Genomic DNA, 55,445 nt, shown 5'->3' with positions numbered 1-55,445 from the left:
GGTCACCGCAGCTTCGATGCTGCCACGTTGCGCTTCCGATCCATGCATTTTGTGGATGCGACGGCGGCGGTTATGATGCAAGTCCTCCGCTATATTGGACAGGTGCGAGAAATAGCTGAACGCACGCACCAGCGCCATGGCGTTGTCCAGGTCAAGCGTAGAAAGCGTGCGCGCCAGGGTAACGCTGGCTTCCGGGTCATGGCCTTCCACGTAACGGATTGCCAGGTCCCGAATCGCGCCAATCTGGTCGGCAGCAGCGTTGCTGGTTTGTTCACGGATCGTGTTTTCGAGCACGTCCGCAAGGATTTCAAGGTCGCGCGCCAGGGGCTGGTCTTTTTCGGCAATCAGTTCCAGAGCAGAAGACATGGGTTTCGCTATCAGAAAGGCGTTGATCGGACAGTTGGGACAAACCCCAGCATTGTAACAAATAACACTCGTTCCTCGTCGCAAATACGGGGCGAATCGTGATTAAAAAATGGTAAAAATTCCATTCCACCTGCTAAACATTTTTGGCGAGCGCCGCATGGGCGGTTGTCCAGTGGTCATTTGCGAGACCACCAAGCGCCCTGATCCGGCCGTGGCACAGCGTCTGGCCTATCAGTTCTGTGCGCCGGAAACCGGTTTTCTGGAAACGCGCAGCCAGTCCTGGACCGCCTACACGCCGCAGCTGGCCTTGCCCTATTCCACGGCGGTCGCGCTGGGTGCATCCAGCATTGCGGCGCAGATTGCCATCGGCGCGCCCACCATCGGCTACAAGAAAAACGACCTGTGGTGGGTGCAGACCCCCGCAGGCCACGCCCGTGCGGCGCAGGTAGACAACCTGGCGCTGGCGGCGGCGCTGGGCTTGAACCCGGCCGATCTGTCCGGCCCCTTGTTATGGGTTGATAGCGACTTTACGCAGCTGGTGGTGCCGCTGCGCGCCCGCCAGCATGTGCTGCAAGTGGCGCCACGGCTTGATTTGCTGATGTCCGCGCTGGGCAATCCGCATCAACTGCTGCAGATTGCGCTGTGGAGTAACGATGGCGAAGTGCTGACGCTGCGCGCCTTCACCGCAGACCCGTTCCATTTGCAGGAAGACTTTGGCGCCGGCAGCGCGGCGGCGGCGATCGGCCACTGGTTTATCGCCAACGGCAATACACCTCCCTTTTCGTTCCGCATCGAACAAGGCCACACCATCCACCGCCGGATTTCGCCGTTGTCGGTGCTGTATCTGGACGTGGATGCCCAGCGGCGCGTGGCCATTGGCGGGCGCGTCTGGGAACTCGGCAGCGGCGAACTGGAAGTCGACGGGATTTGACGCTGCGGTGTCACCCCACAAAAAAAGCCCGGTCATGACCGGGCTTTTTTCATGCTGGCGATCGTGTCACAGCCCCAGCCGCTCCATGCGGTAACGGAACGAGCGGAAAGTGACGCCCAGCACCTTGGCCGCTTGCGTGCGGTTGCCACCGGTTTTTTCCAGCGCGTCCAGAATGGCGGCGCGCTCTACCCGATCCAGATAATCCTGCAGGTTGTCGGTGACTTCACTGGCGCCTTCTTCACGGATCGACTCGGTTGCCGGGGTAATCTGCAGGTCGTCGGCGGTAATGGTCTGGCCATCACACAAGGCCAATGCGCGTTCCAGCATGTTTTCCAGTTCGCGCACGTTACCCGGAAACGCATAGTGACGCAGCGCCGCCAATGATTCTGACGCCAGCGCCGGCACGTCCTGGCCGCTTTGCTGGGCCAGCCGCGCCAGTACATGGCGGGCGATCAGTTCGACATCCGCGCCCATTTCACGCAGCGGCGGCATGTGCAGTTCAATCACGTTGAGGCGATAGTACAAATCCTGGCGGAAACGCCCGCTTTCGACACAGCGCGACAGGTTCTGGTGCGTGGCGCTGATGATGCGCACATCGACCGCTTCTTCCTGGGTGGCACCCACCTTGCGGACCTTGCGTTCCTGAATGGCGCGCAAGAGTTTGACCTGCATGGGCAGTGGTAAATCAGCCACTTCGTCCAGAAACAGCGTGCCGCCGTGTGCGGCCTGAAAGAAGCCGTCGCGATCGGCGTCCGCGCCGGTAAACGCGCCTTTGCGGTAGCCAAAGAACTCGCTTTCCATCAGGTTTTCAGGAATCGCACCGCAGTTGACCGCCACAAAGGGCTTTTCTGCCCGGACCGACTGGGCGTGGATCATGCGCGCGGCGCGCTCCTTGCCCGAGCCCGACTCCCCGCTCACATACACCGGCGCCGCGCTGCGGGCCAGTTTGTCGATCAGTTCATGCACCTGCTTCATGGCGGAAGATTCGCCCAGCAGCATCCGCCCTGGCGCATTGCCGGCCGGCGTCGGGGTGGGTTCGTCGTCCAGGCTCAGCGCGGATTTGATCAGCGTGCGCAGTTGTTCCAGCGATACCGGCTTGGCCAGGTAATCAAACGCGCCGGCCTTGAGCGCATCGACCGCGTTCTGGGTACTGCCATAGGCGGTGATGACCGCGACCGGTAAATCCAGCCGCTTTTGCTGCACGTAGCGGATGACATCCATGCCGTCGCCATCCGTCATGCGCATGTCGGTCAGGCAAAAGTCATAGCGCTGGCTATCCAGCCGGCGGCGCGCTTCGGTCACGCTGTGGGCGGTGTCGACCGACAAACCCATTTTCAGCAGCGTCAATTCCAGCAGTTCTGCCAGATCGACCTCGTCATCCACCACCAGAACGCGCTTATCCGTTCGTGTTTTTCTGGCCATCATTCATTCCGAAGGTAATGCGGAAACGCGCGCCTTTGTCAGGCGGCGCATACACCAGATGTGCAGCGTTGGCGGCGCAGATCTCCCGCGCAATATACAACCCCAGGCCCGTTCCCTTCGATTCCGTGGTGAAGAAAGGCTCAAACAGTTGCACTTGCGCATCCGCCGGCACCGGCGGGCCATCGTTGAACACATCAAGCATCCAGTGGCCGTCGGCCTGGTGCACCGTAAAGGTCAGGCTGCCCTCGCCCTGGCTGCAATATCGCCAGCCATTGCGCGCCAGGTTCCACAACACCTGATGCAAATGGCCAGGGTCGAACCGTATCACCACATCCGGCGGACAAACCAGCGGCAGCAGCGGAGCGATCTTTTCTACCTGACGAAACTCCTCCAGAAAGCCGCTCAGCCACTGCGCCAGGTCAATCTCTGTAATCTGCAGACGGTCGCGCCGGTTCAGTTCCAGCACGTCATGCACCATGCGTTCCAGCCGCCTGGCGTTGTCGTCAATGATGCGCGTCAATCTTGTATATAGCGGATCGTCGCCGGTTTCTTCGCCCAGCAACTGGGCCGCGTGGCTGATGGCAGAGAGCGGATTGCGGATTTCATGCGCCAGGTTGGCGGTCAGCCGGCCCAGTGCCGCCAGCTTGAGTTGTTGCGACTCGTGCCGCAGGCGGTCCATGTCTTCCAGATAGACCATCACGTCGCCGGGCTCTTCATCCGACAAACCCACCATGCGCAGGCGCAGGGTTTTCTGCGGCCGCCCGCCGGCGACCAGTTCCGCTACCCGGGTGCGGTCTTGCTGCCAGGCCGCCACGGCTTCAGCCAGGCGCGGCAGCGGTTCTGCCACCAGATCCCCGATCAGCAGGCTGCGGCCGGTCAGTTGCTCGGCGCGTTCGTTGAACTGGCGGATATGCCCCAGGCTATCGACCACCACGACGCCATCGGATACATCCTGCAAGATGCGCTGGTTCACCTGCGCCAGGTTCTGCAAGTCCACGCCGCGCTGCTCGGCCAGTTTTTCGCTGGCTTCTGCCGTGCGTGACAAGCGATGTCCCAGCCAGGCCACCGCAAAACAGGCCACGCACAACAAGGCGGGGGTGAAGTTTTCGTCGAACGAGGCTTGATACACCAGCACGCGCCAGGCTTGCTCGATCAACAGCGCAATACTGGCCACGGCGGCATGGAACAGCGTCATGCGCCCGCGGGAAATCAGCCCGGCGGCGGCCAGATACGGCAGCAGCAAGATACCCAGCCCGCTGCGCACCCCGCCAAACAGATCCATCAGGCAGACCAGGAAGATCACATCGGTGACCACCTGCACACTGATCTGGATTTCAAAACTGGGCTTGCGCCGCAAAATGGTGACCGCAAACAGGCCGATCAGGACAAGATCGCCGCCGATCAGCCACAAAAACGGGCCACGCAGACTGGGGTCGTTAACAAAACGATGGGAAAAAACGGCGATGCTGAGGATCAGCCCCAGCACGCACAGCAGGCGAAAGAGGTTGAGCACGGCGAGCGAGCGCCAGTGCATCTCTGAGGTATTGCGGTGTGGTGTATCCGGCATGGCGCGGGCCTTCTGATTGTGCCTTGTTGCCTGACCCGCGCAGCGGGCCTTTGTCGAAATCCGGGAATAAAACCGGCCCGGGCAGTGTGGCAACCAGCGCCACCCTGCCTTGGGGCCGGGTTAATACGTTACAAGCACCGTGCTCAGGTCGAAGAAGGCGTCGGGGACGGCGGGCGGCGATCCGGCTCGCGATCCAGAAAACGCGATAACTCCGACAACGCAGCTTCATACACGCCACGTTTGAATTCGATCACGGCCTCTAACGGCGACCACCACTCATTCCAGCGCCAGGCGTCGAATTCGGGGTGGTTGGTACGGCGCAGGCAGACATCAGAGTCATGCCCTTTGAGCCGCAGCAAAAACCAGATCTGCTTTTGTCCTTTATAAGTACCGCGCCATTCGCGGCGGACCCAGTTGGTCGGCACATCATATTTCAACCATTCACGCGTGCGACCGATGATTTCGACCTGTTGCGACGACAGGCCGACCTCTTCCATCAGCTCGCGGAACATGGCTTGTTCCGGTGTTTCACCCTGTTTGATCCCACCCTGCGGGAATTGCCAGGAATGCTCGCGTACGCGTTTTCCCCAGAAAACCTGATTCCTTTGGTTGACGATGATGATGCCGACGTTCGGACGATAACCGTCTCGGTCGAGCATGGGTAATACCTTGTTAAACTTTGGTTAACCCCGATTTTTCCACATCCGCAAAGGCTTGGAAACCAGCAAATGCGATCGGGTGCTGCAAAGCGGGTTTTTACCGGTGCCGCTCAGCACATCATTACCATGTCATGACGTGCTGCAATGCGGCCCCGGGCAAAGTCGCCATCAAATGAAGAGCTTGCGATCATTGTGCGGATTAAGCCGCGCCAGATCGCTCACAAATTCATCAAATTCCAGTCCGTAGGCTGCTTTCAGTTGCGCGGCGCGCTCTGCCAGCGTGGCCCAGCCCGGGTTGTTCTGGCTGCGTACAAAGCAAAATGCCAGCACATTGCCCTTTTGCCGCGCAGGCAACAGCAAGATGCGCTCGCTGAATGCCGCGCTGAGCCGGTCGCGATAGGTTTCAAAGCGACGATCCGATCCCCACAGGTTGACGACCAGCACGCCTTCTTCCGTCAGCCGCTCGCGGCAGGCACTGAAAAAATCGGCCGTGGCCAACGGTTCAGCAATGCCAGAGGCCGAGTAGGCATCCATGATGATCAGGTCGGCTGAGGCGTCGGGCATGGCGTAAACGTGCGCCGCGCCATCACCCACGACCACATCCAGGTGCTCGTCATCGGCCGGCAACTGGAACATGGAACGCGCCACCGCCACCACTTGCGGGTGCAACTCCACCGCAGTCAGGTGGGTGGAGGGCATTTTCTCGTGCATCCATTTGGCGATCGAACCACCACCCAGGCCAATCAACAGCGCTTTGCGCGGGTGCGGATTGAACAGCAAAAAGCCGAACAGACAGCGGGTATAGGCCAGCACGAGTTCGATCGGGTCGCTGACGCGCATGGCGCTCTGGGTATCGTCGCCACCAAAATGCAGCTTGCGGATACCCAATGAGTCAGAAATGTCGATCTGGATTTCGGTCTGCGCGGCCGGGCTGATGCGTTTGGAACGAAACAGCATCAGAAATCACCGCAAGCGCTGTCAGACGGTTCGCCATCGGGTTTGCTTGCCAGGATATTGATGCGGCCCGGCTCGCTGAACTGGTCGCGATCAAACGCCTTGTCACCGTCTTCACGCGCAATGCCGTCGGCTTTGGCGTTCTTGAAGTCGTACAGCCCGGTGTCGGCCAGGTGCGAGGGCACCACGTTCTGCATGGCGCGGAACATGCTCTCGATCCGGCCGGGGAAACGCTTGTCCCAGTCTTTGATCATCTGGCCGACCACTTCACGCTGCAGATTGGGCTGACTGCCGCACAGGTTGCACGGAATGATCGGGAACTGTCTGGCTTCGGCGTAGCGGATGATGTCTTTCTCGCGACAATAGGCCAGCGGGCGGATCACCACATGTTTGCCATCGTCGCTGACCAGTTTGGGCGGCATGGACTTCATCTTGCCGCCGTAGAACATGTTCAGGAACAGCGTTTCCAGAATGTCTTCACGGTGATGGCCCAGCGCAATCTTGGTGGCGCCCAGCTCGTCGGCCACGCGGTACAGAATGCCGCGGCGCAGGCGCGAGCACAGGCCACAGGTGGTTTTGCCTTCCGGCACCACGCGCTTGACGATGGAATACGTGTCTTCCTCGATGATGTGGTACTCGACCCCCAGCGCCTTGAGGTATTCCGGCAGTACATGCTCCGGAAAACCCGGCTGCTTCTGGTCCAGGTTCACCGCCACAATGCTGAAATTGATGGGGGCTGAGCGCTGCAGACCCATCAGGATATCGAGCATGGTGTAGCTGTCTTTACCGCCGGACAGGCACACCATCACCTTGTCGCCTTCTTCGATCATGTTGAAATCGTTGATGGCGTCGCCCACGGCGTGGCGCAGCCACTTGGTGAGCTTGTTGAAGTTGTATTGCTGCTTTTTTTCCGCTTCGGTGAGCGCGGTCGTTTCAGTTGCTGCGTTCATGGCATAAAGCTCACGGGGCGCACACGGCATTGACTCCGTATGCGCCCCGTTGGGTAGATGGTTGAATTGACGACGATTTTAACCGAAATCGGCCCGGTTCGGCCATGGTCATTCGCCGCGGGCTTACAGCACCACGCTGCGCCCGCCGTCTACCGGCAGGATCACGCCCGTGACATAGGGTGCTTCCAGCAAAAAGTGGATGGCCTGCGCCAGATCTTGCGGCGTGCCGGTGCGGGCCAGCGGAATGGTCGCTTCAATGCGTGCGCGCTCGGTGGCATCAAACACGCTGTCATGATCAGGCCACAGATTGGACCCCGGCGCGACGGCGTTCACCCGCACCTGCGGCGCCAGTTCCCGCGCCAGCGACCGCGTCATGGCCACCAGCCCTGCCTTGGCCACGGTGTAAAGCGTGTGCTCCGGGTACGGCCGGTCGGCGTGGATATCTGCAATGCTGACGATCGCGCCGCGGCTTTCGCGCAGCGCCGCGACTGCCGCCTGCGCCAGAAAGATCGGCGCCTTGAGGTTGGAGCCCAGCAAGTCATGCCAAGCGCTCTCGGTAAACTGACCCACTGGCGTCGGGAAGAACGATGACGCGTTGTTGATCAGCGCATCCAGCCGGCCAAAACGGGTCAGCACCTGGGTAACAAGCACCGGCAAGCTGGCGGTATCCAGTAAATCAGCCTGAAACAGCGCCACCGACTCGGGCCGGCGTGCGTTCAGTTCATCGGCCAGCGTCTGGGCATCAGCCACAGAACTGCGGTAATGCAGCGCCACGCGCCAGCCGCGCTCGTGCAGATATCTGACAATGCCCGCTCCGACACGGCGCGCACCACCGGTGACCAGCGCCACCTTCTCCATGCGGTTTCTCCAGTTTGCCCGGCTGCGATGATGCCAGGCCAGATCACATCATTTACTTTAGAATTGGCAATTGGATAACCACACTGCCTTTGTGCAATTTTGCTGCCCTCATGACCGTCCCGCAACTTCCGCCCGCCACACCCGAAGCTCTGGCCGCCAGCCAGCAGCTTGTTGAACGCATCAAACAGGCCATCGATCACGCGGGCGGCTGGCTGTCGTTCAGTGATTACATGCGCATGGCGCTGTATGAACCGGGGCTGGGTTATTACTCGGGCGGGGCCACCAAATTTGGTGAAGCCGGCGATTTTGTCACCGCGCCAGAACTCTCCCCCCTGTTTGGCGCCTGCGTCGCCACCACCGCCGCCCAGGTCTTGCAGGCGCTGGGGACAGGCGACGTGCTGGAATTTGGCGCCGGCACCGGCAAACTGGCCGCGCAGGTCCTCACTGAACTGGAACGGCTCGATACCCTGCCGCGCCACTATTACATTGTTGATCTCTCGGCGGAACTGAAAGAGCGCCAGCGCAATACCCTGTACACGCTGGTGCCGCACCTGGCCGACCGCGTGATCTGGCTTGATACCCTGCCTGTCATGTTCAACGGCATGGTGCTGGCCAATGAGGTCCTGGACGCCATTGCCTGCGCGCTGGTTTACCGCAACGACAACGGCGCCTTGTTCGAGCGCGGCGTGATCTGGCGTGACGGCGCACTGGCCTTCGAAGACCAGCCCATGAGCCACGGCACCTTGCACGATGCCGCCGCCGCACTGGACTTGCCGGACGACTACCTGAGCGAAATCCAGCCAGAACTGCCAGGTTTCATGGCCAGCGTCGGCAACATGATCGAACGCGGCGCCGCGCTGTTTCTTGATTACGGCTTCCCGGCCATCGAGTACTACCACCCGGAACGCCGCCAGGGCACGCTGATGGCGCACTACCGCCACCACAGCATGGCCGACCCGTTCTACCTGCCCGGCCTTGCCGACCTGACCTGCCACGTGGACTTCTCTGCCGTGTACCACCACGCCGACGCCCACGGCCTGCAGCTGGAAGGCTATGTCTCGCAAGCGCAGTACCTGATCAACACCGGCCTGACCGCCCGCCTTGCTGCCGTCGGCGCGGAAAACGTCAAACAATACGCGCCGCTGGCCTCTGCCGTGCAAAAGCTGACCAGCCCGTCTGAAATGGGCGAACTCTTCAAAGCCATGGCGTTCTCTCGCAACCTGGCCCTGCCCACCCTGCTGGCCGGCTTTGAGCGCGGAGACGACTCCTACAAGTTGTAAATCAGGGAGTTGCGGAATATTTTTGCAAAGCACGCTTGACAGTCAGCGCTTCGCCCTTCAGAATCGCCGACTCTCATGGCTATGTAGCTCAGTCGGTTAGAGCACAGCACTCATAATGCTGGGGTCACAGGTTCGAGTCCCGTCATAGCCACCAGAATTTCTTTACCGGTTTACCGGTAAAGTACGACAAACCCCGCTCAGCTTCGGCTGGCGGGGTTTTTTGTTTTCTGACCCCGTCCATACGCATCCGCGTAGCCAGTTATTTTGGTGGTGCACCTGGGAGTATCGTTTTGTACTCCGCAGATAGCGCAATGTCCCGCCAGACCAAGCCCCCCCCCACACCCCTGTTTAGCCTCCGCAATTAATTCATAGCCCCGCCAAAACAAAGACTTGATCGGCGGCAAACCACCAATATTGCTTCTGTTAAACGATGGGCAGCTGATTGATGCCGACCTGGCATCGGTAACCCGAACGGTCAAACAGGTGCGTGCTCCATGGTTCCCAAGCAAGCCAACCTCGCTTTTCAGCCATTTGGTCTGGAACTGATCCCGATGAACGAACTGGAGTACGAGCAAGCCCCATGGGTTGAACAGCCCTTTTTTGCCTGGTGTAAATGCGAGCGGGCACTGCTTGATGAGGCCTACCAGGAACACTTTCATCATTGGCGTATCCGCGGAGCAGGAGACGCTGTTAAAGCCATCATGCGGTACAAAAACTACACGCGTGAGGCGACACGTGACACATTGAAGCAAGCCATTGAAAACGGCGATTGGGTACTACTCAACCGCGACGTATTCAGTTCCGCCGTACACTGGGTTGAAGACAAAACTGATTCTGAAGGCGGTCATTGGGCGTTGGCTCCGTACCAGTTCGGCTTTTTCGCGTCAAACCTTGAACGGCAACTACACCGGCGTTATCGCAGGTCCGCTTATGGCCCAGGCGGGATGCTGCCACGCTCCGCACCGGCGCCTGTGACCACGCTTGCGGAGGAACCTGTTGGCACCCAACGTATCCCGCCAGTCCACCCACCAGTTACACCCAAAGAATTTGAAAGCGGACTGGGGAGCGATGTTGACAAGCTGATTGCCAAATCCCCGGTACTTCAAAAGCAAGTCGGGATACTCAAGGGCCAGAAGTGGGACATTGTCTATGGTCCGGCAGGTTCTGGTTCAATGGCAAACCAGACTAGCCCACGATCCATCACGATTGACGGCTCCCAAAAAGGCGATCCCCTCGCCACTGTACAGACACTTTCCCACGAGGTCGGCCATGCCAATTACAGCATTGTTCCCGACTATTCATCGAAGGACGCTTATGTCAACGGTGCACTAGCCGATGAAGGCGCTGCCACGATGAACAACATCCTGGTACAGCGCGACGTACTCAACCATGGCGGCCCCGATATCGGCATCGCAGGGAATGCAGCAAACGCCCCTGCCTACAACGCTGCATATGACCAATATCTGAAGACAGGGGACATCAGTAGTACTCGGTCAGCCATCGGTCAAATCTACGGCAACGGGGAAATCTCGTCGGTTTCCAGTAATGGGGCCAGAGTGAACTACAGGACCTATTACGGGAATTGGTATGAGGCAAACTTTGGTACCAAATAGCCAGACCCAAAAGCTATGGAGTGCAGCCACAATACTGTTACTGCTGACAGGCGGCTGCTCATCCCCAACAACCATGAGTAAAAAAATGGACTCGACACCGACCACAATCTGGCAGTTAAGTCAGACGCTGAAAGACGCAATGCCCATAAGCAAAACGCAACTCGAACGCGTTCTAGGCACCAAGCTGGTAGACGGCAACACCAACGAATATGTCCAGTTCTGGAAAAACAGTGCGGGCTCCGCAGTGCAACTAGAAGACGGCATAGAAGTGTCCCGCATCGATCTGCGTATACATCGGACCTACCGTGACAGAGTTTCCCTTGGCTTGTACATACAAGGGAAGTGCATTTCCCTGCAAGAAGTACGGGCACGCTACCCGGACATGCAGTTACGCTACCCGCCCAGGCCTGGCATTACCTTTACCGGATATGCAGTAGACACCCCTTGGGGAGAAATGAATTTCAGCATCTCTAACGAGGAGCCACGTTGCCTGGTTTCTGTCGGGTTTGGTACCAACCCGTAACAGGCAACCACCGGATTGCTTCCCTCCATCCGCCCGCCTCAACTCGTGAGTCACCACGGAGCGATCGTTTCATATGCGAAACGCCAGTTTGCGGATTCCGCAACGGGACGCATCAGCATGCAGACACGGCTATTTCACTTCAAAACAAATCAGTAGCCGGGAAACAGCCAAGCGCAACCATCCGCTACATAGAAGCCCTACCCCGTTTTACGCGGCGGGGCTTTTTATTGCTTGCCTCGCGCGCATGGCCGGGCTATCCAGATGACGATAATCCGCAGTCGAGTAGAAACCGCACATGTCCGACGAACAAAAAGTCAAAGGCCCTGCTTCGTATTTTCCGTCCATCGAGAAAACCTATGGCCAGCCCGTCAGCCACTGGCTGGGTTTGCTTGATGGCATGACCGGCAAGAAGCATATGGAGATGGTGGCCGCGCTCAAGTCTGAACATGGTCTGGGGCATGGGCATGCCAATGCTTTGGTCGCGTACTGGCGGGCGCAGCAGGCGTAGCGCGCAAGTGGGTTAGCCGGCCGCTTTGCCGGTTTTGCCGGGCGGATGGAGCGCCTCGCCCCGTGCCAGCATGGCGACATACTGCGCAATGCGTTTGGCGCGCGTCTCTGCCCGTCTGGCGTCGTTGACCCGGTAAATGATCGCAAAACGGTTAGCCCGATCAAGCGCTGCAAAGAAGTCCTGTGCGGCGGGGTTCAGCGCCAGCGCGGCCGCCAGGTCATCTGGTATTTCTGCTTTGGCTTGCGAGAGATAAGCGGCCTCCCAGCGGCCATCCGTTTTTGCCGCGTCGATCTGGGCCTGCCCTGCCGGTTGCAGGCGGCCCGCTTGTGCCAGCCGCTCTGCCGTCTCGCGGTTTTTGGCAGACCACTTGCTGGCGGCCCGGCGCGGGGTTAGCCGTACGATGAAATAATGCTCGTCCAGCCGGCCTAACTGGCCATCAATCCAGCCACAACACAGCGCCGCCTCGATCGCATGTTCCTTGCTGATGGTCGGCATTGGTGCGCCGGCCTTGGCCAGCCGCAGCCAGAAGCCTTTGGCATCCAGTGGCTGGCCCGCCAGGTGTGCCTCAAGATCTGCGGCGGTGGCGAAGGTGAGGACTGGCTCGTTCTTGCTGGTCAGGTCAGACATGGTTTTCCTGTCAACGCGGTGCGCCTCAGCCCGATCCATGTTGCAGCTGGCGCAAAAAAAAAAACGGCGGAACCCGGTGGAACTATCACCGGCACGCGCTGCCAACCGTTGGTCCGGCCAGGCTGGCAGGGGTTGGATGACACCTCGCAGCCGGGGTTTGCGGGCATGCCCGGCATGAAAAAACATCCCCATTATAAGACCCCACTTTGCCCTTGCCCGTCAGTCAGCTTCCTGCATGTTCCTGCTATTTGCAGTGCGGCCAAGCCAGGCTAAACCGATATAAAGCACCCACGTCTGCGTAACGCGTGGTCGCCAAAAAAAGGGAGAACACCTCATGGGCAAACCTGCCTCATCTCATCGCACCCGTCACATTTTGCTCTGGCTAGGTCTTGCGGCCTGGGCCGGTATTTCCGTGGCGGTCCTGGTCAAAGGCGAAGTGAAAGACCTGATTCCTGGCGGTTGGTGCCGGAGCGTCAAATGAACGCGCGCACCCCGGAAGTCCGCGCGTCGGCGCGGCAGACCACCGCCAATCTGTTAAGCACATTGCGCGGCACTTCTGACCGCATTTTGCTGGTGGTCAATACGGCCTACTGGGTGATCACGCTGATCCAGTCTTTCATTGTCGGCCGCATGCTGGCCGTGTGGGTGGTCGGCCTGCCGGCTGTGCTGATCCCGTATCTGGTGGCGCTTAACCAGCGGGGGACGCTGATAGCCCGCTGCACCGTGGCCACGGCGCTGATGCTGCAGGCCATGGTGTCGATCGCCACTTCCAACGGTGCCATTGAGGCGCACTTTGGCGTGTTCGTCGTGCTGGGGTTGTTGCTGGCGTATTTTGACTGGCGGCCAATCGTCGTGGCGGCTGCGGTCATTGCCGTGCACCACCTGGTGCTCAATTTCAGCGCCGCCATGGGCATGAGCCTGGTGCTGTTTCAGGAAGGGCCGTCGTTCAGCCGCGTCTTGATCCACGCGGGCTACGTGGTGGCTGAGGCCGGCATGTTGTCATGGCTGGCGTTCCGGATTGAAGGCTCGCTGCGGGCCAGTGCGTTTATGGATCACTTTGCCGCCAGCGCGGCGCAAGGCGATCTGACCCTGACTTTTCCGCCCCGACTGCTTGAGATCAGCCCGATGCTGCGCTCAGGCAAGATCATGCAGACCAGAATGACCGAAGCCCTGCAGGCGGTTCAAGGCACGGCCGGCACAGTGGCGGAGGTAGCCGGCAGTCTTAGCAATGACAGCGCGCGGCTGGAAGCCGGCGTGCAGACACAGGTTGATGAAACCGCGGCCATGGCGGTGGCCTTGCAAGAGATCAACCAGGGCATTGCGCAGGTGACGCGTGATGCCAACGAGGCCAGCAGCGCCATTCTGGCCGCCGTGGACATGGCCTCCGCTGGCGAGGCCGCCAGTGTGGGCGTCAACGAAGACTTGAATGCCATCAGCCAGACCATCCACGGCGTGGCGGAACACATCGACGTGCTCAAGAAGAGTACCGATGAGGCCATGGCGATTGTCGATCTGATCAAGGAAATTACCGAACAGACCAACCTGCTGGCGCTGAATGCGGCGATTGAGGCGGCGCGCGCTGGCGAACATGGCCGCGGCTTTGCGGTGGTGGCGGATGAAGTTCGCAAACTGGCGTTCAAAACCACTGAGGCCACGGTGTCGATCCGCGATTCCATGAATGCCATCGCCCAAAGCATGGACGGCACGCACGATGCGGTGGTCAGCGCGCTGGATAAAGTCAGCCACGGGCTGGAAAAATCCGGCACGGCGCGCAGCACCATTGCAGAAATGGCGCAGAACACCAGCGCCACGGAAACCACGGTACGGGAAATGGCCGCCGCCCTGCAGCAGCAATCGCAGTCTGCCACCATGGTGGCACAACGGCTGGATCGCGTGGCCTCGCAGGCGCATGCGGCGCATCAAACCTTGTCGGAAGTGGCAACGCAGATTCAGCGGCTGAAATCACAGGCAGATGATCTGAACACCCACACGCAGTTTTTCCGGATCAGTACGGCCGGTTAGTGCGCCGGCTGGTAACACAGCAAGACATTGCCGTTGGCAAAGTTGCGTGAGCGGGTCAGTTTGAGAGGCACCGGGTGGGTCAAGCCTTCAAAAATGGTCCGCCCGCCGCCCAGCACGACCGGATTGACCGACACCTGAAACTCGTCGATCAGCCCGGCCTGGGCCAGTTGCACAATCAGGCTGCCGCTCCCCAGAATGCACATGTCTTTGCCGGGCAATTGTTTTTGTTCGCGCACCCAGCTCACCAGATCAGTCTTGATGAGTTGCGTGTTGTGCCAGTCCACCCGCTCCAGCGAGCGCGAGAACACAGCCTTGGGCAGGCTGTTCATATAGCGGGCAACCAACGGATCATTGGCAGCGGCCATGGGCGTGGGCCAGTAGCTGACCATCAGCTCGTAAGTCACCCGCCCGAACAGCAACAGCGCCTCGCCCGCGACGTTATCCGCCACGAAGGCATTCCACTCTGCATCCTGGGTGTCGTGGTGCGCCCAGCCGATATCACCATCACCACCCGCAAAATAGCCGTTGACGGTCAACTGGATAAACGCGATCAGTCTGCGCATGACAGATCCTTGAGTCCTTGCAACACGGGCCGCGCCTACCGCTTGCGCAGCGCCTGCTTGTGGGCATACATGGCGGCATCCGCCTCGGCCATCAGGGCCGCAAACGCCTCGTGGCGGGTGGCATCAAACGCGGTCACACCGACACTGAAGCGCAGATCATACCCGCGGTTCAGCCGCAGATTCAGTTCGTCCAGATTGTGTTGCAATCGCGCGATGATTTCGAGCGCACGACTCTGGTCGGCATCGTTGAGCAAAGCCACAAACTCATCGCCGCCCAGTCGGCCCACTGCGTCACTTTCGCGCAGGCCGTGCCGCAAGAAGCCGGCAAATTCAACCAGCGCCCGATCACCCTCGGCGTGACCATACAGGTCATTGATCTCTTTGAAGTCATTCAGATCAAAGAACAGCAAAGTGGCCGGTTTACCCATGCGCCGGCAAACACCCAGGGTATAGGTGGCGAGCGCTTCAAAGCCGCGCCGGTTCACAAGGTCGGTCAGTTCATCAAGCGTGGCCAGTTGCTGGGCGATCAGCTCTTGCTCGGCAATGCGCCCCAGATCACCCAGCAGCCCGCGCTCTTCATCATTGAGCAAACGCGGGTGCTGATCCATCAGGCATAAGGTGCCGACGCGCATGCCGTTGTCGGTGGCCAGAGGGTAGCCGGCATAAAACCGGATATAAGGTGGCCCGACGACCAGCGGGTTATCGGCAAAGCGCGGGTCTTCAAAGGTGTCCGGGATCAGAAAAATCGCGTCATCCAGAATGGCGTGACCGCAGAAGGAGGTCTTGCGCGGGGCCTCGCTGTCTTCGCCCTCAGCGCCGGACTTCATCCACAACCGGTCGGCATCGACCAGGGTAATGAGGGCGATGGGCACGCGGAAAATGCGTTTGGCCAGCCGGGTCAGCCGGTCAAACCGCTCTTCCGGCGCGGAATCCAGAATACTGAGCGATCGCAGCGTAGCCAGCCGGACCGATTCATCCGGTGGCATGGCGGGTGCAAGCATCGGCATTCCTTTGCACGGTATCTGAACCTGGCCCAAGCATAGCGCACCGGTTCTGGCTTGCAGCACAAACCACCCCGGCCAATGGGCCCAAGGGTCAAAAACGCGGCCAGCATGCCTTTTTACCCTGCAAGCTTTGGCAGATCTGCGCTGCCGCTATTGGCATCCGGCGCGCGATTGCATATATCGATAAAGAGCACGGACAGATGACACGGCCCCGCAAGGCCGGGCAGTCCGCCGAACGCACCATTGCGCCGGGTTCCATTGTGAAACTTTATCTGCCTGATCACATTTTCATCCGCAACCGGGTGGTCCAGCACGGGGAACTGGATTTTCGTCTGGAACCCCGCTTCATGGACTCGCTGACGGCCAGCGCGCGGGCTGATGCCAGCGGCACCGTGCCCGCCATGGCGGACTACGCCTTGCTGGAGGTCATTGCACTGGCCCAGCATCTGGGGCCCTTGCTAAGACAAGCGCCAGGGCGGCTGGCGCCAGAGCAGCTCACGCCGATCGTGGAGCGCATCAACGAGATCGCACAACGCAGCCCGGATGGCTGCATCGCCGCCATTGTGCTGTGCCCGTGGGTGGACTACGCCGCGCATCACGCCATCAACACCGCGCTGCTGGCCTGCCGCCTGGCGCGCATGCTGGGTATGCCGGATGAAGAGCGCGACACCTTGATGCTGGCTGCAATGACCATGAATGTGGGCGCCGTCGCCCTGCATAACGAACTGGCCATCCAGGAAGCACCCTTGAGCACCAGCCAGCGGCAGGTGTTGAACGCGCACCCGCTGATCAGCTCATGCCTGTTACGCGCCGGCGGCTTTGACAACCGGCGTTTACACACGCTGGTCCTGACCCACCATGAACGGCTGGATGGCCGCGGCTACCCGTTTCATCTGCGCGGCAGCGAGATCGACCCGCTGGCCCATACGCTGCATGTGCTGGATATCGTCATCGCCAAGCTGATGCCGCGCAGTTACCGCAGCCGTTTGCCGGCACGCCAGGCGCTGGCGCAGGTGTACGCGCGGGCGCGTGAGCAGATGGATGGCAACCTCACCACGCAACTGGTCAAACTGTTCGGGGTGTACCCCAGCGGCAGTTTTGTGACGCTGCAAAATGGCCAGACCGGCCTTGTGGTCAAACAGACCGAAGCAGCGGGCAAGCCGCTGGTGGCCTTGCCGGGCAATCCGGGCGAGCCGATTGATACCACCGAACCTGGCCGCAAGATCACCGAGAGTGTGGCCTCACAACCCGGCCTGCGGCATTTCCCGTCATTGGTGCCGTTCTGGCCGCTGAAATGAAAAACCCCGCAAACGGTGCGGGGTTTTGTGAGCATTGCAACAACAAGTGGCGGTTTCAGAAATCGCCAATCTCGGCGGAACGACGCGTCTCCAGCATATCTTCCAGTTGCCGACGACGCAGGGTCTTGGCCCGGTTTGCGCTGGCGATGGCTTCTTCGCTGGGCCCGCGCCGCTTGGCTTGCGGCTTGTCGGCTCCGCCTTCACCGGCTTGTTTGGCAAGGACTTCATCTGCATTCATGGCATTACTCCCCTTACAAGACAAACTGTCATTTCATATTGAGAGACGTCTGAAAGTATCAGTAACTATTGCCCATCAACATATTTGACAAGGCAACTTGTGCGCATTATCTTGCGCACTCTGACTCAGTCAGGTGCAGTTCCAGGTATTCCTTGTTGTACTTCTTTCCCGGCTTCAAAACCCGCAAGTTCTGACGTACCCCACCCCGAAGCTCCTGTCACCAGTCAGTCTCCAGACGATCATCCGCTCTGGAAAAGCAAAATACATACCGACTTTTGAAAAGGAGCCCATCGTGGCCAATCTCAATCATTTCGACTTCAACATCGAAGTCCGCCCTGTCACCATTGGCGCCGGCCTGAACGGCTGGTACCAGATCGTCCGCTGTGAAGGCGACCGCCGCATTCCGGTTACCGACTGGCTGCGCGTTCCCGGCAAACCGGCCGGCATCGTGCACCATGCGGTCCGTTCTGCCCGGCAATCTGCCAATGCGCATCTGACGCGGCTGGGCTAATCCAGCAGAGTACCATTTTCTGCAGTCAAAATCCTGTCAGCTTGAGTGCTTGTTGCACCGTCAGCGAGCGCCGGACATGCTGACGGGCGCAGTGGACGACTTTTGTCACCTCCAACCCAGGCTGACGATTGTTGTACCATGCGGGTCTGAACATCAATGGATAGCCATGCCATGACGAGCCAGATCATCACCGTCAACCAGATCCGTCCACCGTTTGATCCGCCGCGTGAAAGCCTGCTGGCTGCTGTTGAAGCGGGCCAGGTACTGTTTTTCCCGCAGAGTGGTTTCACTGTGGCAGAGACGGAACAACGGCTGCTTGATCCGGCCATTGCTGATCCGGAGCGCAAGAACATCAGCCTGGATCAGGCCAGTGGCAAACTCCATGGCGTGCTGGGCGGTGCCGACAATGAAAACGCGGTGCGCGCGCTGATTTCCCGTTATTACCAGACGGCCGATAACCTGGTGCGTGACCTGTTTCCGGAATACACCGGCAAACTCAGAACCGCGCCGACCAGTTTGCGTCTGCACCGCGTGGAAACCCGCCAGACCTCCTGGCGCAAAGACGACAGCCGCCTGCACGTGGACGCCTTTCCGTCGCGCCCCAATTACGGCGAGCGCATCTTGCGCGTGTTCACCAATATCAACCCCAAGGGCGAGGCGCGCGTCTGGCGCGTGGGCGAGCCCTTTGGCGATATGGCCAGACGCATGCTGCCGCGCGTGCCGCGCCAGTGGCCGGGCTCTGCTGCCTTGATGGCGGCGCTCAAGATCACCAAGCGCCCGCGCAGTGCCTACGACCACATCATGCTGCATCTGCATGACGCCATGAAGGCAGACCTTGCCTACCAGCAAGACTGCCCGCAAGAAACCATGCCGTTCCCGCCGGGCTGCATCTGGGTATGTTTTTCTGACCAGACCTCCCACGCGGTGATGTCGGGTCAGTTCATGATGGAGCAAACGTATTTCCTGCCGGCCAGCGGTATGGCCGATCCGGGCCGCGCGCCGCTGGCCACGCTGGAAAAAATCACCGGCCGCGCGCTGGTTTAAGGCGTAAAGGAAGCAACGTGGGCTGGATCTTCACCCTGCTGATCGGCGCGTTTATTGGCTGGATTGCCGGCAAGGTCATGGACACCGGCCACCAGCAAGGCTGGGTGCTCAACATGCTGATCGGCATTATCGGTTCTGCATTGGGCCGCTGGTTGTTTGGCGATGTGCTGCATATCGGTGCGGCCTGGCGGGCGGGGCATTTCTCGCTGGCGGGCATCGCTTTTGGCGTGCTGGGCTCTGCCGTGCTGATTGCCATCCTCAAATGGCTGGGTGTTTTGCGCTGATACCATGGCGCCGGCCTTGCCGCCTGAGCGGGCTTCATGCGCCATCAGTCAGGAAAACTGCAGCAAATACGCAGCAAAATCCCCTGAACGTCGGCTAAACGCTAAAGTCGAAAGTGGATGCAGCGATGTCATACTGGCCCGCCGCGCACCCTCCTCGTCCGGCTCGCTTTCAAAGCGCCCGCCAAATTGCTAAAATTGTCTGTTTTTCAACGGGATAAGACACACCCATGAAGAAGTCGTTTGCCGTTGTACTTGCCGTACTGACCCTGTTTGCCTCTGCCCTGGCGCTGGCTGACCGCAATTTCCCGGCCAATGGCCAGTTGGGCGTGCTCAACAGCTACCGGGTTGGCGCGCTCTCCATTGATGACACCGACCGCAATCCGGCGGCGGCTATTCGCGTGTATGGCACCAACAACCTGATCGTACCGGCGCAGCAAGTCCCCAAGGATGTGGACATCTGGTACACCACCGAGGCCAACGGCAACGTCTGGAAAATCTGGCTGTTGACCCCGACTGAACTGAAGCAGCAAGAAGCCGTTATCAAGCAACAGAAGAATTCCCAGCAATGACCAAGAAAGTATTCATCAAAACCTTCGGCTGCCAGATGAACGAGTATGACTCGGACAAAATGGCAGATCTGCTGGGCGCAGCCGAAGGCATGACCAAGACCGACAACGTTGAAGAAGCGGACGTGATCCTCTTCAACACCTGTTCCGTGCGCGAAAAGGCGCAAGAGAAGGTGTTCAGCGATCTGGGCCGGGTCAAGCATCTGAAACAGCTCAAGCCTGATCTGGTGATCGGCGTGGGCGGCTGCGTGGCCAGCCAGGAAGGCGAGCACATCGTCAAACGCGCCCCGTATGTGGATGTCGTGTTTGGCCCGCAAACGCTGCACCGCCTGCCGGGCATGATTGCCGAGCGCCGTTCTTCGGGCAAAAGCCAGGTGGATATCTCCTTCCCGGAGATCGAGAAGTTCGACCACTTGCCGCCCGCACGCGTGGAAGGCGCCACGGCGTTTGTGTCGATCATGGAAGGCTGTTCCAAGTTCTGCTCGTTCTGCATCGTGCCGTATACGCGCGGTCAGGAAGTCAGCCGTCCGTTTGAAGATGTGCTGGCCGAAATCGCCGGTCTGGCGCAGCAAGGCGTGAAAGAAGTCACGCTGCTGGGCCAGAACGTGAACGCCTATCGCGGCCGCATGCTTGATGGCGACGAAGACGACATCGCTGACTTCGCCATGCTGCTGGAATACGTGCACGAAGTGCCGGGCATCGAGCGCATTCGCTACACCACCAGCCATCCGCGTGAAATGACGCAACGCATTGTCGATTGCTACCGCAAGCTGCCCAAGCTGGTCAGCCACCTGCATCTGCCGGTGCAAGCGGGTTCTGATCGCGTGCTGGTGAACATGAAGCGCGGCTACACCACGCTGGAATACAAGTCACTGATCCGCAAACTGCGTGAAGCGCGGCCGGATATCTGCCTGTCGTCTGACTTCATCGTGGGCTTTCCGGGCGAGACCGAAGACGACTTCGAAAAGACCATGAAGCTGATCGATGACGTTGGTTTTGACGCCAGCTTCAGCTTTATCTACAGCCGTCGCCCGGGCACACCGGCCGCCGATCTGGCCGATGACGTACCGGAAGACGTAAAGACCAAACGCCTGTTGCGCCTGCAAGCGCGCATTCAGGAGCTGGCCGACGACGTGAACCGCAATATGGTGGGCACCGTGCAGCGCGTGCTGGTGGAAGGCATCAGCCGCAAGGACAGCAAGCAGCTGGCCGGCCGTACGGACAACAACCGGATCGTCAACTTTGATGGCCATCCGCGCCTGGTGAACTCGTTCGTCAACGTGCGGGTCACAGCTGCATTGCCTCATAGCCTGAAAGGCGAGATTGTCACCGTTGAAAGCGTGACGCTCTAAGCCTGGTTTCACATTTGCGCGACATGCACCATGATTCTGAGTGATCTCTCCAGTTGGCAAGACCGGCGCGGGTATTTTCCCGCCCCGGTAAACACGGCGCTTGCAGCGCTGGCCGGGCTTGATCTGGCCAGTATGGCTGCCGGCAAATACCCGCTGGACCATGAAGGCATGTTCTTCATGATCCAGACCCCGCTGACCGCCCCGGCCGGACAACACCGGCCGGAAGCGCATGTTGAACATGTGGATATCCAGCTGGTGCTGTCGGGCACCGAGCGCTATGGCGTGGCCCGGCGGGGCCAGTCAGGTGAATCGGTGATTGAAAATCTGTGGGACAAGCACGATATCGCTTTCTTTGCCCCACCCGCGAATGAAGCCTTTTTTGACCTTGGGCCCGGCATGTTCGCGGTGTTTTTCCCGGATGACATTCACCGCCCGTGTTGCCAGACGCAAAACGGACCGGAACATGTCCGCAAGGTCGTTGTGAAAATCCATCGCAGTCTGTTTGAGCTGTGATTACGGCAAGGAAACCTTGAATGCCCTCTCCTAAAGACAACGAATTGCTCGCCACCCTGACCGAAACCGAACTGGACGAACTGGCGACGTTCCTGGAGTCTGACGCCGCGCCGATCCAGTCCATGGATATCTCCATGCTGCACGGTTTTCTGACCGCACAGCTGGTCGGCCCTGAAGAACTGGCGCCTGATTCCTGGTTTGGCCTCGTCTGGGGCGAACACGGTGAAAAACCGGAATGGGAAAGCCGCGCGCAGCAAGAACATATCGAAGGCCTGATCCTGCGCCTGTACAACCACCTGACTGACGAACTCAACGCCGAGCCGCCGTCATTCACCCCGATGGTGTACCTGGATCAGGAGCGCAATCTGGATATCGTGCAGCAGTGGTGCTACGGCTTCATGCTGGGTACCTCGCTCAACCAGCGCGGCTGGCAGCCGATGATGGACGACGAAGACGCCGTCCAGCTGATCTCGCCGATTCTGGACTGCGCCGATGAAGATGCGCGCAACCAGGCGCAAGCCGAAGGCGAAGACCTGGCCCAGTTTGAACACAATCTGGCCGCGGCCCTGCCGGAGGTGATCCCCACCATCCGCGAATACTGGCAAGAGCAAAGCGAAGCGCGCGCCAGCCGCCCGGGCCGTGGTAACCGCACGCGTCACTAAGCACCGGTTCCAGGGCCGCTGACCGGGCATGGCTGCATGGCCTGCCCGGCCATCACCCTTTTGTTGTGGAAAACAGACTCACCTTGAATACGCAAACCGTCTCTTTTACCCCGGTCGATAATCGTCGGCTGGCCAATCTTTGCGGCACGCTTGACGAGAACATCAAGCAGATCGAAACCGCACTGGACGTCACCATTGCCCGCCGCCAGGAGCACTTCAAGGTGTCCGGCCCGGGCAAGAAAGTGGAGCTGGCGATCACCGCGCTGGAACACTTCTACAACGAGGCCGATGAAGCCCTGGAGCTGGATGACATCCAGCTGGGCATCATCGAGCTGTCCAATCCGGCCGAATACGACGGCACGGAAGACGGTGCCACCCAGTTGCGCACGCGCCGCTCTGATCTGCGCGGCCGCACGCCGCGCCAGACGCAGTACATCCGCGCCATTCAGGAACACGACATCACCTTCGGCATTGGCCCGGCCGGCACCGGCAAGACCTATCTGGCCGTGGCGTGTGCCGTTGATGCGCTGGAGCGTGACCTCGTCAAACGCCTGGTGCTGGTGCGCCCGGCGGTAGAAGCGGGCGAGAAGCTGGGCTTTTTGCCTGGTGACCTGGTGCAGAAGGTCGATCCGTATCTGCGCCCGCTGTACGACGCGCTCTACGATCTGATGGGTTTTGACAAGGTCACCAAGCTGTTTGAAAAGGGCATTATCGAAATCGCCCCGCTGGCCTTCATGCGCGGCCGTACGCTCAACCATTCGTTCGTGATTCTGGACGAAGCGCAAAACAGCTCGCCGGAACAGATGAAGATGTTCCTGACCCGGATCGGCTTTGGCTCCAAGGCAGTCATCACCGGCGACCCGACGCAGGTGGATTTGCCCAAGAACCAGAAATCCGGCCTTGTTGACGCCCAGGAAGTGCTGGCCAATATCCGTGGCATTGCGCTGCACTACTTCACCAGTGAAGACGTGGTGCGCCATCCGCTGGTGCAAAAGATTGTGGATGCCTATGACAAGGCCACCCGCCAGCGCGAAGTCGAAGCCGCCCAGCGCAAGGCCGAGCGTGAGGCCCAGAAGCGGGCCGAGCAAGCCGCAGGTGGCCAGACCGAATGAGCAAGAAACTGAAACTGGCGCTGCAGATTGAATCTGCCGCCGCCGGCATCCCGCCCAAAAGCCAGCTCAAAACCTGGGCAGAGGCGGCGTTGCGCCCCAATGTGAAGCAGGCAGAAGTCACCGTGCGCGTGGTGGACGCCGAAGAAGGCCAGACCCTGAACCGCGAGTATCGCGGCAAGGACTACGCCACCAATGTGCTGACCTTTACCTTTGATGAAGACGGTGACATGCCGGAGATTCCCGGCCTGCCGCTGATGGGCGATCTGGTGCTGTGCGCACCCGTAGTCGAGCGCGAAGCGGCGGAACAGGGCATCACCCTGGAGTCGCATTACTGCCATTTGCTGGTACACGGCTTGCTTCATCTGCAGGGCTTTGATCATCTTGAGGATGATGAAGCCGAAGAGATGGAAGCGCTGGAGAGCCAGATTGTCATGTCTTTGGGTTATGATGACCCGTATCGCCTCGATGAGGAAATCGACGAATAAACCGCAGGTGAACCTTGTTTTACCGGTTTTTTTCGTCGATTTTGCTTAAAGGCATCAAGGAGCAATCACATTTATGGACGAGGCCTCACAGCCTTCCACGTCGCACAAGCCCTCCTGGCTTGAGCGACTGACCCACTTCCTGCTGCGTGAACCTGAAGACCGCGGCGAGCTTGTAGAAATCCTCCACTCCGCTTTTGAACGCCATCTGCTGGACGCTGACGCGCTGGCCATGATCGAAGGCGTTCTGAACGTTGGCGACATGCAGGTGCGCGACATCATGGTGCCGCGCAGCCAGATGGATGTCATCGACATCTCCACCCCGCTGGATGAATTCGTCCCCTTTGTCATTGAAACCGCCCACTCGCGCTTTCCGGTGATCGACGGCGGCAAAGACAATGTGCTGGGCGTGCTGCTGGCCAAGGATCTGCTGCGCTATTACGCGCTGGATGAAGAGTTCGACCTGCGGGACATGTTGCGCCCGGCGGTGTTCATCCCGGAATCCAAGCGTCTCAACGTACTGCTGAAAGACTTCCGCAACAACCGCAACCACATGGCGATTGTGGTCGATGAATACGGTGGCGTGGCCGGTCTGGTGACCATTGAAGACGTCATGGAACAGATCGTCGGCGATATCGAAGACGAATACGATTACGACGAATCCGAAGACAATATCGTGCTGGACCGCAAGGGCCACTGGCGCGTGAAGGGTCTGACCGAGATCGGTGATCTGAACGAAGCGCTGGGCGCGGATTTCACCGATGAAGAGTTCGATACCGTCGCCGGCCTTGTGACCAGCAAGTTTGGTCATGTGCCCAAGCGGGGCGAGACCATTGCGTTTGAAGGTTACCGCTTCCAGATCGTGCGGGCCGACAGCCGTCGCGTTCACAGCGTACTGATCGAAAAACTGCCTGAAATCACCGCGCCGATTGGCGAAGAAGACTGACCCGGCGCCCCGGCGCCTTGCCCTACCCAGAAATAACAACCATGCGATTTTCTTCTCTGCGTGCCGGGCAAAGCGCCCTGATGGCCGCCGCCGGCGCCGTGACTGTGTTTGCCTATGCACCGGTCCGCGCCTTTGCCCTGATGTGGCTGGGCCTGGCGGTGCTGTTTGTGTTTGCCGGCAAGGCTGAATCCGGCAAACGCGCCGCCTGGCAAGGTTATGCGTGGGGCCTGGGTTACTTCTGCGCCAATATCTACTGGATCTTCATCAGCCTGCACACCTTCGGCGGCATGCCCGCCTGGATGGCCGCCGGCTGCGTATTCCTGCTGGCCATGTATCTGGCCCTGTTCCCGGCGCTGGGCGCATGGCTGGGGTACAAGCTGGGTGGCAATTCCTGGCGGCGCATGGCCATCAGCTTGCCGGCCGCATTCATGCTGAGCGAATGGCTGCGCGGCTGGCTGTTTACCGGCTTCCCGTGGGCCACCGTCGGCACGTCACAAATCCCCATGACGCCGCTGGCCGGTTATGCGCCCATCATCGGCGTTTATGGCGTTGGTCTGATCCTGGCGCTGTCCGTCGGCGGGCTGGCCGCTTTTGCGCGCAAACCGGCCGCCTGGGCCGGGGTGCTGGCGGTGTGGCTGGCGGGCTTTGGCTTGTCGTACGTGGCCTGGACCCAGCCGGTTGGCAAACCGGTCAGCGTAAGTCTGGCTCAGGGTGCGATCCCGCAGGATGAAAAATGGGCGCAGGCCCATTACCTGGATAATCTGCGCATCTATCTGCATCTGACGCGCGAGGCCAAGGGTGACATCGTCATCCTGCCGGAAACCGCCATCCCGTCTTTCCTCTCTGACACGCCAGACTGGTATCTGGATTATCTGCGCGCCGCGGTCGAGCCCCGCGCGCTGGTGACCGGCGTGCCCCTGAGCGGGCCGCACAAAGAGGAGTACTACAACTCGGTCATGCTGCTGACCGCCCCGGACATGCCGCTCTACAGCAAGCACCACCTGGTGCCGTTTGGCGAGTTTGTGCCGGTGCCGGCGCTGTTTGGCTGGATGTACCACTATCTGAACATGCCGCTGGATGGCTTCACGCCGGGCGCGGCCAAGCAGGCACCGTTCAAGATTGGCCCGACCACCCGGCTGGCGCCCAATATCTGTTACGAAGACGTGTATGGTCGCGAGATCATCAACGCACTGCCGCAAGCCACCCTGCTGGTGAATGTGTCCAACCTGGCGTGGTTTGATGGTTCCTGGGCAGCCTGGCAGCAAACCCAGATGTCGCAGGCGCGTGCGCTGGAAACCGGGCGCTGGATGCTGCGCGCCACCAATACCGGCATGACGGCGATCATTGATGAGAAAGGCCAGTTGATCAAGGTGCTGCCGGAACGGCAACGGGCGGTACTGGAAGGCACGGCGCAGAACTATACGGGAGAAACCCCGTATGCACGCTGGGGCGACTGGGCGGCGCTGGCCTCAGGCGGTCTGCTCTTGCTGCTGGCGTGGCTGTCTGGGCGCAAAGACAAGGCGCGTGCCGGCAAGGCGATCGTGTAAGAACTGTTTGTCGCCATCAAACCAGGCCCAGGCAAACGGGATGATGCACCAGGCCAGCGAGAACTGCGCCCAGGGCAGCCATGCTGCATCCAGCCGCACCATCAGCCACAGTGGGATCACCGGCGCAAAGCAGATCAGCGCAATCACAAAACGCACCAGCACCGCGCGCCAGCACAGACATTCACCCGTCACGCTTTCAAGGCGGATACGCCAGGTTTTCATGGCCAGCGTCTGCCCGCCGCGTTTCCAGCACCAGGCAAAATAGCCAAACATGGTGATCAGCAACCAGACAAAAGACAGGTTGCGGGCCCAGGGCAAATGGGAAATCTGATCGACCGGCAAACGGGTCAGCAACTGGAACAGGCCCTGAAACAGCGCGCCAGCCAGCAGCAATACCGGGATCAGCAAGAGAAGTTCATAGCACCACGCAAACAGGCGGCGCCACCAGCCGGCACGACCCGCCAGGCCCGCCATCAGTGCTTGGCACCCGCAGCATGCGCCGCGCCATTGGGATGCGGTGCGGCGCTGGTGGTGGCATTGGTGTGCTGGATGAGTTGCTGGCGTTGCGCCGGGCTCATGGCCTTGAACTTGCGATAGTTCTCCCGCGCACGCTCGCGCTCTTCATGCGACATGCTGGCCCACTGGCCAATCCGGTCGCGCACGCGGTCTTGCTGTTCGGGGGAGAGATTTTCGTAACGCCTGGCCACGCGCATGAGCGTGGCTTTGGAGTCATCCGGCAACTGGTCCCACTGACCTGCCACCGGTGCCAGCACTGCACGCTGTGCCGGATCAAGCCCGGCCCATTCGGCCGGATCGGCCCAGGCGGCAGGCGCAAGCAAAAGGGCCGACAGCAAGGTGCCGGCAACGAGGATCAGTCGCGTTCGGTAGCTGTGGTATTGGACCATTGTTCAAACCGGGTATCGATAAAAGTATCCAGCGGCACTTCATCGGCCAGCATCTGGACATCGACGGCAGTGCGCTCGGCTTCGACGCTATGCACCTGCACCTGCCAGGCGGCACTGAAAGCCAGCAAGAGGGCAAAGGCGACCCCGGTGCTCCAGGCGGCCGGATGGGCGTGCCATTTTTCAGAGAACCAGTGGGAGGCGCCGGCAAGCCGGGTAACCAGCACGGGACGACGCTGTATTTCAGCCGCGCGCGCCACCGCCCGCTGGCGGGCTGCCGCAAGGCGAGCCTCTACCCTGGCGCTGACCGGTGCCTGATCCAGCACCGTTTTCACTTGTCGACCAAAATCGCGTTCGTTCATAGACGGACCATTCATTCTTGCGTCCCTCCCCGTGTTCCATACCAATCTATACCACGCCGCTGGAGCCATTGTGACAAGGCATGCGTGGCGCGCGAGCAGTGGGTTTTCACACTGCCCTCTGAGCACCCCATTGCGGCGGCGGTTTCAGCAACGTCCAACTCTTCCCAGTAACGCAGCATGAAGGCTTCGCGTTGACGCGCAGGTAATTGTGCCACCCCTTCTTCGATCAGGGCCATGGTGCGGGCCTGATCGTGCTCTTCTTCAGGGCTTGGCGCCTGCATATCCGCGCCCAGCCACTCCATCGGATCACCGGCGTCGCCGTCGTCATCCTTGCTTTCAAACGCAGAGAACAGGGTAACCCAGAAACCGCGTACTTTCTGGCGCCGGAAATGATCGCGGATGGCATTTTGCAGGATACGCTGGAACAGCATGGGCCATTCTTCCGGCGGGCGGCTGGCATAGCGGTCAGCTAGCCGCATCATGGCGTCCTGCACGATATCCAGTGCGGTATCTTCATCCTGCACGGCGTATTGCGCCTGCTTGAACGCCCGGCGCTCTACCTCGGCAAGAAATGCCGTCAGCTTGTCCGTTGCGTCCAGGGTGCTCTCTCCGTACACCGCCTTGTTCAGAGGCAGAAAGGGTTATCAGGTAGCCGCGAATCTTAACAAAGCGCTGTAAGGATGTCCCTGATTATTTGAGCGATTTACATATCGTAAAACCCCGCAATGAAACCGGAAACCTGCCCGGTGCGGCCCGATCACGCCCCAAACCGGCCACCAGACGCACCAGGAGCGCGCAAGGCTTGCCAAGCGGCGTTGATTCGGGTAGGGTTTTGCGTTCTACACCAGTCAAGTAATGCGAGCCGGCCTACTCAGCCTGCTCGCGCCGAACGGCAACCGCCAGCGCATTTATATCTGGTCGTCACTTTGCGGGCCACAAGCCCTTGCATGTAGGGTTGCACAAACGGGTCACCCCCTGGTCGTCAAGAAGAGCCGCGCCATACGCACGGATGTACGCACACCCGCGTTCATCAATCGCGTAACACGGTACGGTTAACTTTCGATACGGCCCGGTTTTTACCGTTTATGCGAGCTCTTTGACGGCGGCAAGCCCGGTACAGATCAATTCAGGATCGCAGTGCGTGCTGTTTACGCCTTATGCGTGAACACGCCCCGCGAACAAGACCATGGCGGATCGCTTTCCCGCGCTTGTTCTCTGACAGCGCGTGTGTATTTCCATTGCAGTTTCGCCTGTGCCTTGTGCGGACACGTCCATTGCGACCCTGTATCCGTTAACTCGTTATGCACAAAGGTTGACCCATGGAGATTTCGGGCTCTGAAATACTGGTGCGCTGTCTGCAGGAAGAAGGCGTTGAATTCGTCTTCGGTTATCCTGGTGGCGCAGTCCTTGAAATTTATGATGCGATCTTCCGTCAGACCGCATTCAAGCATGTCCTGGTTCGTCACGAGCAAGCTGCCGTTCACGCGGCTGATGCGTACTCGCGTTCCAGCGACAAGGTAGGCGTAGCGCTGGTGACCAGCGGCCCGGGCGCGACCAACGCGCTGACCGGTATCGCCACTGCCTATATGGATTCCATCCCCCTCGTGGTCATTTCCGGCCAGGTGGGCACCAGCGCCATTGGCCTGGATGCCTTCCAGGAAGTGGACATGGTGGGTTGCTCGCGTCCGATCGTGAAGCACAACTTCCTGGTGAAGGATGTGCGCGATCTGGCCGAGACCATCAAGAAAGCGTTCTACATTGCCGCCACCGGCCGTCCGGGCCCGGTTGTGATCGATATCCCCAAGGATGTCTCGATCCACAAGACCGAATACAAGTACCCGGAATCCGTGGCGATCCGCAGCTACTCGCCGCCGACCAAGGGTCACCCTGGCCAGATCAAGAAGGCCGTCCAGCTGATCGCTGAAGGCAAGCGCCCGTTCCTGTATGTGGGCGGTGGCGCAGTGCAGGGCCGCGCCGGCAAGGAAGTGACCGAACTGGCCAATATTCTGGGCATTCCGGTCACCAATACGCTGATGGGTCTGGGCGCGCTGGATGGCACGCATCCGCATTTTGTCGGCATGCTGGGCATGCATGGCACCTATGAAGCCAACCTGGCGATGCAGTACTGCGACGTGCTGATCGCCGTGGGCGCCCGTTTTGACGATCGCGTCATCTCGGTGCCGAACCATTTCCTGTCCAACCCGAAGAAGATCATCCACATTGATGTGGACCCCTCTTCGATCGCCAAGCGCGTGAAGGTGGATATCCCAATCGTCGGCGACGTGAAGCACGTGCTGACCGACATGATCGCGCAACTGCGTGAATCCGGTCTGCGTCCGAACCCGTCGGCCCTGGAAGCCTGGTGGAAACAGGTCAACGAATGGCGCAAGCCCGACAGCCTGCTGTACACCCCGTCCACCGAAGTCATCAAGCCGCAGCACGTGATCCAGACGCTGTGGAACGTGACCAACGGCGAGGCGATCGTGACTTCTGACGTCGGCCAGCACCAGATGTGGGCGGCGCAGTACTACAAGTTCCGTCGCCCCAAGCAGTGGATCAACTCCGGTGGTCTGGGGACCATGGGCTTTGGCTTGCCGGCCGCCATGGGCGCGCAACTGGCCAACCCGGACGCCCAGGTTGCTTGTGTGACCGGTGAGGGTTCCATCCAGATGAACATCCAGGAACTCTCTACCTGCAAGCAGTACCACACGCCGGTGAAGGTGCTGAGCCTGAACAACCGTTATCTGGGTATGGTGCGTCAGTGGCAAGAGTTCTTCTACGGCACGCGCTATTCCGAGTCGTACATGGATGCGTTGCCTGACTTTGTGAAAGTGGCCGAGGCCTATGGCCACGTCGGCTTCAAGGTCGAGAACCCGGCTGACGTTGAGCCGGTACTGAAAGAAGCGTTTGGCCCCAGCCTCAAAGAGCGCCTGGTATTCATCGACTTCCGTACCGACCAGACCGAAAACGTGTTCCCGATGGTGCAGAACGGTCGCGGTCTGAACCAGATGGATCTGCCCCCGCACATGGCCGGCATGCAACAAGCGCCGTTCGAAAACAACCGTGACTACGGCAACCTGAGCTAAGGGAGTGAACATGCGTCATATTTTGTCCATTCTCATTGAGAACGAAGCCGGTGCACTGTCCCGCGTCACGGGTCTGTTTTCCGCGCGCGGCTACAACATTGACTCGCTGACGGTGCAAACCACCGAAGACCCGACCCTGTCGCGCATGACCATTGTCACGCACGGCTCGGATGAAGTGATCGAACAGATCACCAAGCAGTTGAACAAGCTGATTGAAGTGGTCAAAGTGATCGACCTGAACGAATCTGATCACATCGAGCGCGAACTGATGCTGATCAAGGTGCGTGCAACGGGCAAGGATCGCGAAGAAATGAAACGGATGGCGGATATTTTCCGTGGCCGCATCATCGACGTGACCGAAAAGACCTACACCATTGAATTGACCGGCCCGGGTGAAAAGCTGGATGCTTTCATCAAGGCGCTGGATTCGACCGTGATTCTGGAAACCGTACGGACGGGTGCCTCCGGCATCGGCCGTGGTGAACGTATTCTGAAAATCTGATGATTTGTGAGGCGTGAAGTGTGAGGCGCAAGGGACGAACCCGCAGCGCCGACACCTCCCCCTCACTCCTTACACCTCACAGGAGTGATACCAAATGAAAGTTTATTACGATAAAGACGCCGACCTCTCCCTGATCAAGGGCAAGCAAGTCACCATCGTTGGCTACGGCTCCCAGGGCCACGCCCACGCCCAGAACCTGAAGGATTCCGGCGTGAACGTGACCATCGGCCTGCGCAAGGGCGGTGCTTCGTGGTCCAAGGCTGAAGGTTCGGGCTTTGCCGTGAAAGAAGTTGCAGAAGCCGTGAAGGCTGCTGACGTGGTCATGATCTTGCTGCCGGATGAAAACCAGCCGGACGTGTACAAGAACGACATCGAGCCGAACATCAAGAAGGGCGCCGCACTGGCGTTCGCTCACGGCTTTAACGTGCACTACAACCAGATCGTGCCGCGCGCTGATCTGGACGTCATCATGATCGCCCCCAAGGGCCCGGGCCACACCGTGCGTTCCGAATTCCTGAAGGGCGGCGGCGTGCCGAGCCTGATCGCTGTGTACGCCGACAAGTCCGGCAAGGCACGTGATATCGCTCTGTCGTACTCCGCTGCCAACGGCGGCACCAAGGGCGGCGTGATCGAAACCAACTTCCGCGAAGAAACCGAGACCGACCTGTTTGGCGAACAAGCCGTGCTGTGTGGCGGTGCGGTTGAACTGGTGAAGGCAGGCTTTGAAACCCTGACCGAAGCTGGCTACGCTCCGGAAATGGCTTACTTCGAGTGTCTGCACGAACTGAAGCTGATCGTCGACCTGATGTACGAAGGCGGCATCGCCAACATGAACTACTCGATCTCCAACAACGCCGAATACGGTGAGTACCTGACTGGTCCGGAAGTCGTGACCAGCGCCACCAAGGCCGCGATGAAGAACGCGCTGACCCGCATCCAGACCGGCGAATACGCCAAGCAGTTCATCCTGGAAGGCAAGACCAACTACCCGGCCATGACTGCCCGCCGCCGTCTGAACGCAGAACACCCGATCGAAAAGGTCGGCGCCCAACTGCGCGGCATGATGCCGTGGATTGCCAAGAACAAGCTGGTTGATCAATCCAAGAACTAAGCCTTGCCTGGCCTGGTCATCTGGATAAAACAAACGGCCCGCAAATGCGGGCCGTTTTTTATTGGGTTGATGATCAAAGAGCCCGGTGGAAACCAACATCGGCCCTCCACCCTGCGGCTAAAAACGCCGGATCAAGCCGCGTTTTTTTCGCCCAGCGGCAGTACTGTGCGGCCATAGACCTCGTTAAGCACTTGCGCCAGCGCCGCGTAGATGGCGGACAGGCCACAGAAGAGGCCTTCCCAGCCGGCGATGCGGGTGATAGTCGGATCGCCCAGGGCGTCGCCGACGGCCAGGAGGCCGAACAGGATCACCAGTGAGCCGAATACCACCTGGGTGGCCAGGTTCATGGCCAGCGTGCCGGCAAACAAGGCTGCGGTGAACAAGCCCCACAGGATGAAGAACGCCACCATGCCGCCCGTGCTGGTCGGCTCTGCCAGCCCCATGCGTGGCAATACCAGCAACGCCACCAGCGCCAGCCAGAACAGCCCGTAAGAGGTAAACGCCACCGTGCCGAAGGTGTTGCCCTTTTTCCATTCCATGAGGCCGGCAAATACCTGCGCAATGCCGCCGTAAAAGATCCCCATGGCAAGGATCATGCTGTTGAGTTCATACAGACCGGCGTTGTGCAGGTTCAGCAAGACCGTGGTCATGCCAAATCCCAACAGGCCCAGCGGGGCGGGATTGGCGGTCTGGTCGGCGGAGCAGGACATGGGGTTTCCTTTCGCATTGCGCGAAGACAAAGGGCGCAATTTTGCAATGCGCACCCGGGCCCCGGACCACAGCCAGATCAAACTGCAACGTCAGGCTGAGCGCAAAAAGTCACATCTGCCGCCATTGGCCGCCATCAAAAACGGCCAGCAAAGGCTGGCCGTCTGAACCGTGCAAAAAAGGTCAGCTGAGAACAGACCAGCAACCCCAGGCCATTGCCCCGCCGATCAACCCCAGCGCGGCCAGGCGCGGGCCGTGCAGGCGGGACCACAGCAAAAAGCCGGTGATGCACAGGGTGATCAGCGCGCCGGCCAGGGTGTCGACCAGCAAGATCCAGCCGACCCCGGCGCCCACGCCCTTATGCAGGTTGGTGATGACGCCCCAGAAGTTGGTCTCGGTGCGCTTGACCTCGGCCAGGCTGTTGCCTTCGGTCCAGGTGGCGCTGACGCTGTAATTGGGCCGGGCCAGAGTCACTTGCCATTCGGCCGGTTTCTCTACCGGTTTGTCGTTCCAGATCACCGCTTTGGCCGGCGTGGTGCGCACGCGCGGGTGGCCATCAATCCCGGCGTAATGACTGAACCATTGGCCAAAGGCTTTGGGATCATCGCGCGCCTCGGCCGGTACCGGCACCTGCACGGTGCTTTCGATCGGGGTGACGGCGTTGATTTTCATCTGGGCGCGGTGGTTAAGCACAAAGCCGGAAATACCAAACATCAGGCCCAGCGCGGCGCCCCACAGGCCCAGCCAGGCGTGCACACGCTTGAGCCACTTCAGGAAACTGCCATTGCGCAGCCGGTCGGGCAGAAAGCCTTTGTGATTTTCTGCAAGCAAACTGTTGATCAAGTGTTACCCCACATTCTGAGCAAGTTGTGATAGTTGCCGACCAGCGTCGTGCGCGCGGTTTCATCGGCATTGGTGCGGGTGAGCGTCTGGACTGCGCCATCCAGTTCATACAGCAGCGTGCGCTGGGCATCGTCACGCACCATGCTTTGTATCCAGAAAAAGCTGGCCAGCCGCGTGCCGCGGGTGACCGGTGTGACGCGGTGCAGGCTGGTTGCGGGGTAGATGATCATGTCGCCGGCCGCCAGCTTGACCGAATGCATGCCGTAGTTGTCCTGGATCTGCAGTTCGCCGCCGTCGTATTCATGCGGTTCTGCGATAAACAGCGTGGCCGAGATATCGGTGCGGATCTTGCGGCCGCCGCTGCCGGGGATGATGCGGATGGAGCCATCGACATGACTACCAAACGTCATGCCCTCGCTATAGCGATTGAACATGGGCGGGTAGATCACGTCGGGCAGACAGGCGCTGATGAAGAGCGGGTTGCGCTCCAGCAGGGAGAGGATCAGGTCACCCAGCTCATGCGCCACCGCCGAGTGCTCGTCAATCTGCTGGTTGTGTTTGACCAGTGCGCCCTGAAACCCGGCGGTGACGCGGCCATCCACCCACGCCGGGCCGGCGTTTTCCAGCGCGTGGCGGACATGCCGCAGCTGCTCCGGGTTCAGCACTTGAGGTATGCGAATCAGCATGACAATCCTTTATTACATGACTTGCCGCCATAACGGGCAACGCCGTCCCGGCGCTTGAGGCGGGGACGGCGTTCCGGCGTAGTGCGGCTTACGGGTGATACGACAGCGTCAGCAGCGCGGTACGAGCAATGCCCGGCGTGGCGCGGCCGCCATCGGATGCGATGACCGAGTCGTAGTAATACTTGTCGGTCAGGTTCAACAGGTTCAGGCGCACATCGTAGGTTTTCTGGTGATACGCCACGGTGGCATCCCAGCGAGCATAACCCGGCACCATGACCACATTGTTGTTGGCCGCATAACGGCTGGACATAGCCAGCACGCCGCCGCCGATTTCCCAATCGTGCGTCAGGCTGTAAGTGGTCCACAGCGTGGCGGTGTTCTTGGGCGTATTGGCCAGCGTCTTGCCGGCGGTGCCGTCCAGCGCGCTTTCAACCTCGCCATCCAGGTAGGTGTACCCGGCGAACATCTGCCATTGCTTGGTAATGCGGCCTGCAACGCCCACTTCAAAACCGTCGACCTGGACATCGCCATCCAGCTGGTACAGACCGGTGGTGGCGTCTTGCGTACGGGCATTGGTCTTTTCAATGCGGAACAGGGCCGAGTTGACCGACAGATCGCCCGAGAAGAAGTCCCACTTGCCGCCCACTTCATACGAGCGGTTCTTTTCCGGGTCCAGGTTCTGCGTGCCGCTGGTCAGTGTCAGCGCTTCCAGCGACGGGTTGAACGAGGTGCCGTAGCTGATGTAGTACGACTGCGCATCGGTCGGCTGGTAGATCAGACCGGCGCGTACGCTGGTGAAATCCGTGTCATTGCTGGCCGACAGCGGCGCGCTGGTGCTGTTGGTGATATCGCCGTCAAAGCGATCCCAGCGCAGGCCGGCAATCGCCTTCCATTGCGGGGTGAATTCGATGGTGTCATTGGCATAGAAAGCCAGGGAATTGGCCGACGACTCCGCGTGGTTGCCCTTGGTCGAGACCGAGTTGGCCGGGCTGGACAGATGCGCCGGGTCCAGCATGTCGACGATGGGCAGATTGTTGCGGGTATACGCCTGGTTGTCGTACTTGTCGTAGCCAATTTCCGCGCCGGCCAGCACGGTGTGCTTGATGCTGCCGGTGTTGGTCTTCCAGATCAGGTCGGTCTGGTTGTAGATCGACTCATCGGTGATATCGCGGTCATGGCTGGCCAGCTGGACACGCAGCGACGACAGCGGCAGCGTGGTCGGGTTGCCGGCGGTACGGTTCAGTGCCGTGCCGTTGGGCATCAGCACCGTAGAGAGCGCGGTCTCGCGGGCATCGGTCTCGTAGTGGCTGTACTGCGTGTTGTTACGCAGGGTCAGGTTCTCGTTGATCTTGTGCTCGATGTCGGCACGCACCGTGGCCACGGTCTGGTTGGTGCGGTCATCGGTCAGACCATAGAAATTGCTCTTGTCGACATTGGCCGGGCGACCATTGACCGACGGCACGCCGTAATCCGGCATGTCGTGGTTGTGTTCCAGCAGCGCCGACAGGGTGATGGTGGTCGGATCGCCAATACCAAAGGTCACCGACGGCGCCAGGCCGACGTCCTGGTTGGAGATCACGTCACGACTGGAGTGCTGGTCTTGCGCCATGCCTTCGATACGCCATGCGGCATGATCGTTGATGGCGTGGCCGGTATCGAACGTGGCGCGGTAACGGTCATCCGTACCGATCATCACATCCACTTCGCCCACCGGGGCCAGTTGCGGCTTCTTGCTGACCTGGTTGATGACACCACCGGTCGAGCCACGGCCAAACAGCATGGACGACGGGCCTTTCAGGACTTCGACCTGATCCAGATAGAAGGTATCGCGGTAGTACTGGCCGCGGTCACGCACGCCATCCAGATAAATATCCGTACGCGCAGAGAAACCACGCAGGTTGATGTTGTTACCGATCTGGCCGCCTTCTGCGCCACCGATGGTAATGCCAGGCACATTGCGCAGGGCATCGGTCAGCGAGGTTGCACCCTGGGCATCCATCACCGCGCGGTTCACCACGGTCACGGTTTGCGGGATGTCACGCACGGCCGTCGGCACCTTGCCGCCGATCGTGGACACGTTGCCGTTGTAGTCGGTACGCGCTTCGTCACGGTCTGCCGTGGCATTCACGTTAACCGACTGCAGGGTTTGTTCCGCGGCGGCGGGCTTGCTTGCTATGTCGTCTGCATATGCGACGGACGCAGTGAAGGCTGCGGCCACAAGGGCAGCGATCGGCTTTCGGGCCTGATGCATGGTGAGATGTCTCCGGGGTGTACTTGGCTGCGCAGCAAGTGGCTGCTGTTATCTGACCGGCGCACGGATAGGTATCCCGCAGACATGTACAAGGAAAGACAGCCCTGCCTTACCCTGGTCTTGATCTGACTCTGATCAACTGCCCTGCGAACACTTATCCGGTTGGCGGATTTTCTTGTTGATTTCGCCTGCAATGGCTTTGCAAATGCGAAGGGTTATCATTATCATATTGATCTCCGCACAAATGCAAGTAATTCTCATTTAGATATGGATCGCAACCAGGCAACCCGACTCGGGCTGGTAACCGGTGCCCACGTGCTGTTGATTGGCGCGTTATTGCACACGGTACAAACCCAGCCTCCCCTGCCACCGAAAGAAATCACGGTGACGCTGGAAACCCCGGCGCCTTTGCCCGTGGTTGCACCGCCCGACCCCAAGCCGCCGCAGCCCAAGCCGCGCCCGCAGCCGGTGATCAAGCGCGAGCCGGTGCCCAAACCGCTGCCGAAGATGCCGGTCGCCAAGCCCGACCAGGTGGCCACCGAGCCCCCGCCCAGACCCGTGCAGGAAACCCCGCCGCCCCAGCCGGAGGCCAAACCGGCCCCTGCCCCCGCGCCAGCTCCTGCGCCGGTGTCTCCGCCGCGTGAAGACGCCAACGCCAACGGCAACATGAAGCCGGCGTACCCACCGGTGTCCCGCAAGCTGGGCGAAGAAGGCCGCGTACTGCTGGAAGTGCATATCCAGACCGATGGCACCGTCAGCGATATCCGCGTGAAGACCTCCAGCGGTTTCCCGCGCCTGGATAACTCGGCGCTGGACGCCGTACGCAAATGGAAATTCACCCCCGCAAAGCAGGGCGGACAGCCCATTGCCATGTGGTACGTATTGCCGGTGACGTTCTCGCTGACCCAGCCCTGAGCGCCCCGAAAACCCCATCCCCGATATACGGAATAACAAGGAGCCAACCATGCAACCGCAGCAGTTCAGCCTGTCCCATTTGTGGGCCCAGGGCGATTTCGTCACCCATGCCATCGCCCTGATCCTGCTGGTGATGTCGATCTCCAGCTGGTATGTCATCGTGACCCACACCTTGCGCCTGGTGGCCAACCGCCGTCGTGCCGCTGCCGCCCATGATTTCTGGCATGCCCACCGGTTTGATGAAGGCTTGGCGCAACTGACCGGCAAAACCCAGGACAACCCCTTCCGCCTGCTGGCGCTGGAAAGCCAGGCCGCCGTGGCCCATCACCGTGACAATCAGGCCGACCTGCATGGTCAGCTATCGCTGAACGACTGGCTGATTTCCAGCCTGAACGGTGCCATTGAAGAAGGCACAGAACGCATGCAGCGCGGCCTTTCGCTGCTGGCATCGGTGGGCAGTACCGCGCCGTTTGTGGGTCTGTTCGGCACGGTGTGGGGCATTTACCACGCGCTGATCGGGATCTCTGCTGCCGGTGCCGCCAGCATCGACAAGATCGCCGGCCCGGTGGGTGAAGCGCTGGTGATGACCGCGTTTGGTCTGGCCGTCGCCATCCCGGCCGTACTGGCCTACAACGCGCTGGTGCGTGGTAACCGCGCGGTGGTCGGCAAGCTCAACCGCTTTGCCCAGGATCTGCACGCCTACTTTGTCACCGGCGCCCCGGTGGCCCGCGATCAGGCCCAGGCCAAGCCGCAACTGGCCGTGGTCAACGGCCAGCCCAAGCACGTGGGGTAATGCATCATGGCGTTCAGCAAATCCATTGGTGACAACTCGGAAGTGATGAGCGAAATCAACATGACGCCGCTGGTCGACGTGATGCTGGTCTTGCTGATCATCTTCATGCTGACGGTGCCGGTGCTGACCCACGCGGTGAAGGTGAACCTGCCGCGCGCCGCCAATCAGCCCGAAGTGGTCAAGCCCGAATCGGTGAATATCTCGGTGACGGAAGATGGCTCGGTGTACTGGGATGAGGCCAAACTGACCGAGGCCGAATTCAAGGACCACCTGGCCGTGGCCGCAGCCAAAAACCCGCAACCGACCATCCGCCTGCGTGGTGATCGCAAAGTGCAGTATGAATATGTAGCCAGAACCATGGCCGCCATTCAGCAAAGCGGGATCGAAAAACTGGGTTTTGTGACGGAACCCGGCACGCAGTAATCAGGCACCGCTCACGCTCATGCAACCCCAAGGCGCCCTCGTGGCGCCTTTTGTTTTGGGCGGGTGGGCTGCCGCTCAGCCGGAACACCGGAACTGCCGTTTTGCCCCTGGTTCAAACCCGGTTCAACAACGGCAATCCCCGTCATCCCTCTGGAGGCCCTCATGAGCAAACCGCAATTGCAGTCGGCCGAAGTACTGGCTGCCCGGCATCACGCCCGTTACCCCGGCGAAACACTGGCGTATCGCCAGGCCCGTAATGCATTGCTGGCCGAAGAAATTGAATTACGCCGGCATATCGAACGCGTCGCCGCCATGCGCCGCGCCTTGCCCACCAGTGGCGACGTGCCGGAGAACTTCCGTTTTGACAGCGCCGACGGCCCGGTAACACTGGCGCAGATGTTTGGCGATCACGACACGCTGGTGATCTACAACTGGATGTTCGGCCCCAAGCGTGAGCGCCCCTGCCCCATGTGCACCTGTCTGTTGAGCGCCCTTGATGGCGAAATGCCCGACATCCTGCAGCGCGTGGCCTTTGGCGTGGTTGCCCGTGCGCCGATCGAGCGCATGCAGGCCTTTGCCCAGGAGCGTCACTGGGAGCATCTGCGCTTGTATTCGTCCGGCGGTAGCAGCTTTAACCAGGTCTATCTTGGCGAAGACCCCGGCGGTGATGACATCCCCGGCCTGAACGTGTTCGTGCGCATTAGTGACACCATCAAACACTTTTACGGCGATGAAATGGGCCCGGATACCTCCGACCCCGGCCAGGACCCGCGCGGCGCACCAGACCTGATGCCGCTGTGGAATATCCTTGATCTCACGCCCGCCGGGCGCGGCACTGACTGGTATCCGAGTCTGGATTACCAGGCCGCCAACCCGCCCCATCACTGACCCTGGAAAACGCTGACCAAAAAAAACGGCATCCTGCGATGCCGTTTTTTCTGTCCAGCCTGCGCCGTTCAAGGCGCAATCTGGATTTGCGTGATGTTCAGCGTACCCGTGCCGCCGTTGCTGATTCTCACCCAGACCGGGGTCGTGATGGCGCCCGCTTGCAAGGTGGTATCCCCCGCCGTGGCCGCCGCGGAAGTCCCGATCAGCTGCTGCACATAGTTGGTCAGCTTGACCCCGGTTTTCGTGCCCAGGGTGGTGGACCAGGTCGCGCCATCGGTACTGGTCTGCACGCGGTAGTTGATCGAGCCCGTGGCGTAGGTGCCAATGGCCAGTACCGAGACCGAAGGCAAGCGCAGCACCAGTTGGCCGCCATCGTCCGCACTGTTGGCCACAAAGGCCTTGGGCACGGTAAAGGCACCGATAATGCTGCCTTCTGCCGTGGCGGTATCGAGCTTGGTCGATGAGGTGGTCGGTGTGGCCGTGTTGTCGTAACCGCAAATGAATTGCGGGCTGACCGCGGCCTGGATCGCATCCAGCGTGTACGGCGAGGCAGAGCCCGTCACACCCACCGCATAGTTTTGCAGGTTGGCCGAGTTAACCAGATTGCCGCCAAACAGGCTGGTCAGCGTCGAGCCGGTCACCGCAACACCGCAAGCCGAGGCGGACGGCGCGGGTGTGGGCGTCGGCGTGGGGGTCGGTGTGGGCGTGCCGGTCGGTGTCGGCGTCGCAGTCGGCGTTGGCGTGGGGGTCGGCGTTGAGGTTGGCGTCGGCGTGGGTGTTGCGGTCGGCGTTGGCGTCGGTGTCACATTCGGCGCCGATACCGAAGTGGACGGCGATGCCGCCATATTGGGCGCGCCGTTGTCGCTGGCGTCCGAGCCATCACCACATGCGCTCAAGCCAGAGGCCAGCAAACCGGCCAGCAGGGTCGCGGTAATTTGTTTTTTCTGTTGATTCATCGACTTTATCCCATTCCCGTATTGATTGAAGCCAGTCGCTTGGCGGAGGCGGCAAGCGCCGCATGCGTGCGCTGGAGAAATCGCGTTAGTTACGGTTATTCTGATATATCACTTCAAAACACGGCCCCATTGTAGGGGCACAAAACGCGGGGAATGGACCTGAAAAAGCGGGCTGCGTGACAAAAATCAACAAAAAAATGTAGCGCGCCGTATTTCACTACATGTCAGCACGTATACGGCGAGCGCACCCAGACCACCCGCGCGCAGAGTGCTTGAGCGCGGATGCAGGGTTCTGTTTTACAAGGGGAATCAAACAACAGGCAGCCAGCCGATGTGGCGCGTGGGAAATGGCGACGGGGAAGAAGAAAGCGTCGCACTGCAACTAATCAGACGCGGTTGGTAGCGCCATCCTGCCCGGCCCGGGTTGCCAGGCAGAACCACTGCCGCCTCAGCGCGCGGGCGCCGTGGCGGCTTCCAGTTGCGCCAGCCAGATCATGGCGTGCTCTCGCGTCTCGCCACACATATCAAGAGAGGGTTGCAGGCCGGCGCAAAAGTCCGGGCGGTCTGGCTGGCCGAACACGGCGCAGCGCAAGTCAGGCAAGAGATTCACACAGGGAACACCCGCCGGCTTCCCCTAAATCATATAATGGCGCATCAGCCAAAAAGCAAAAACACCCCATGGATAAACAACCTCTTGTCATTTCGTACATCCGCTTTTCGACACCTAGGCAGGCCACTGGAGACAGCCTAAGACGGCAAACCCAACGTGCCCAAGAATGGTGTGCCAAGCGTGGCTGGAAACTAGACGAGAGCCTATCTTTACAAGACTTGGGCGTCTCCGCATTTAACCGCGATAATCTTACGAAGGGCGCGATGGCGCAGTTTCTTGCCGCGGTGCAAAGCGGCCACATTCCGCCTGGGAGCTATCTTTTAGTTGAAGACTTGGACCGGATTAGCCGAGCCGACCCACGGACTTCAATGAACCTGTTTTTTAGCATCGTGCAACAAGGGGTGATTTGCGTAACGCTCGACAATGGTAAGGAGTGGAATACCGATAGCTTAAACAATCTCGGTGACCTCATATGGTCCATGGCTACCCTGTTCCGCGCTCATGATGAATCACGCGTTAAGTCAGAACGCATCAAAGCCGTTCACAAAAATGCTCGTGAACAAAAAAATCGAAGCGTTTTCGGAAGAGCGCCTGGCTGGCTAAGAAGAACCAAAGACGGCCAAAACTGGGAACCCATTCCCGGGTTAGTGGAGGTGGTCAAACGGGTTTTCGAAATGGTTGCTTCCGGCCATGGTGGGGTATCGATTGCCAGATTGGCCAATAAAGAGAAATGGCCGGTACCCAGTTTGAGCGCGAAGGAAAGTAAAACGACTTGGCACGTCACCTACCCCACCAAATTAGTGCGCAATCGTGCCGTTATCGGAGAGCTGGAATTCAGCATTTCCAAGGATGGCAAGTCCCTCCCAACTGGGCAAAGTGAGCCGGATTGGTATCCACGCGTTGTTGAAGATGAATTGTTTTTCCGAGCAAATGCTGTGCTTGATGCTCGTCAGCAAAAACCCGGCAGACGTGACGCCTCGTATCGCAATATTTTCCAAGGAGTCATTTTTTGTGGGCATTGCGGGGCAACTCTGGCACGCAAAGTCAAAAATGGCTCAAGAACCTCTCGCAACTATGCAACTTATGTTTGCACAGACAGGCATAGGGGGGTGTCAAAGTGCCCGAATTACAGCGCCAAGGAACTTGAAATCGCTCTCATACCCGTTCTGTATGAGCATTTCTCCTCTGCATTCGGAGACGATGCGCGGCTGTCATCCATCCGCGAAAAAATTCAAGCACTTCAAGGAGAGCAAAAACACGCGCTGGAACTAGTAGCTGAAATGCGTGAGTTGTTGATTCAGCGGCCCACTGAAGCCGGAGACGGTAAGCCACGCCCTCCGTCACCAACGATTTTGTCCATCCTTGAGGAATACGAGCCGAAATTGCCCAGTATTGCCAGGGATATTGAGAGGCTTACACATGAACTCTCGGCTGCATCTCAGCAGTACGATAGTGACGTGGACATTTCTGCCCTCTTTAATGCGTTATATAGCGATGACGAAGATGACCTGAACCTTAGGGCTGAAGTCCATACCAAAATGATTATGGCACTTGACGCTATCTGGATTTGGCCACGCGAAATGGCTGTTTTTATTTTGAAGAATACGCCTGACCACGCTATCTCGATACCGCTGCATGACCCCTCTATAACCGTTGCGAAACAAATGGATTCTGGCGATGAAGGTATCCATTCGAGTTTTTCTGAACGGTTATACGGCGCCATGGATAAGGATAAAAACAAGAATGGCAAAAGCTACGCCTTGCCTCCTCGCCGGAGACTTAAACAAGCCTTCGGTCGTACAGAGTGACAGCGGCTAAGGCGGCCTTCATCCAGATGGTCGGGGCGCTCTACACAAAGTGTCCTACTAGTTACAGTTTTCGCTACTTTTCTCGCCAGCAAGTACATTCCAGTAGTGCGAACCAACCGGGTATCGAGACTGATACCCGGTCATGTGTGACAACAGAAAATTACCTCATTAATCTACCCTGATTTCGCTGTCTGACCGACCAAGGTCAGAGTTCGTCATCCCCGCTGCCAAGCGGGGATGACGGCACTTCGCTACAACGGGCCGCCAAGCCCAACCACACACTTTCGCAAACGCTCCAACCTTTCGGAACACGGTGCCTGCCGTGCTGCCACAACTAGTGGCTCCCCAAGCGCTTCGGTCGTATCGCGCGATGAGTCAAACCCTACTCAGTCAGTCTCCCCCTCTCTCCCATCAATCTGCATGGTGCCAACCGATGCAGTCCGGAGAGAGGTTCCCACGTTAGTTACCAGCTACTGCGCAACGTAGCGCCACTGTCTCCACACTTCCCTAGCCTTCCGGCTCCCCGCAGGTTTCCCCAGCCCGATGTTCCATAGCGGCTCAGGTACTCAGGTCATGCTTCATCGACTACGAACCACAGCTTCATGCCTATGGCTCTACATTGCTCCGCACAGCACCCCTGACGGGTGCCGTTACACGCTTGAGCTATCCAGAGGCCCCCGGTTTCCCGAGGTGCCAGCTGCGCCAGGTTTCCCCTTGCAGCCCTCATGCATCACTACATGCTCATCAGCCCACGTGTGCGGTACAGGTTGCACCCTTGCGGTACGCCCCCTGAGCCAGTCTTGCACTGGCTTTCACCAGGTAACAGGTCATCAGGCCATTTCCTGCCTGACGCCGTTTCCGTGTCGCCCAACGTCTTGCCGGTCTTGCCGGCAGGATTGGGTCGAAGAGAGGTTGCCCTCTCAGCGCCCATCGCAGCCGCACCAGCCCTATTAGAGGCATGCGGCTACAGCGTTTGCTTGGTCCCAGGCTGGCGGCCTGAAACCTATCGGGGTGGCGCCCCGACGTGCCCTTTCGGGCGAATGTGTGTTTGCAGTTTGGCGACCTGCTCGATGCATCCTTGGTGTTTCTTGAGGATGCATCGAGCAAGCCACCGCGCATGCGATACCTCCTGGCTCTCGCCAGGTCGCTTGCCCTTGCAACTCACCTGTCCTGCTTTCGTATAGCGTTTTCTGGCCGTGCTTTGCACGGAACATCATTTAGTCTCATTCGCTCCAACCCAATCACACTTATTTGGCGCGGGTTTCGCTATACCAGGTATTACCTTCATTGAGATACCTGTATGGCCGCATCAACACCGATTGCCCGAGGCAAAACTGCCGCCCTGGCGCGTATCCTTGACTCTGTACCCAAGGGTTACCATCGCTACACATTCGGCAGCGTCAGTGCAGGCAAGGCCGAGGCTCTAGCCAATAAATTTCATCGCTTGTATGGCATCGGATGTTCGCCGGCGCAGCGATTGACTCGTAAGCAGAAGGGCCGGGCAAATGCCTTGCTGGTGATGTATTGGCCAGATGAGGCTGAGGCAGTTGAGTGGTTGCTACTGGCAACCGAGGGCGCAGGGTTGGAGTCTGAAGCGTTGAAACAGGTCACAGGGAGGCAGCGATTGACTTGGCTGGGCTATGAGTTGGTCCGTCATGCCTCCCACGGGCGCACAGCATGGACGTGGCGACGCACCAAACAGGAGATGGCTGAGTTGTACACTCTAGTGAACCTTCAAGCCAAACACCGGCATTACACGGCATTGCGTGAAACTCTCGAACGCATCGCTCGGCAACCGGGCTTTCATGGTGTCAGAACTCAATCTTGGGCACTCTGCCAAGAAGCGCGGCGGTTAGGTTACCAAGTTGAACTACCCCATCTTTTCTACCTGCAGAAGGTGAATCATGGAGAACAACTGACTCTTGCAAATTAAGTATGCTCGCCCATGAGCCTAACCGCCAAGGTTGAAGCCCCCGTGTCAACAACATCAACAAGTTCAAATTTCGATGAACATTGGTAAGTAGCCATATGCAATATATGGCTACTTTGAGTCTCATCTTAAGGCATGCAGCACTTCTTGTACTTGCGTCCGCTCCCACAGTGGCATGGGTCGTTCCGACCAGGCTTTGCTTCTTTGGCTTTGCGTAGAAATTGAGGAAGTGCTTTAGATGCTTCGACCCCCGGCGACATTCCTTCAGTTATACGGTCCATGTCATCTGACTGCACCCAGTTTGAGTCCATCGTGACCCCAAACTGTACTTGCCCATGCGGATTGATAGAAATTCCGAACCACTTGTCCGCACGTTGATGGTACTTGCGCTTTGCACAGTGAAACTTCAACGTGGCAATTGCGTCATCAGTAATTTCCGCGTTGCAATGAAAAGTTATCCCGCAAGGTGGCGCTCCCGCCGCCAAAAGCGTCACGTCGTGAAGTTTTCGGTCACGGCCTGTTCTCTGTGCAATGCCTTCGAGCAATAAATGGACGTTATTGCATGCTTTTTCATTCATCGTAAGGAGGTGGAATCCAAGTTCAAGAACTCCGGGGTTTTCACTGGTTTCAATCTCCGTGATGAGCTGCTCGTAGCACGTCCCCTTCATCTTTGTGAGGATACCTTCAGGTGTAGGGTTGCCTGGCAATCTATCCCTACGGACCAACATTGCGGTATCTAAGTCCTGTGCAATGGAGTCTTCAAGAATCACGGTTGCATATTCCTCATCGACCCAGAGATTCTGTTTCAGATGAAATCCCAGCACAGTAAGCTCGTGTCCGGTCATCAGCTTATCTGCAAGGGCCACACGTAATTGTAAGTAGCTCATTAGACGAAGTGGTGATGTCAACATCTCGGTCAAAGTATCGAGAAGGAAAACATCCATCACCAAAGGCGGTCGAATAACCTCAGTAGTCTGATACTTCAGTGAAAGATTCGCCTGGAATGCTAGTGCTGGATAATGTTCAGAAACCAAGCTGACCAAAAACACTTCCTTAATTCGCCCTGGAAGTTCAATTTCATTTCCTTGCGCATCCTGCAGCTGCACACCTCCAGCGAGCAACTTGTTGGCACAAGACCAGGCTTGGTCATACGAGTCTTGAATTGCAGCAGCAAAGTCTTTTTTCAGTTGATTGTCGTTTCCTTTGCGAGCCTCTAGCGTTAGTTTTTTTGCTTTGGCTTGTACGATGATGAGCCGGTTTGAGTAGGCGACCAGAACATCAACTTCTCCTTCAATTTCTTTGCTACCAACCAGATTCACATTGGTATGAACATGCTTAGGACCAAAAACTGCTGCCAGTCGCTGAGTGGCAAATTGCTCGGCAAAGTCACCACGGTGCTTGGCCGCCGCAGGACGATAAGGCTTGTCTTCTAGCATCCAAAAGAATGGGGACTCATACACAGCCTCGTAAATCGCGTAGTGCGAGAAAAGAAGTACAGTCCCGCGGTCCGTCGGAATCAAGGGCCGAGCAGCAACCAAGTTAAAATCCCCAACCTCCTTAAAATTCGAGTTATCTCCCCCGAAGAGAAATGCGTCGAAGAAGGCTGCGACAACCTCTCGTTCAATTGCACCTCGAGATGCTACTTCATCTATCGAAAACTCAAACGTGGGCAGCCAGGTATCTGGTTCCTTCTTTGTTCTTCTTGCGCGATTGATGAACTCAGTCCCCCTTTCATCCATCAGCTCGCACATCGTCATTGCAATTGTTCTTGCCTGACCAGAGGTAAAGCCCCTGTTTGTGCGCAACCAATCGTCGTCACTTCCGTACTTCTGGGGAACAAAGTCACGGTACTGGAAGGCGTAGGCTGATTCCGAACCATAAAAGATGGGCTCTCTCATTCCGGGTCCATGCCACGGGTTCGGAGGCTCTGCACCCGCGTTCCCCGCATCGAGCATGGCTGCGAACATGGGAAAGGACATCGCGTCATGCAGCTCTCTCATCAGAGTATCTGTACGGACGATGTAACTTCGGACCACATCAGGGGTTGGGATAGAGAAGTCCAACGGCTGCTTAACCATAAGACCAATCAGCGTTGTCAGTTCAGTTCGGATGAGCCTGTCACGGCTGAATAATGGTTCCATATCAGCAGGCTTTAGAATGTCCCTGAAGTAAATGGAGTTATCGCGATTGCACATGTATGCAATCGCATGGACATATCCAGGTTCTATAGCCAGCGTGGCTAACTCCTCCAGAATCTGTGACTCTTCGCGCGGTTTCTCCATGTTCGCTCCTTTCCTGTAGGGATTTGGTAGTTCTAATTTGCGGTAACAAGCTACATCGCTTCTGGACAAGGTGGCTACACCTTCTCTGAGCAACTTTGCTTTATTCCAGAAAACCACGGTTTTCTGGACAGTCGCGCCGACATCGCAAACTCCGCGTTCTATACCCCAGTAGATGTTTGGTCTGTCCCGGTATCCGTGGACACCAGGTTAAGCACTGAGTGCTGAATGGCGCTGCTCAAATTCAACCGGGGTCAGATACCCCAAGGTCGAATGACGGCGATGATGATTGTAAAACCGGATGTAATCAAACACGTCTGCACGGGCTTCGTCGTAAGTCCCGTACCGGGTCAGGTGAACCCGTTCCGCCTTGAGTGAACGGAAGAAGCTTTCCATCGCAGCGTTGTCCCAGCAATTGCCCGCTCGGGAATGACTCGGGATGATGCCATGTCGTTTCAGCAGGCTCTGGTAATCAAAGGCGCAATACTGGCTGCCACGGTCCGAATGCAGCAGCACTTTTCCTTGTGGCTGACGTCGTGCCACTGCCATCGTCAAGGCGGCATGAACCAGCTCCTGGTGCATCCGGTGATGCATCGCCCAGCCCACCACCGCCCGCGAATACAAATCCAGCACCACGGCCAGATACAGCCAGCCTTCGCTGGTCCGGATATACGTCATGTCCGAGACCCAACGCTGGTTGATACCCGGCGCGTCAAACTGGCGTTCCAGCAGATTCGGCGCAACCGGCAGAAGATGCTTGCCGCCGGTCGCTGGCGCCCACCGTTTGCGCGAGCGTACTTTGATGCCACTTTCATGCATCAATCGTGCGACCCGGTGGCGGCCACAGGGTAGACCCTGTGCCATCAGCTCTGCATGGATTCTGCGATGCCCGTAAATGCCATTCACTTCAGCATGAACCAGCCGGATTTCCCGGAGCAACTGACGGTTGGCCATCTCCCGCATCGAAGGTGCACGGCCTTGCCATGCGTAGAAACCGCTACGGGAAACCCGGAACAGCCGGCACATCACGGCAACGGGATAACGCTCGGCCAGCGCCTCGATGGCGCGGAACTTCACTTCGTGGGTTGCGAGAAGATGGCGAGCGCTTTTTTTAGGATGTCGCGCTCCATGGTCGTGCGGCCTAGCTCGTCACGAAGTCGTTTGAGCTCCGCCGCTTCGCCACTCTGCCTGCCTCGGCCGGGAAAGGCATCCGGTCCGGCTTCCTGAAACTGGCGCTTCCACTTGCCCAGGAGGGCCTCGGTGATATCGAGCGCGTGAGCAACGTGGCGTAATGGAGTGCCAGCGAGGACCTGGTCTACGGCATCACGCTTGAAAGATTCGGGGTAAGTACGTCTGGTTCTGGTCATGAACATAACTCCTGGTGGGCATTATCCACCTTAAGTCAGTGTCCATGGATACCGGGACAGACCATGACTGCTTTTGCCCCCCTTGTGGGCGAAGCCGGGTCGGAACCCAAACCTATTCCAGCAAGCGATGAAGGCCTTAAACACCCCGTCGCACTTCAACGCGCCAAGCTGCAACGCGTAGTAGAGCAGATTGACACCAATTTCAAACTGGTAGGTCCGAAGAATTGCTCACCTTCGTTGCTGCAAGACAGCCTGTACGCCGCTGCCGAAATTGACATTGGTGAGGATGTGGAAACTCGAGGAGCGGTCTGTAACTGGTTTCAGCGCTCAGGTTTAAATGTACCTTCCACTTGCGGAAGATTTGAAGGTAACAAATCCTTGAGCGTGAAGTTAGACTTGATTTCAAATGGACCGATGGTTGCTAACAAACCTGGCAACTCAGGTGTTGAATGTAGAGAATCTAAGTAGCGACAGGACTGAAATACTAATGTGCAAGTACTTCTGACAATCTGGATTCGAGCTTGTTTACGGAAAGATTTCAAACACTCATATCACGCACGACGTTGTTCCATGAAGCTGTTCTGCGCCACGTCGAAGCGCTTACACCCGCCCAAGATGAACGCTTCGACGTTGCCTTCCGGTCTGGATTATTGTCTTTGGAGCACGCGTTCAGCGCCATGATGTTACTCGAGCAGGGACGTTTCGCCTCCAGTATTGCATTGCTCAGGCCTCAGTTTGAGTGCCTCGTCCGGGGCATCTGGCTGTGTTACGCCGCCAACGACAACTGGGTAGCCAAGTTTACCGAACCACTCAAAGCAGAAACTGCAAAGCTGGCTAATGAGGGCGTGGGGCTAGCAGACATGCTCAAAGCCCTCGATTCCGCCCCAGATGCACCCGCCCACATCGTCGCCCAGTTACGCGGTTATAAGGATGTCACCTGGAAAGCGCTGAATAGCTACACGCACGGGGGAATACATCCATTGGCGCGAACACTTTCAGGCTATCCCGAACAACTTCTATATGACACCACCCGCAATGCTAACGCCATGGTGGCCCTGTGCGCACAACTGCAGTCTGTTCTGACTGGAGTACAAAAGAACATGGAGTACATACGAGTCTTGCATCAAACATTTTTGGATGTACTGCCCATCGTTGAGCCACTGTAGCCTACGTTGCACTTCTATCGAGGGTGAAAGTCACAGCTCCTCTGCCATACGCAGAAGTTGAGCCGATTGGGAGCATGCCAGGGTTGCAATCGACTGCACGACCTCCCGCTCCGTTCCTGAATACACCTCCGACTGAGCCAAAATGGGTGCCTCTTGCTGAATGCCACGGGCCATTGCCTTGATTTCCTCAGCAACCAGGGACACTGGCAGACCTGCACTTTCGGCGAACATGACCAAATGCCGAGGGGCAATACTGGCTAGCTCAAACTCATCCCCGTAGGCCATGGCCATTCCTGAGGTCACCTGGTCGCCGTAAACCGCCACTGAAACCAGGTCATACATCGGAGCCGGGACCAGCCCAGCAGGAAGCAGCCGGAACGAGATATTCTTGGCGTGGGCATCGGTGTTACCAATGAACAGCGAGAACAATGCCCATCGTAGCAAGGTCAAACGCCCGCGCATCGGGTCAGCCATGTTGTCCACGAGTGAAAACAGGTTTGAAAAGCCCACGCCGTCTCGATTGCCTGCGTCACCCCAGTCAACACGTTCATATTTTCTACTGAGCGGGGCATCAAGCGCCTGGCATCCGTCGATAACGTGCAGCCTGTGAATAGCTGCGATTTGCTGGGGGTTGCCTGAACCCCACACCGCCTGGCGGTCGAAACGCTCAATCAACAGAATGGGTTGAGGCACTCGCCAGAGCATGACTGGCGCAACCGACAGTCCTATCCTGGCCGCCAGTGTCATGCAGTAGTGCTCGTTGGCAACGAGGCATGGCGTATATCTGTTCTGACTTTCCGGCTTGAGGATGTGGGTTGAGCTGAGTCCGCCTTCCGCAAAGAATAATTGGCTACCTTCCACCAGCACCTGCAACTTGTCCTGGTGCCCAGACAGGGAGGACCTGATTTTTTTGTCCCAGATAGTGAACGGCTGTGAACCCCGAGTCTCTATACGTTCACTGAGTTCTTCCAGTGATACCGCGCGCCGCGCATGGCTCTGCGCTTCTCTCGGGTCTCTGGTTGGCCACAGGAAGCTCACGCCTCCGGCTGGCTCCTCTCCGACCATCAGAACCAGGGCAAAAGCATTCGCCAGTGAGATTTTGCTTTTGTATGCGGCGGCTTCGAGGGCCCGGCCCTCCGGCAACAGATTCTGAAGGTAGCGAAGCAGGGATGAGGAGTCGGCGGCACCAGCATCAAGGGCTAGGCGTGGAGACAGAGGATAGCTCGTCCTCCCCTCCCGCCAGGAAAGCGCGTACTCAAAACCAAGGCGGTCAGTTGTGCTCTCACATGAAACATGGCCGACTGGCGTGGTCTCTGCAAAGACATTGAGGCGATGTTCCTGGCTCATGGGATTAACTCGTTCAACGCGTAAGAGTTCGGGATTTCATCATTAACCTGTATCGCTGTTTGGTCTGCTTACTCTGCCAATTTCCTGGCCAATTCAACCTGGGTCGCCTCCACACCCAAACCCAGCATGCGGTGGCAAAGAATCAGGCTGGCATACTCGTCTTCAGGCCAACGGTCATTGTCATCATCAAGAGCAACCCAAGGGCTGATGCCATGTCGAGCAGCATGACGAGCAATCTGGTCGAAGCGGGACAACATACGCCAGGAAAAAGGGTCGTACTCTTCAACAGCGGGCTCCCAGGTCGAACCAATCACGCGAGACTGAATTGTAGGGGGGAGCTGGCGTGCGGCCTCTTCAAGACCAAGATGAAAAGCCCATGTGGTCGAGAGGACGATATCGACCTGGTTAGGGGTGCTGTTCAGTACCGTCTCCAGAACTGGGGCATGCATAAACAGATACCCCTCTGCCCGGAGCTCCAACCCATTTGGTGTCCGGTAAACGCAATAGGGGTGAAGTACGCCGTCGAAGTCGAGATAGAGAGTCATAAGCTTTTTTGCCCCTAGTGCTGGCGCAGTCGACTCGACCTGGATAAGAAGGCCCCCCCAAAAAGCAATTTTCGATACGGCAACCTGAGTTGCCGTATCGAAAATATGAAGGGCCAAAGTCATTCACCTTTTCCAGGAGGGTGCGACCGCAGTAGGCGAAGCATGCTGACTTTCATGTCTGCCAGGGCAGTGGTAACACCTTCGCGGTCGACAAACTCAACGATGAAGGTCTCGGCGTCGAGGACGTCGACTATGGCTCCCGACTGCCCCCGTTTAACGCCCTCAGTGGGCAGGTCCACCAAGCTTTCTACAACGTCATAGGGGCCCATAAAGCATTACTTCCTGTGGGGGCAATGGACTTTCTTCACCTTTGGCGTGGCCAATTTCAAGCGGCAATCGGCCAGCTCTTTGGACAATTGACTATTCTCGGCTCTCAACCGTTCAGCGTCTTTTAGTAACAGTTCTATCCTGTACCAATAAGAAGCGCCCAAGTCACCATCTTCGAGCTGGAGCTGGCGCAGTTTGCTAATTGCTATCGACAGGTCCACATCATCCCAAAGCATTTTCTTGCTCCCGATTCACACCTGCCATATTGGTGCTTGAGTTTTGACTGGCCCCCGAAAAAGCCTCAGGTTCAGACGTAACCTTTGGTTCAGGGTTCTCACCTGACTGGACAAGTTTCTCAGTCGATGCTGGGTATAAAATTATTCGTCTATCGAAGCGATTCAGCCATTCCCTATTGGACCATTCACCTATAATTTTTAAATGGTATGGATTAAGGCAAGACTTAACTCCGCAGGTATGGGCAACTTTTTCGTGCTTGTCCAACTGGTCGACGAAGAGCGAGTAGATTAAGCGGTGTACCCCAACGACCTCACCGGACCGGCTGGAGTCAACAAGTTGACAAAACCCATCTACCGTTGGCTTCAACCAATCGCGGGTTAGACAAATTTCAGGAGTAAAACCGCGGAATTGAGTCCGAAGTTGGCAACGCTCTGCACTGATAGCAACGGGCTGGGGCCTTAGTAAAGAACTACCTCCCCTCTCACGATTTGCTTCAACAGGAACCCGCTGCTTGCCTACCTTCGCATGCATCCTCTCATCTCGTTTGTTTTCGTCGACGCCACCCGCGTATAGATGATACGGATTGATGCACCCCGGGTTCCCACAACGATGAAGCACGAAAGTATTAGGGCTTGGTAGCTGGCAGAGCAACAAGTTGAAAACCAGTCTATGTGCCGGATGGCAAACTCCCGCGTTCGGACCACGGACATAAACCTGATGGTAGTCACCATTTTTGCTTAGCCAACCGGGGACGAAACACCGGCTAATGTCCAAATCAAGGAAATCGCTCGCCCCAGTTCCAACGAGCGAGGCAATGACGCTGTGTGAACTCAACTGTTTTCTCCGCTTCGAGTTGTAGTTTGGGCATGTCAGTCGAGGTGTGAAGGGTGTCTTTACATCAGGTGTTTTAAACCCTGAACTGCAAAGGCAAGCAAATCCTTTGAGTCCGGACAATCCTCCGCCTCACTGCTAATTCCATTATTTCTCGAAGCGAAGAAAAGGTATCTACCTACATCCGGCAATTGACGCCAACCCAGCTTGCGGAGTCACCATTTCTACGGTATACCATTTATAATCAATGAGTTATGCAACAAAGAAACGTGTGCAGCACCCTTCTCCAGGGCATTGACCGGGTGGCAATCAAGGTTTAACACTCCCCCCTGCCGTGAGTAATCGGTGCGTCGTCGTCGAAACATAAGGACCCCACCCATTACGTCGGTAACAGCGGTCAGGTTCGACGCCCCACGTTGCCATTTCACACCAATCAGACGAGAGTCTATGACCACACCGATTCTTGCAGACCTTTACCGTACAGCCAAAGCGCTCAGTGTTAGCGGCGGTAAATCCGAAGAAATCGCCGATTCACTTGCTTTGTTCATCGATGCCGCGGGGGATGCCGGCAACGAAGACTTGCTCGTCGAGGCCATCGACTTGGCTGCCCTCACCCTTGGTTTCGAACGCAGATGACGATGGTGAATAAATCTATCTAGGCCGTTTCCTCCCCTGCCTCGTGGACGGCCATTTTTTTAGGGCGTGGTGGCCACTTCCAATTGGGTTAGCCAAAGCATCGCCTCCTCCCTCGTCGAGCCACACATCTCCAGAGACGCCTGCAACCCTGAGCAACATGATGGCCTCTCCGGCTGGCCAAAGATGCGGCAAAGATTATCTGCCGTTAGCTGGACGCAACGTTGACCCGCGGCCTTGCCATTTGGCATTCCAGGGATGGGACTGGATATAGAAGGAGCAGTGCAGCACGCACCGCAATCAGGGCGACAAATCATAAGGTGTAATTAAGTGGACAACGGCTTGCCCTGGGGCATGCCCGGCAAGGGGCTGGTAATGGACGGCGCAATGCAACAGGCACCGCAGCCAGAGCGGCAAGACAATTTCATGCCGGCATTGGAACCGCCGCACCGGGTTGTTGCAAGTGCCATCTGTCCTTTCGTGTCCGGTTGGCCCCGGCGCAACAAGTTCTGGCATAGTACGCAGCACAACTTATAGCAAAGCGCCCTGGCAAGATTGTTCCGCCTGAGGCCAAAGCATGATAGAAACCCGGACGCACTCCAACACCAGGGCGTAACCGCATTGCGGGCGACCCGACGGAGCGATCCGGTTCCCGGAGGAGGGAGAACAATGGGCCCCATAGCCCTTTTGCTGACGCTATTGATCCTGGTGGTCAATCTGGCGGGGATAGCGCAGTGCCTTGAACGCCGTTTTGGCGGCGATACTGATCTGGCGCGGGCGGCAGGCGTGTTGCTGCTGTGCCTTGTGCTGTTTTTTGTCGAGCACTTTGTCGGGCTGGGCAAGCTGGCCTGGCTTTGGCCGATCAGCACGGCAGCCGCTGTGCTGGTGCTGAACCGGCGTCTGACCAGCAGCGCCTGGTGGGACAAACAACAGCCCTTTGCGCTGGCTTTCCTGTTTGCGCTGGCCTGGCGCTACGCCTTTCCCGATATCGACGCGCAGTCAGAGCATCTGACCGATCTGTATTTCGTCGCCAATTATCTGGGCGGCGATACCTTGCCGCCGCCGGATCAATGGCTGCCCGGCTATCGCTTTGATATGTATTACGGCTTTTTGCATTACGCCACGGCGTTGCAAGGACGCATTCTGAATCTGGATGCAGGCCGGGCGATGAATCTGGGCTTTTGCACCACCTTTGCCTTTACCGCCAGCCTGGCCTGGAGCCTCACCGGGCGTTTCCTCAAACGCTTTGGCGCGCGCCTGCTGGTGGTCGCTGCGCTGACCGTGGGCGGCACCGGCGTCGCACCGCTGATCCCGGTGATCTACGATCTGCCTGGCGATACGGCAAGCGCGGCCGATGCCAACGCCGTGACCCGCCTGTGGGCCAATACGCGCTTTGCCGGTTTGTACGATCAGCAAGTCAATACCACGCTGGGCCGCGCGCTGTTCCCGGCGCTGGCGCCAGAAGACAAACCGTTACCGGATTTCCAGCCGCGTGAACTGCCGCTGGAAACGATCTCTTATTACACCTATCTGGGCG

The 55,445-nt window shown here is 58.5% G+C and carries 60 protein-coding genes and 1 tRNA gene (2 of these 61 cut by a window edge); 32 read left to right on the top strand and 29 right to left on the bottom strand.

Features of this window, described 5'->3' with window-relative positions; genetic code table 11:
• A protein-coding gene (gene ppc, locus IEX57_RS12100) for a phosphoenolpyruvate carboxylase (RefSeq protein ID WP_188704630.1) crosses the window boundary here: on the bottom strand, positions 1–366 show its 5' portion. Its footprint begins 2,394 nt before the window's first position; the window shows 366 of its 2,760 coding nt (coding positions 1–366); the start codon lies at positions 364–366; its stop codon lies off the left edge, out of view.
• A gap of 109 nt (positions 367–475) precedes the next feature.
• Between ppc and IEX57_RS12095 the strand changes: the two genes are divergently transcribed.
• A complete protein-coding gene (locus tag IEX57_RS12095; protein WP_188704629.1) occupies positions 476–1,297 on the top strand; it encodes a PhzF family phenazine biosynthesis protein in 822 nt (273 codons plus the stop codon).
• Positions 1,298–1,363: 66 nt separating this feature from the next.
• On the opposite strand, the gene IEX57_RS12090 is transcribed toward IEX57_RS12095, so the two are convergent.
• From IEX57_RS12090 to IEX57_RS12065, 6 genes are all read right to left on the bottom strand, one after another.
• A complete protein-coding gene (locus IEX57_RS12090; RefSeq protein ID WP_188704628.1) occupies positions 1,364–2,719 on the bottom strand; it encodes a sigma-54-dependent transcriptional regulator in 1,356 nt (451 codons plus the stop codon).
• Positions 2,694–4,286 carry a sensor histidine kinase gene (locus tag IEX57_RS12085; RefSeq protein WP_188704627.1) on the bottom strand — a complete coding sequence of 531 codons (1,593 nt, stop codon included), beginning with the start codon at positions 4,284–4,286 and terminating at the stop codon, positions 2,694–2,696. Before IEX57_RS12085 ends, IEX57_RS12090 begins: the two co-directional genes overlap by 26 nt.
• A 143-nt stretch (positions 4,287–4,429) precedes the next feature.
• Positions 4,430–4,945 carry an RNA pyrophosphohydrolase gene (locus IEX57_RS12080; protein WP_188704626.1) on the bottom strand — a complete coding sequence of 172 codons (516 nt, stop codon included), beginning with the start codon at positions 4,943–4,945 and terminating at the stop codon, positions 4,430–4,432.
• A 168-nt stretch (positions 4,946–5,113) separates the two neighbouring features.
• Positions 5,114–5,902: a fused MFS/spermidine synthase gene (locus IEX57_RS12075; RefSeq protein ID WP_188704625.1), complete on the bottom strand. Its 789-nt coding sequence runs from the start codon at positions 5,900–5,902 to the stop codon at positions 5,114–5,116.
• The gene (gene ttcA, locus IEX57_RS12070; protein WP_188704624.1) at positions 5,902–6,849 is read right to left on the bottom strand and encodes a tRNA 2-thiocytidine(32) synthetase TtcA; all 948 of its coding nucleotides are present in this window, start codon (positions 6,847–6,849) and stop codon (positions 5,902–5,904) included. The genes IEX57_RS12075 and ttcA overlap by 1 nt, the downstream gene beginning before the upstream one ends.
• Before the next feature lie 123 nt (positions 6,850–6,972).
• Entirely contained in the window at positions 6,973–7,707 is a 735-nt protein-coding gene (locus IEX57_RS12065) for a pteridine reductase (RefSeq protein ID WP_188704623.1), read from the bottom strand.
• Positions 7,708–7,817: 110 nt separating this feature from the next.
• Here IEX57_RS12065 and IEX57_RS12060 point away from each other — a divergent pair, with 110 nt between their 5' ends.
• From IEX57_RS12060 to IEX57_RS12040, 5 genes are all read left to right on the top strand, one after another.
• Positions 7,818–8,987, top strand: a complete 1,170-nt coding sequence (locus tag IEX57_RS12060) for a class I SAM-dependent methyltransferase (protein WP_188704622.1) — start codon at positions 7,818–7,820, stop codon at positions 8,985–8,987.
• A 77-nt stretch (positions 8,988–9,064) separates the two neighbouring features.
• Positions 9,065–9,141 (top strand) — tRNA-Met (locus IEX57_RS12055).
• Positions 9,142–9,481: 340 nt separating this feature from the next.
• Positions 9,482–10,600, top strand: a complete 1,119-nt coding sequence (locus IEX57_RS12050; RefSeq protein ID WP_188704621.1) for a hypothetical protein — start codon at positions 9,482–9,484, stop codon at positions 10,598–10,600.
• An 85-nt stretch (positions 10,601–10,685) separates the two neighbouring features.
• Positions 10,686–11,123 (top strand): hypothetical protein, encoded by a 438-nt coding sequence (locus IEX57_RS12045; protein WP_188704620.1) that lies wholly within the window; start codon positions 10,686–10,688, stop codon positions 11,121–11,123.
• 295 nt (positions 11,124–11,418) lie between these two features.
• On the top strand, positions 11,419–11,631 hold the full coding sequence (locus tag IEX57_RS12040; protein ID WP_188704619.1) for a DUF4287 domain-containing protein: 213 nt from the start codon (positions 11,419–11,421) through the stop codon (positions 11,629–11,631).
• 12 nt (positions 11,632–11,643) lie between these two features.
• Here IEX57_RS12040 and IEX57_RS12035 read toward each other — a convergent pair whose 3' ends face one another.
• Positions 11,644–12,258, bottom strand: a complete 615-nt coding sequence (locus IEX57_RS12035) for a YdeI/OmpD-associated family protein (RefSeq protein WP_188704618.1) — start codon at positions 12,256–12,258, stop codon at positions 11,644–11,646.
• A gap of 477 nt (positions 12,259–12,735) precedes the next feature.
• Here IEX57_RS12035 and IEX57_RS12030 point away from each other — a divergent pair, with 477 nt between their 5' ends.
• Entirely contained in the window at positions 12,736–14,280 is a 1,545-nt protein-coding gene (locus IEX57_RS12030) for a methyl-accepting chemotaxis protein (protein WP_188704617.1), read from the top strand.
• Here the strand turns inward: IEX57_RS12030 and IEX57_RS12025 are convergent.
• Positions 14,277–14,843, bottom strand: a complete 567-nt coding sequence (locus IEX57_RS12025; RefSeq protein ID WP_188704616.1) for a dihydrofolate reductase family protein — start codon at positions 14,841–14,843, stop codon at positions 14,277–14,279. The genes IEX57_RS12030 and IEX57_RS12025 overlap by 4 nt on opposite strands.
• A gap of 35 nt (positions 14,844–14,878) precedes the next feature.
• Entirely contained in the window at positions 14,879–15,844 is a 966-nt protein-coding gene (locus IEX57_RS12020) for a GGDEF domain-containing protein (RefSeq protein ID WP_188704615.1), read from the bottom strand.
• A 203-nt stretch (positions 15,845–16,047) separates the two neighbouring features.
• Here IEX57_RS12020 and IEX57_RS12015 point away from each other — a divergent pair, with 203 nt between their 5' ends.
• Positions 16,048–17,145 carry an HD-GYP domain-containing protein gene (locus IEX57_RS12015; RefSeq protein ID WP_188704614.1) on the top strand — a complete coding sequence of 366 codons (1,098 nt, stop codon included), beginning with the start codon at positions 16,048–16,050 and terminating at the stop codon, positions 17,143–17,145.
• Between the two features lie 55 nt (positions 17,146–17,200).
• Here the strand turns inward: IEX57_RS12015 and IEX57_RS12010 are convergent, their stop codons facing one another.
• A complete protein-coding gene (locus IEX57_RS12010; RefSeq protein ID WP_188704613.1) occupies positions 17,201–17,383 on the bottom strand; it encodes a hypothetical protein in 183 nt (60 codons plus the stop codon).
• 292 nt (positions 17,384–17,675) lie between these two features.
• On the opposite strand from IEX57_RS12010, the gene IEX57_RS12005 reads away from it, so the two are divergent.
• The 11 genes from IEX57_RS12005 (at position 17,676) to lnt (ending at position 26,402) form a co-directional block, all read left to right on the top strand.
• Complete coding sequence (locus IEX57_RS12005; protein WP_188704612.1) at positions 17,676–17,894, top strand: hypothetical protein; 219 nt, start codon at positions 17,676–17,678, stop codon at positions 17,892–17,894.
• A 171-nt stretch (positions 17,895–18,065) separates the two neighbouring features.
• Positions 18,066–18,938 (top strand): Kdo hydroxylase KdoO, encoded by an 873-nt coding sequence (gene kdoO / locus IEX57_RS12000; protein WP_188704611.1) that lies wholly within the window; start codon positions 18,066–18,068, stop codon positions 18,936–18,938.
• 17 nt (positions 18,939–18,955) lie between these two features.
• Positions 18,956–19,222: a GlsB/YeaQ/YmgE family stress response membrane protein gene (locus IEX57_RS11995; RefSeq protein WP_188704610.1), complete on the top strand. Its 267-nt coding sequence runs from the start codon at positions 18,956–18,958 to the stop codon at positions 19,220–19,222.
• Positions 19,223–19,449: 227 nt separating this feature from the next.
• A complete protein-coding gene (locus tag IEX57_RS11990; RefSeq protein WP_188704609.1) occupies positions 19,450–19,791 on the top strand; it encodes a hypothetical protein in 342 nt (113 codons plus the stop codon).
• Entirely contained in the window at positions 19,788–21,140 is a 1,353-nt protein-coding gene (gene miaB / locus IEX57_RS11985; protein WP_188704608.1) for a tRNA (N6-isopentenyl adenosine(37)-C2)-methylthiotransferase MiaB, read from the top strand. Before IEX57_RS11990 ends, miaB begins: the two co-directional genes overlap by 4 nt.
• A gap of 30 nt (positions 21,141–21,170) precedes the next feature.
• Complete coding sequence (locus IEX57_RS11980; protein ID WP_188704607.1) at positions 21,171–21,653, top strand: NanQ anomerase/TabA/YiaL family protein; 483 nt, start codon at positions 21,171–21,173, stop codon at positions 21,651–21,653.
• Positions 21,654–21,673: 20 nt separating this feature from the next.
• On the top strand, positions 21,674–22,315 hold the full coding sequence (locus IEX57_RS11975; protein ID WP_188704606.1) for a UPF0149 family protein: 642 nt from the start codon (positions 21,674–21,676) through the stop codon (positions 22,313–22,315).
• Positions 22,316–22,398: 83 nt separating this feature from the next.
• Positions 22,399–23,427 carry a PhoH family protein gene (locus IEX57_RS11970; protein WP_188704605.1) on the top strand — a complete coding sequence of 343 codons (1,029 nt, stop codon included), beginning with the start codon at positions 22,399–22,401 and terminating at the stop codon, positions 23,425–23,427.
• Positions 23,424–23,912, top strand: coding sequence for an rRNA maturation RNase YbeY (ybeY, locus tag IEX57_RS11965; protein WP_188704604.1), 489 nt, complete (start codon positions 23,424–23,426; stop codon positions 23,910–23,912). Before IEX57_RS11970 ends, ybeY begins: the two co-directional genes overlap by 4 nt.
• Positions 23,913–23,985: 73 nt before the next feature.
• Entirely contained in the window at positions 23,986–24,855 is an 870-nt protein-coding gene (locus IEX57_RS11960) for a CorC family transporter (RefSeq protein WP_188704603.1), read from the top strand.
• A 41-nt stretch (positions 24,856–24,896) separates the two neighbouring features.
• A complete protein-coding gene (gene lnt / locus IEX57_RS11955) occupies positions 24,897–26,402 on the top strand; it encodes an apolipoprotein N-acyltransferase (RefSeq protein WP_188704602.1) in 1,506 nt (501 codons plus the stop codon).
• Here the strand turns inward: lnt and IEX57_RS11950 are convergent.
• The 4 genes from IEX57_RS11950 to IEX57_RS11935 are packed head-to-tail and all read right to left on the bottom strand — an operon-like array spanning position 26,325 to position 28,283.
• A complete protein-coding gene (locus IEX57_RS11950) occupies positions 26,325–26,876 on the bottom strand; it encodes an RDD family protein (RefSeq protein WP_188704601.1) in 552 nt (183 codons plus the stop codon). The genes lnt and IEX57_RS11950 overlap by 78 nt on opposite strands.
• Complete coding sequence (locus IEX57_RS11945) at positions 26,876–27,307, bottom strand: DUF3106 domain-containing protein (RefSeq protein ID WP_188704600.1); 432 nt, start codon at positions 27,305–27,307, stop codon at positions 26,876–26,878. Before IEX57_RS11945 ends, IEX57_RS11950 begins: the two co-directional genes overlap by 1 nt.
• Positions 27,274–27,666, bottom strand: a complete 393-nt coding sequence (locus IEX57_RS11940; protein WP_188704599.1) for a DUF3619 family protein — start codon at positions 27,664–27,666, stop codon at positions 27,274–27,276. Before IEX57_RS11940 ends, IEX57_RS11945 begins: the two co-directional genes overlap by 34 nt.
• An 11-nt stretch (positions 27,667–27,677) precedes the next feature.
• On the bottom strand, positions 27,678–28,283 hold the full coding sequence (locus IEX57_RS11935) for an RNA polymerase sigma factor (RefSeq protein ID WP_229678870.1): 606 nt from the start codon (positions 28,281–28,283) through the stop codon (positions 27,678–27,680).
• A gap of 702 nt (positions 28,284–28,985) precedes the next feature.
• On the opposite strand from IEX57_RS11935, the gene ilvB reads away from it, so the two are divergent.
• The 3 genes from ilvB (at position 28,986) to ilvC (ending at position 32,365) form a co-directional block, all read left to right on the top strand.
• Positions 28,986–30,752, top strand: coding sequence for a biosynthetic-type acetolactate synthase large subunit (ilvB, locus tag IEX57_RS11930; RefSeq protein ID WP_188704598.1), 1,767 nt, complete (start codon positions 28,986–28,988; stop codon positions 30,750–30,752).
• A 10-nt stretch (positions 30,753–30,762) separates the two neighbouring features.
• Entirely contained in the window at positions 30,763–31,254 is a 492-nt protein-coding gene (gene ilvN / locus IEX57_RS11925; protein WP_188704597.1) for an acetolactate synthase small subunit, read from the top strand.
• Positions 31,255–31,348: 94 nt separating this feature from the next.
• The gene (gene ilvC / locus IEX57_RS11920; RefSeq protein ID WP_188704596.1) at positions 31,349–32,365 is read left to right on the top strand and encodes a ketol-acid reductoisomerase; all 1,017 of its coding nucleotides are present in this window, start codon (positions 31,349–31,351) and stop codon (positions 32,363–32,365) included.
• Positions 32,366–32,496: 131 nt separating this feature from the next.
• Here ilvC and IEX57_RS11915 read toward each other — a convergent pair whose 3' ends face one another.
• The 4 genes from IEX57_RS11915 to IEX57_RS11900 all read right to left on the bottom strand — a co-directional run bounded on the left by IEX57_RS11915 (position 32,497) and on the right by IEX57_RS11900 (position 36,853).
• Complete coding sequence (locus IEX57_RS11915; protein WP_188704595.1) at positions 32,497–33,075, bottom strand: acetate uptake transporter; 579 nt, start codon at positions 33,073–33,075, stop codon at positions 32,497–32,499.
• Positions 33,076–33,256: 181 nt separating this feature from the next.
• Entirely contained in the window at positions 33,257–33,904 is a 648-nt protein-coding gene (locus tag IEX57_RS11910; protein ID WP_229708996.1) for a PepSY-associated TM helix domain-containing protein, read from the bottom strand.
• 8 nt (positions 33,905–33,912) lie between these two features.
• Positions 33,913–34,602 (bottom strand): Fe2+-dependent dioxygenase, encoded by a 690-nt coding sequence (locus IEX57_RS11905; protein ID WP_188704593.1) that lies wholly within the window; start codon positions 34,600–34,602, stop codon positions 33,913–33,915.
• Positions 34,603–34,690: 88 nt separating this feature from the next.
• The gene (locus IEX57_RS11900; RefSeq protein ID WP_188704592.1) at positions 34,691–36,853 is read right to left on the bottom strand and encodes a TonB-dependent receptor; all 2,163 of its coding nucleotides are present in this window, start codon (positions 36,851–36,853) and stop codon (positions 34,691–34,693) included.
• Positions 36,854–37,120: 267 nt separating this feature from the next.
• Between IEX57_RS11900 and IEX57_RS11895 the strand changes: the two genes are divergently transcribed.
• The 4 genes from IEX57_RS11895 to IEX57_RS11880 all read left to right on the top strand — a co-directional run bounded on the left by IEX57_RS11895 (position 37,121) and on the right by IEX57_RS11880 (position 39,872).
• The gene (locus IEX57_RS11895) at positions 37,121–37,768 is read left to right on the top strand and encodes an energy transducer TonB (RefSeq protein WP_188704591.1); all 648 of its coding nucleotides are present in this window, start codon (positions 37,121–37,123) and stop codon (positions 37,766–37,768) included.
• 49 nt (positions 37,769–37,817) lie between these two features.
• Entirely contained in the window at positions 37,818–38,561 is a 744-nt protein-coding gene (locus tag IEX57_RS11890) for a MotA/TolQ/ExbB proton channel family protein (protein ID WP_188704590.1), read from the top strand.
• Positions 38,562–38,567: 6 nt separating this feature from the next.
• Positions 38,568–38,984, top strand: coding sequence for an ExbD/TolR family protein (locus tag IEX57_RS11885; protein WP_188704589.1), 417 nt, complete (start codon positions 38,568–38,570; stop codon positions 38,982–38,984).
• A 162-nt stretch (positions 38,985–39,146) separates the two neighbouring features.
• On the top strand, positions 39,147–39,872 hold the full coding sequence (locus IEX57_RS11880) for a DUF899 family protein (RefSeq protein ID WP_188704588.1): 726 nt from the start codon (positions 39,147–39,149) through the stop codon (positions 39,870–39,872).
• 68 nt (positions 39,873–39,940) lie between these two features.
• Here the strand turns inward: IEX57_RS11880 and IEX57_RS11875 are convergent, their stop codons facing one another.
• Positions 39,941–40,828 carry a hypothetical protein gene (locus IEX57_RS11875; protein WP_188704587.1) on the bottom strand — a complete coding sequence of 296 codons (888 nt, stop codon included), beginning with the start codon at positions 40,826–40,828 and terminating at the stop codon, positions 39,941–39,943.
• Positions 40,829–41,276: 448 nt separating this feature from the next.
• Positions 41,277–41,438, bottom strand: a complete 162-nt coding sequence (locus tag IEX57_RS11870; protein WP_229708995.1) for a Fe-S-cluster oxidoreductase — start codon at positions 41,436–41,438, stop codon at positions 41,277–41,279.
• Positions 41,439–41,506: 68 nt separating this feature from the next.
• Here IEX57_RS11870 and IEX57_RS11865 point away from each other — a divergent pair, with 68 nt between their 5' ends.
• Positions 41,507–43,246 (top strand): recombinase family protein, encoded by a 1,740-nt coding sequence (locus tag IEX57_RS11865; protein WP_188704586.1) that lies wholly within the window; start codon positions 41,507–41,509, stop codon positions 43,244–43,246.
• Between the two features lie 1,300 nt (positions 43,247–44,546).
• A complete protein-coding gene (locus IEX57_RS11860) occupies positions 44,547–45,179 on the top strand; it encodes a hypothetical protein (protein ID WP_229708994.1) in 633 nt (210 codons plus the stop codon).
• A 125-nt stretch (positions 45,180–45,304) separates the two neighbouring features.
• Here the strand turns inward: IEX57_RS11860 and IEX57_RS21440 are convergent, their stop codons facing one another.
• From IEX57_RS21440 to IEX57_RS11845, 3 genes are all read right to left on the bottom strand, one after another.
• Positions 45,305–47,458: an SEC-C metal-binding domain-containing protein gene (locus tag IEX57_RS21440; protein ID WP_188704585.1), complete on the bottom strand. Its 2,154-nt coding sequence runs from the start codon at positions 47,456–47,458 to the stop codon at positions 45,305–45,307.
• Between the two features lie 207 nt (positions 47,459–47,665).
• The gene (locus IEX57_RS11850) at positions 47,666–48,532 is read right to left on the bottom strand and encodes an IS3 family transposase (protein WP_188704584.1); all 867 of its coding nucleotides are present in this window, start codon (positions 48,530–48,532) and stop codon (positions 47,666–47,668) included.
• Entirely contained in the window at positions 48,529–48,822 is a 294-nt protein-coding gene (locus IEX57_RS11845) for a transposase (RefSeq protein ID WP_188704583.1), read from the bottom strand. Before IEX57_RS11845 ends, IEX57_RS11850 begins: the two co-directional genes overlap by 4 nt.
• Before the next feature lie 63 nt (positions 48,823–48,885).
• Here IEX57_RS11845 and IEX57_RS11840 point away from each other — a divergent pair, with 63 nt between their 5' ends.
• Positions 48,886–49,290, top strand: coding sequence for a hypothetical protein (locus IEX57_RS11840; protein ID WP_188704582.1), 405 nt, complete (start codon positions 48,886–48,888; stop codon positions 49,288–49,290).
• A 53-nt stretch (positions 49,291–49,343) separates the two neighbouring features.
• Positions 49,344–49,988 (top strand): DUF6988 family protein, encoded by a 645-nt coding sequence (locus IEX57_RS11835; RefSeq protein WP_188704581.1) that lies wholly within the window; start codon positions 49,344–49,346, stop codon positions 49,986–49,988.
• A gap of 30 nt (positions 49,989–50,018) precedes the next feature.
• Here the strand turns inward: IEX57_RS11835 and IEX57_RS11830 are convergent, their stop codons facing one another.
• From IEX57_RS11830 to IEX57_RS11815, 4 genes are all read right to left on the bottom strand, one after another.
• The gene (locus IEX57_RS11830) at positions 50,019–51,335 is read right to left on the bottom strand and encodes a HipA domain-containing protein (protein WP_188704580.1); all 1,317 of its coding nucleotides are present in this window, start codon (positions 51,333–51,335) and stop codon (positions 50,019–50,021) included.
• Positions 51,336–51,403: 68 nt separating this feature from the next.
• Positions 51,404–52,003: an HAD domain-containing protein gene (locus IEX57_RS11825; RefSeq protein ID WP_188704579.1), complete on the bottom strand. Its 600-nt coding sequence runs from the start codon at positions 52,001–52,003 to the stop codon at positions 51,404–51,406.
• Positions 52,000–52,209 carry a DUF4926 domain-containing protein gene (locus tag IEX57_RS21435; RefSeq protein ID WP_188704578.1) on the bottom strand — a complete coding sequence of 70 codons (210 nt, stop codon included), beginning with the start codon at positions 52,207–52,209 and terminating at the stop codon, positions 52,000–52,002. The genes IEX57_RS11825 and IEX57_RS21435 overlap by 4 nt, the downstream gene beginning before the upstream one ends.
• Positions 52,210–52,215: 6 nt before the next feature.
• Positions 52,216–52,443, bottom strand: coding sequence for a hypothetical protein (locus IEX57_RS11815; RefSeq protein WP_188704577.1), 228 nt, complete (start codon positions 52,441–52,443; stop codon positions 52,216–52,218).
• A gap of 1,279 nt (positions 52,444–53,722) precedes the next feature.
• Between IEX57_RS11815 and IEX57_RS11810 the strand changes: the two genes are divergently transcribed.
• Positions 53,723–53,911, top strand: a complete 189-nt coding sequence (locus IEX57_RS11810) for a hypothetical protein (protein WP_188704576.1) — start codon at positions 53,723–53,725, stop codon at positions 53,909–53,911.
• A 59-nt stretch (positions 53,912–53,970) separates the two neighbouring features.
• Here the strand turns inward: IEX57_RS11810 and IEX57_RS11805 are convergent, their stop codons facing one another.
• Entirely contained in the window at positions 53,971–54,225 is a 255-nt protein-coding gene (locus IEX57_RS11805) for a YkgJ family cysteine cluster protein (RefSeq protein WP_188704575.1), read from the bottom strand.
• Between the two features lie 352 nt (positions 54,226–54,577).
• Here IEX57_RS11805 and IEX57_RS11800 point away from each other — a divergent pair, with 352 nt between their 5' ends.
• A protein-coding gene (locus IEX57_RS11800; protein WP_188704574.1) for a DUF2298 domain-containing protein crosses the window boundary here: on the top strand, positions 54,578–55,445 show its 5' portion. Its footprint extends 1,178 nt past the window's final position; 868 of the gene's 2,046 nt are visible here — the first part of the coding sequence; it begins with the start codon at positions 54,578–54,580; its stop codon lies beyond the right edge, outside the window.

The organism is Silvimonas iriomotensis (assembly GCF_014645535.1).
GTDB lineage: Bacteria > Pseudomonadota > Gammaproteobacteria > Burkholderiales > Chitinibacteraceae > Silvimonas > Silvimonas iriomotensis.
This window is presented reverse-complemented; position numbering and strand designations above follow the sequence as displayed.

What these genes read in the sequence shown, in the direction of transcription:
- lnt (WP_188704602.1), top strand. Translation starts at nt 24,897, where the DNA reads ATGCGATTTTCTTCTCTGCGTGCCGGGCAAAGCGCCCTGATGGCCGCC.
- ilvC (WP_188704596.1), top strand. Translation starts at nt 31,349, where the DNA reads ATGAAAGTTTATTACGATAAAGACGCCGACCTCTCCCTGATCAAGGGC.
- IEX57_RS21435 (WP_188704578.1), bottom strand. Translation starts at nt 52,209, where the DNA reads ATGGGCCCCTATGACGTTGTAGAAAGCTTGGTGGACCTGCCCACTGAG.
- IEX57_RS11940 (WP_188704599.1), bottom strand. Translation starts at nt 27,666, where the DNA reads ATGAACGAACGCGATTTTGGTCGACAAGTGAAAACGGTGCTGGATCAG.
- IEX57_RS12045 (WP_188704620.1), top strand. Translation starts at nt 10,686, where the DNA reads ATGGACTCGACACCGACCACAATCTGGCAGTTAAGTCAGACGCTGAAA.
- IEX57_RS11825 (WP_188704579.1), bottom strand. Translation starts at nt 52,003, where the DNA reads ATGACTTTGGCCCTTCATATTTTCGATACGGCAACTCAGGTTGCCGTA.
- IEX57_RS11980 (WP_188704607.1), top strand. Translation starts at nt 21,171, where the DNA reads ATGATTCTGAGTGATCTCTCCAGTTGGCAAGACCGGCGCGGGTATTTT.
- ybeY (WP_188704604.1), top strand. Translation starts at nt 23,424, where the DNA reads ATGAGCAAGAAACTGAAACTGGCGCTGCAGATTGAATCTGCCGCCGCC.
- IEX57_RS12095 (WP_188704629.1), top strand. Translation starts at nt 476, where the DNA reads ATGGTAAAAATTCCATTCCACCTGCTAAACATTTTTGGCGAGCGCCGC.
- IEX57_RS12085 (WP_188704627.1), bottom strand. Translation starts at nt 4,286, where the DNA reads ATGCCGGATACACCACACCGCAATACCTCAGAGATGCACTGGCGCTCG.
- IEX57_RS12030 (WP_188704617.1), top strand. Translation starts at nt 12,736, where the DNA reads ATGAACGCGCGCACCCCGGAAGTCCGCGCGTCGGCGCGGCAGACCACC.
- IEX57_RS11880 (WP_188704588.1), top strand. Translation starts at nt 39,147, where the DNA reads ATGAGCAAACCGCAATTGCAGTCGGCCGAAGTACTGGCTGCCCGGCAT.
- ilvN (WP_188704597.1), top strand. Translation starts at nt 30,763, where the DNA reads ATGCGTCATATTTTGTCCATTCTCATTGAGAACGAAGCCGGTGCACTG.
- IEX57_RS12020 (WP_188704615.1), bottom strand. Translation starts at nt 15,844, where the DNA reads ATGCTTGCACCCGCCATGCCACCGGATGAATCGGTCCGGCTGGCTACG.
- miaB (WP_188704608.1), top strand. Translation starts at nt 19,788, where the DNA reads ATGACCAAGAAAGTATTCATCAAAACCTTCGGCTGCCAGATGAACGAG.
- IEX57_RS11830 (WP_188704580.1), bottom strand. Translation starts at nt 51,335, where the DNA reads ATGAGCCAGGAACATCGCCTCAATGTCTTTGCAGAGACCACGCCAGTC.
- IEX57_RS12075 (WP_188704625.1), bottom strand. Translation starts at nt 5,902, where the DNA reads ATGCTGTTTCGTTCCAAACGCATCAGCCCGGCCGCGCAGACCGAAATC.
- IEX57_RS12060 (WP_188704622.1), top strand. Translation starts at nt 7,818, where the DNA reads ATGACCGTCCCGCAACTTCCGCCCGCCACACCCGAAGCTCTGGCCGCC.
- IEX57_RS11810 (WP_188704576.1), top strand. Translation starts at nt 53,723, where the DNA reads ATGACCACACCGATTCTTGCAGACCTTTACCGTACAGCCAAAGCGCTC.
- IEX57_RS12040 (WP_188704619.1), top strand. Translation starts at nt 11,419, where the DNA reads ATGTCCGACGAACAAAAAGTCAAAGGCCCTGCTTCGTATTTTCCGTCC.
- IEX57_RS11895 (WP_188704591.1), top strand. Translation starts at nt 37,121, where the DNA reads ATGGATCGCAACCAGGCAACCCGACTCGGGCTGGTAACCGGTGCCCAC.
- IEX57_RS12010 (WP_188704613.1), bottom strand. Translation starts at nt 17,383, where the DNA reads ATGAATGCAGATGAAGTCCTTGCCAAACAAGCCGGTGAAGGCGGAGCC.
- IEX57_RS12035 (WP_188704618.1), bottom strand. Translation starts at nt 12,258, where the DNA reads ATGTCTGACCTGACCAGCAAGAACGAGCCAGTCCTCACCTTCGCCACC.
- IEX57_RS21440 (WP_188704585.1), bottom strand. Translation starts at nt 47,458, where the DNA reads ATGGAGAAACCGCGCGAAGAGTCACAGATTCTGGAGGAGTTAGCCACG.
- IEX57_RS11875 (WP_188704587.1), bottom strand. Translation starts at nt 40,828, where the DNA reads ATGAATCAACAGAAAAAACAAATTACCGCGACCCTGCTGGCCGGTTTG.
- IEX57_RS12090 (WP_188704628.1), bottom strand. Translation starts at nt 2,719, where the DNA reads ATGGCCAGAAAAACACGAACGGATAAGCGCGTTCTGGTGGTGGATGAC.
- IEX57_RS12065 (WP_188704623.1), bottom strand. Translation starts at nt 7,707, where the DNA reads ATGGAGAAGGTGGCGCTGGTCACCGGTGGTGCGCGCCGTGTCGGAGCG.
- IEX57_RS11915 (WP_188704595.1), bottom strand. Translation starts at nt 33,075, where the DNA reads ATGTCCTGCTCCGCCGACCAGACCGCCAATCCCGCCCCGCTGGGCCTG.
- IEX57_RS11950 (WP_188704601.1), bottom strand. Translation starts at nt 26,876, where the DNA reads ATGGCGGGCCTGGCGGGTCGTGCCGGCTGGTGGCGCCGCCTGTTTGCG.
- IEX57_RS11960 (WP_188704603.1), top strand. Translation starts at nt 23,986, where the DNA reads ATGGACGAGGCCTCACAGCCTTCCACGTCGCACAAGCCCTCCTGGCTT.
- IEX57_RS11840 (WP_188704582.1), top strand. Translation starts at nt 48,886, where the DNA reads ATGACTGCTTTTGCCCCCCTTGTGGGCGAAGCCGGGTCGGAACCCAAA.
- IEX57_RS11900 (WP_188704592.1), bottom strand. Translation starts at nt 36,853, where the DNA reads ATGCATCAGGCCCGAAAGCCGATCGCTGCCCTTGTGGCCGCAGCCTTC.
- IEX57_RS11885 (WP_188704589.1), top strand. Translation starts at nt 38,568, where the DNA reads ATGGCGTTCAGCAAATCCATTGGTGACAACTCGGAAGTGATGAGCGAA.
- ilvB (WP_188704598.1), top strand. Translation starts at nt 28,986, where the DNA reads ATGGAGATTTCGGGCTCTGAAATACTGGTGCGCTGTCTGCAGGAAGAA.
- IEX57_RS11845 (WP_188704583.1), bottom strand. Translation starts at nt 48,822, where the DNA reads ATGACCAGAACCAGACGTACTTACCCCGAATCTTTCAAGCGTGATGCC.
- IEX57_RS11865 (WP_188704586.1), top strand. Translation starts at nt 41,507, where the DNA reads ATGGATAAACAACCTCTTGTCATTTCGTACATCCGCTTTTCGACACCT.
- IEX57_RS11815 (WP_188704577.1), bottom strand. Translation starts at nt 52,443, where the DNA reads ATGCTTTGGGATGATGTGGACCTGTCGATAGCAATTAGCAAACTGCGC.
- IEX57_RS11905 (WP_188704593.1), bottom strand. Translation starts at nt 34,602, where the DNA reads ATGCTGATTCGCATACCTCAAGTGCTGAACCCGGAGCAGCTGCGGCAT.
- IEX57_RS11975 (WP_188704606.1), top strand. Translation starts at nt 21,674, where the DNA reads ATGCCCTCTCCTAAAGACAACGAATTGCTCGCCACCCTGACCGAAACC.
- IEX57_RS12025 (WP_188704616.1), bottom strand. Translation starts at nt 14,843, where the DNA reads ATGCGCAGACTGATCGCGTTTATCCAGTTGACCGTCAACGGCTATTTT.
- IEX57_RS11890 (WP_188704590.1), top strand. Translation starts at nt 37,818, where the DNA reads ATGCAACCGCAGCAGTTCAGCCTGTCCCATTTGTGGGCCCAGGGCGAT.
- IEX57_RS11990 (WP_188704609.1), top strand. Translation starts at nt 19,450, where the DNA reads ATGAAGAAGTCGTTTGCCGTTGTACTTGCCGTACTGACCCTGTTTGCC.
- IEX57_RS11860 (WP_229708994.1), top strand. Translation starts at nt 44,547, where the DNA reads ATGGCCGCATCAACACCGATTGCCCGAGGCAAAACTGCCGCCCTGGCG.
- IEX57_RS12080 (WP_188704626.1), bottom strand. Translation starts at nt 4,945, where the DNA reads ATGCTCGACCGAGACGGTTATCGTCCGAACGTCGGCATCATCATCGTC.
- kdoO (WP_188704611.1), top strand. Translation starts at nt 18,066, where the DNA reads ATGACGAGCCAGATCATCACCGTCAACCAGATCCGTCCACCGTTTGAT.
- IEX57_RS11805 (WP_188704575.1), bottom strand. Translation starts at nt 54,225, where the DNA reads ATGATTTGTCGCCCTGATTGCGGTGCGTGCTGCACTGCTCCTTCTATA.
- ttcA (WP_188704624.1), bottom strand. Translation starts at nt 6,849, where the DNA reads ATGAACGCAGCAACTGAAACGACCGCGCTCACCGAAGCGGAAAAAAAG.
- IEX57_RS12015 (WP_188704614.1), top strand. Translation starts at nt 16,048, where the DNA reads ATGACACGGCCCCGCAAGGCCGGGCAGTCCGCCGAACGCACCATTGCG.
- IEX57_RS11945 (WP_188704600.1), bottom strand. Translation starts at nt 27,307, where the DNA reads ATGGTCCAATACCACAGCTACCGAACGCGACTGATCCTCGTTGCCGGC.
- IEX57_RS12050 (WP_188704621.1), top strand. Translation starts at nt 9,482, where the DNA reads ATGGTTCCCAAGCAAGCCAACCTCGCTTTTCAGCCATTTGGTCTGGAA.